The 57,671-nt window shown below is 41.4% G+C and carries 34 protein-coding genes and 1 pseudogene (1 of these 35 running past the window's edge); 20 read left to right on the top strand and 15 right to left on the bottom strand.

Annotated features, from left to right (window positions below):
- The 8 genes in view from LPH68_RS12545 to LPH68_RS12510 are tightly spaced (at most 28 nt apart) and all read right to left on the bottom strand, a layout consistent with a single transcriptional unit that may run on beyond the window.
- A protein-coding gene (locus tag LPH68_RS12545; RefSeq protein WP_151923582.1) for an alpha-N-acetylglucosaminidase crosses the window boundary here: on the bottom strand, positions 1–2,012 show its 5' portion. It extends 172 nt beyond the left edge of the window; only the first 2,012 of its 2,184 coding nucleotides appear in the window; the start codon lies at positions 2,010–2,012; its stop codon lies beyond the left edge, outside the window.
- 6 nt (positions 2,013–2,018) lie between these two features.
- Positions 2,019–3,104 (bottom strand): acyltransferase family protein, encoded by a 1,086-nt coding sequence (locus tag LPH68_RS12540; protein ID WP_004310720.1) that lies wholly within the window; start codon positions 3,102–3,104, stop codon positions 2,019–2,021.
- 14 nt (positions 3,105–3,118) lie between these two features.
- Entirely contained in the window at positions 3,119–4,375 is a 1,257-nt protein-coding gene (locus LPH68_RS12535) for a GntP family permease (protein WP_004296444.1), read from the bottom strand.
- 6 nt (positions 4,376–4,381) lie between these two features.
- The gene (locus LPH68_RS12530) at positions 4,382–5,524 is read right to left on the bottom strand and encodes a glycerate kinase (RefSeq protein ID WP_004310721.1); all 1,143 of its coding nucleotides are present in this window, start codon (positions 5,522–5,524) and stop codon (positions 4,382–4,384) included.
- Between the two features lie 8 nt (positions 5,525–5,532).
- Positions 5,533–7,689, bottom strand: coding sequence for an alpha-N-acetylglucosaminidase (locus LPH68_RS12525; protein WP_230296948.1), 2,157 nt, complete (start codon positions 7,687–7,689; stop codon positions 5,533–5,535).
- A 28-nt stretch (positions 7,690–7,717) separates the two neighbouring features.
- Positions 7,718–8,509 (bottom strand): endonuclease/exonuclease/phosphatase family protein, encoded by a 792-nt coding sequence (locus LPH68_RS12520; protein ID WP_151923583.1) that lies wholly within the window; start codon positions 8,507–8,509, stop codon positions 7,718–7,720.
- 19 nt (positions 8,510–8,528) lie between these two features.
- Positions 8,529–10,262 carry a RagB/SusD family nutrient uptake outer membrane protein gene (locus LPH68_RS12515; protein ID WP_151923584.1) on the bottom strand — a complete coding sequence of 578 codons (1,734 nt, stop codon included), beginning with the start codon at positions 10,260–10,262 and terminating at the stop codon, positions 8,529–8,531.
- Positions 10,263–10,282: 20 nt separating this feature from the next.
- Positions 10,283–13,702, bottom strand: coding sequence for a TonB-dependent receptor (locus LPH68_RS12510; protein ID WP_008642598.1), 3,420 nt, complete (start codon positions 13,700–13,702; stop codon positions 10,283–10,285).
- 418 nt (positions 13,703–14,120) lie between these two features.
- On the opposite strand from LPH68_RS12510, the gene LPH68_RS12505 reads away from it, so the two are divergent.
- The 13 genes from LPH68_RS12505 to LPH68_RS12445 all read left to right on the top strand — a co-directional run bounded on the left by LPH68_RS12505 (position 14,121) and on the right by LPH68_RS12445 (position 33,884).
- Positions 14,121–14,720: a DsbA family protein gene (locus LPH68_RS12505; protein WP_008776891.1), complete on the top strand. Its 600-nt coding sequence runs from the start codon at positions 14,121–14,123 to the stop codon at positions 14,718–14,720.
- Between the two features lie 371 nt (positions 14,721–15,091).
- Positions 15,092–15,571, top strand: coding sequence for a DsbA family protein (locus tag LPH68_RS12500; protein WP_008776890.1), 480 nt, complete (start codon positions 15,092–15,094; stop codon positions 15,569–15,571).
- Between the two features lie 139 nt (positions 15,572–15,710).
- Entirely contained in the window at positions 15,711–17,252 is a 1,542-nt protein-coding gene (locus tag LPH68_RS12495) for a hypothetical protein (protein WP_118196265.1), read from the top strand.
- 229 nt (positions 17,253–17,481) lie between these two features.
- Positions 17,482–18,405 (top strand): ribokinase, encoded by a 924-nt coding sequence (gene rbsK / locus LPH68_RS12490; protein WP_008776887.1) that lies wholly within the window; start codon positions 17,482–17,484, stop codon positions 18,403–18,405.
- A gap of 41 nt (positions 18,406–18,446) precedes the next feature.
- Entirely contained in the window at positions 18,447–19,382 is a 936-nt protein-coding gene (rbsK, locus tag LPH68_RS12485; protein ID WP_134985516.1) for a ribokinase, read from the top strand.
- Positions 19,383–19,394: 12 nt separating this feature from the next.
- Positions 19,395–20,570 (top strand): DUF1566 domain-containing protein, encoded by a 1,176-nt coding sequence (locus LPH68_RS12480; RefSeq protein ID WP_230296947.1) that lies wholly within the window; start codon positions 19,395–19,397, stop codon positions 20,568–20,570.
- Between the two features lie 25 nt (positions 20,571–20,595).
- Positions 20,596–23,541 (top strand): TonB-dependent receptor, encoded by a 2,946-nt coding sequence (locus LPH68_RS12475; RefSeq protein ID WP_118196270.1) that lies wholly within the window; start codon positions 20,596–20,598, stop codon positions 23,539–23,541.
- 13 nt (positions 23,542–23,554) lie between these two features.
- Entirely contained in the window at positions 23,555–24,970 is a 1,416-nt protein-coding gene (locus LPH68_RS12470) for a RagB/SusD family nutrient uptake outer membrane protein (protein WP_032849682.1), read from the top strand.
- 17 nt (positions 24,971–24,987) lie between these two features.
- Entirely contained in the window at positions 24,988–26,610 is a 1,623-nt protein-coding gene (locus LPH68_RS12465) for a DUF4832 domain-containing protein (RefSeq protein WP_008776882.1), read from the top strand.
- 12 nt (positions 26,611–26,622) lie between these two features.
- Positions 26,623–29,178 (top strand): nucleoside hydrolase, encoded by a 2,556-nt coding sequence (locus tag LPH68_RS12460; RefSeq protein ID WP_083793673.1) that lies wholly within the window; start codon positions 26,623–26,625, stop codon positions 29,176–29,178.
- Positions 29,179–29,188: 10 nt separating this feature from the next.
- Positions 29,189–30,193 (top strand): GRP family sugar transporter, encoded by a 1,005-nt coding sequence (locus LPH68_RS12455; RefSeq protein WP_151923585.1) that lies wholly within the window; start codon positions 29,189–29,191, stop codon positions 30,191–30,193.
- 2 nt (positions 30,194–30,195) lie between these two features.
- Complete coding sequence (locus tag LPH68_RS12450; protein ID WP_008776879.1) at positions 30,196–32,145, top strand: glycoside hydrolase family 97 protein; 1,950 nt, start codon at positions 30,196–30,198, stop codon at positions 32,143–32,145.
- 389 nt (positions 32,146–32,534) lie between these two features.
- Positions 32,535–33,884: an ammonium transporter gene (locus LPH68_RS12445; protein WP_008776878.1), complete on the top strand. Its 1,350-nt coding sequence runs from the start codon at positions 32,535–32,537 to the stop codon at positions 33,882–33,884.
- Positions 33,885–34,164: 280 nt separating this feature from the next.
- Here LPH68_RS12445 and LPH68_RS12440 read toward each other — a convergent pair whose 3' ends face one another.
- From LPH68_RS12440 to LPH68_RS12425, 4 genes are read right to left on the bottom strand one after another with little or no spacing between them, the layout of a single operon-like run.
- Positions 34,165–35,184, bottom strand: coding sequence for a glycosyl hydrolase family 18 protein (locus LPH68_RS12440; protein WP_192923107.1), 1,020 nt, complete (start codon positions 35,182–35,184; stop codon positions 34,165–34,167).
- Positions 35,185–35,196: 12 nt separating this feature from the next.
- Positions 35,197–36,864: a BACON domain-containing protein gene (locus LPH68_RS12435; protein ID WP_008776876.1), complete on the bottom strand. Its 1,668-nt coding sequence runs from the start codon at positions 36,862–36,864 to the stop codon at positions 35,197–35,199.
- Between the two features lie 27 nt (positions 36,865–36,891).
- Positions 36,892–38,526 carry a RagB/SusD family nutrient uptake outer membrane protein gene (locus LPH68_RS12430; RefSeq protein WP_134985513.1) on the bottom strand — a complete coding sequence of 545 codons (1,635 nt, stop codon included), beginning with the start codon at positions 38,524–38,526 and terminating at the stop codon, positions 36,892–36,894.
- 20 nt (positions 38,527–38,546) lie between these two features.
- Positions 38,547–41,507 carry a TonB-dependent receptor gene (locus LPH68_RS12425; RefSeq protein ID WP_151923587.1) on the bottom strand — a complete coding sequence of 987 codons (2,961 nt, stop codon included), beginning with the start codon at positions 41,505–41,507 and terminating at the stop codon, positions 38,547–38,549.
- A 371-nt stretch (positions 41,508–41,878) separates the two neighbouring features.
- On the opposite strand from LPH68_RS12425, the gene LPH68_RS12420 reads away from it, so the two are divergent.
- Both LPH68_RS12420 and LPH68_RS12415 read left to right on the top strand, forming a co-directional pair.
- Positions 41,879–45,826: a two-component regulator propeller domain-containing protein gene (locus LPH68_RS12420; protein ID WP_230296946.1), complete on the top strand. Its 3,948-nt coding sequence runs from the start codon at positions 41,879–41,881 to the stop codon at positions 45,824–45,826.
- A gap of 187 nt (positions 45,827–46,013) precedes the next feature.
- Entirely contained in the window at positions 46,014–46,721 is a 708-nt protein-coding gene (locus LPH68_RS12415) for a hypothetical protein (RefSeq protein ID WP_151923589.1), read from the top strand.
- Between the two features lie 250 nt (positions 46,722–46,971).
- Here the strand turns inward: LPH68_RS12415 and ahpF are convergent, their stop codons facing one another.
- Entirely contained in the window at positions 46,972–48,522 is a 1,551-nt protein-coding gene (gene ahpF, locus LPH68_RS12410) for an alkyl hydroperoxide reductase subunit F (protein WP_141408564.1), read from the bottom strand.
- Between the two features lie 85 nt (positions 48,523–48,607).
- A complete protein-coding gene (ahpC, locus tag LPH68_RS12405; RefSeq protein WP_004307892.1) occupies positions 48,608–49,174 on the bottom strand; it encodes an alkyl hydroperoxide reductase subunit C in 567 nt (188 codons plus the stop codon).
- A 212-nt stretch (positions 49,175–49,386) separates the two neighbouring features.
- Here ahpC and LPH68_RS12400 point away from each other — a divergent pair, with 212 nt between their 5' ends.
- Both LPH68_RS12400 and LPH68_RS26845 read left to right on the top strand, forming a co-directional pair.
- Entirely contained in the window at positions 49,387–49,911 is a 525-nt protein-coding gene (locus LPH68_RS12400) for an NUDIX domain-containing protein (protein WP_008642562.1), read from the top strand.
- 755 nt (positions 49,912–50,666) lie between these two features.
- Positions 50,667–50,816 (top strand): annotated as a pseudogene (locus LPH68_RS26845) (ATPase); the annotation flags it as partial.
- A gap of 86 nt (positions 50,817–50,902) precedes the next feature.
- On the opposite strand, the gene LPH68_RS12395 reads toward LPH68_RS26845, so the two are convergent.
- Entirely contained in the window at positions 50,903–51,742 is an 840-nt protein-coding gene (locus LPH68_RS12395) for a hypothetical protein (RefSeq protein WP_008642560.1), read from the bottom strand.
- Between the two features lie 52 nt (positions 51,743–51,794).
- Here LPH68_RS12395 and LPH68_RS12390 point away from each other — a divergent pair, with 52 nt between their 5' ends.
- From LPH68_RS12390 to LPH68_RS12380, 3 genes are all read left to right on the top strand, one after another.
- Positions 51,795–52,532 carry a hypothetical protein gene (locus tag LPH68_RS12390; RefSeq protein WP_008642559.1) on the top strand — a complete coding sequence of 246 codons (738 nt, stop codon included), beginning with the start codon at positions 51,795–51,797 and terminating at the stop codon, positions 52,530–52,532.
- Between the two features lie 251 nt (positions 52,533–52,783).
- Positions 52,784–55,801: a tetratricopeptide repeat protein gene (locus tag LPH68_RS12385; RefSeq protein ID WP_230296945.1), complete on the top strand. Its 3,018-nt coding sequence runs from the start codon at positions 52,784–52,786 to the stop codon at positions 55,799–55,801.
- Between the two features lie 20 nt (positions 55,802–55,821).
- The gene (locus LPH68_RS12380) at positions 55,822–57,543 is read left to right on the top strand and encodes a TonB-dependent receptor (RefSeq protein WP_151923591.1); all 1,722 of its coding nucleotides are present in this window, start codon (positions 55,822–55,824) and stop codon (positions 57,541–57,543) included.
- The last annotated feature ends 128 nt before the right edge of the window (positions 57,544–57,671 follow it).

Here is a 57,671-nt window from a genome sequence, read left to right as displayed (position 1 = left end):
TTCTCGGCCGCTTTGATGAATGTATCGATATACACCTCCCAGCGCTTTGCATAATAATCACTTATCAGCCCGGCCCACGAACGGCTGGCATAATCGTTCAGGCTTCCTCCCCAAGTCGTAATCAAGTTGCGAGCGTTCTTTTCATAATAGTCTTTCAATTGGGGAGAATCTCCCATCTTCCGCGCATCATCAATCCATTTATCCAGCGAACAGTAAGGATGAAAGGCATTCAGTTTATCCAAATCATTCAATATCTCCTTCATTTTCTCGCCGCAAGCTTTCAAAGCCTGATAGTCTTTAGCTTCAACCATCCTATCAAACTCCATTTTCACGTCAAGAAAGTAGTTTCCAAGCACCTGTCTGCCTACAGTAATCAAATCCAGACGAAAAGCATCTCTCCGGTCAGAAGGTGCTTCGTTCAGTTTTCTCCAAACCTCTAGTAGTTCAACATTGCTGTACACATTACTTGTGCGTTTTTCACTGTTCTTATTCAATGCAGGGCGATACCCGGGTAAAGTACCCAATGTGCGCGGCACTTGTGCATAAATGTCATTGAATAATCGTTTCCAAGCATCGCGCACAGGCTGCGACACGCATCCCACATGCCTGTCAGCCAGACATTCAATCCATTTATTATCATCTACATTCAGATTCCATGCTTTCTCAAGAATGTATTCGTAGGGAAACTGCATCACATCCAATCCTTCCAGCGTAGAGCCGATTCCTTTAAGGTTGCCTCCACCGTTAATAAGAGCATTCTCAAGTCGTGCGCCACTTTCTTTGACGTTCCCTGTCAAAGTCGTGTTTCCCCCGAAATTGCCCAGATAACACCAAATATAGGGCTGATCATGAAAATGCTCTGTTCTTTTCCATAATTCAACATTTTCACAATGATAATCAAGTAATATCATTTTATTCTGTGGCACTCCTGTCAGCAAAGCCTTCATTCGCTCGGAAGTCCATTTATCTTTATCAAAATAAAACATCCATGTCATTTGCATCCATTGGGCTTTGGGATCGGCAGCCGTCAATGTAGCGTACATATCCGAAGCTATCTTCCGCAAATATTCGGGTTCGAAACTGGGCGGGTCAACCTCATTGAAAGGATCTAAACCATAAATATGATCGGTTCCGAAAAGTTTTTTTTGTTCATCAAGAAATAGCTTCTGAATTTTCGCAAACAAAGCATCGTTAGGGTTCAGAAAATTACAACGGTATGCATCAGCAAAGCCGGCCCATTTGCCCAAATGTTGAATATCGACCTCGGGATAGAGCCGTTTTAAATCGGCAGGTACATGTCCGGCAAAGGCTGGCAATACAGGCTTCATATTCAATTCACGCTCACGCGCGAGTATTTTTTTCTGCAAGCTTACCTGGTGTTCCAGCCATTCCATCGGCAACGGACCGTTCCAACGATCTATGTTAGCCATCCGATGCCAGGGCAGATACGGCGGTCCCGTGAAGTAAGAGCGTATTTCGATGTCCGACATTCCCATTTTCGACCAGACTTTATACCACACGGCTTCTTGTCCGGTAATTGCCAAAGGCATATTTATACCATTAAGGGCCATCCAGTCAATAAAACGTTCCCATTCTTTCCATTGCCACCAAGGCATCGTGTAACCATACGTGCAGTAATTCAGGAAAAAACGAGTATCCACTCTCGCTTCCGAAACCACCTTCTCACCAACCATCGGCAATTCTTCAGGAATTTCAACGGCTATATCCGCATACCAAGACACTGTAGTGAGACAGTAATATTTCAAGTAATGGTTCAGTCCCATCGCCATTGAATTAGCGTTGTTTCCACCGATTACAATTTTATCTTTTACAGACTCTATCGTAAAGCAGTCTTTCTCTCCTTTTAACTTTTGAAACTGAAAACTCTCGATGTATGACGGCAGCAAACGTTTCAATAATGCTTCCGCAACAGCTACGTCTTTGTCTTTAGCCTGAAGAGCCAACGACATAAGCAGCATAACCAGACACGTGTATACACTTTTTCTTTTCATTCTGATTTATAATTTTATATAGATTTTTCTTTTTAACAAAACATATCCCAACAGCCCATTGAACAACAGGAAAAATACACCGTACATAAATGAACCGAAGTAATTTCCGAATAACGGGTTAAGCAAATTATTGAACACTGTTGTATGAATATGCCAATGCACAAGCAATCCTCCGGCTATACAACTAAACACATAAATTACAAGCGGATTCGCTCCAAATGCTTCGAAAAACGAAAACCACTTTTTATTCTGCTTCACATCAATGATATAGAGCAGCAATGCCAATGACAATGCCGCAATCCCACAAGTGAGCAAAACGAACGAAGGAGACCACAAACGTTTATTCAAAGGACAGGCATAGCTTAACAAATAGCCGGCAAACAACAGCGTGGTACCTATAAGAAATAGATTCAGCATCCGGCGGTCATTGTCTTTAATATCGATGATTATCTTTCCACAAACAAAACCGATCATTACTTGAGACACAGCGGGAATCGTACTAAGTATCCCCTCGGGATCGACAAACTGGCGGCCCTGAAGATACATGTGGTTAGACCCTAAAATAGCCGAATCAACAATCCCGACGATATTATCCGCACTCTTTTCAAATCCGTTTCCAAATAACTGAAAAATAAAGTAGACAATCAGCAAGATAATAGCTAATGGCATAAAACGCTTATGCGGTATTGTCACGGCCAATAAGGCTGTAATACCATAACAAATCCCAAGCCGTTGCATAACTCCCATCAACCGGAGCTGACTCAAATCAAAATAGTTACCACTATCTATTGCTGTTATGAACCACTCCATAACCAGACCAATAAATATTAATAAGAGACTTCTTTTTATGATTTTCGCAATGGCCGGTCGACACTGGAAGTTATACTTACACAAGGAGATGTAGGTCGAAATACCCATCAGGAACATAAACATCGGAAATACCAGATCGGCCGGCGAAAAGCCATCCCACTTGGCATGTGCAAAAGCGGCAAAGTTATACCCGCACTTTCCTGTATTGTTGACCAAGATCATCCCGGCAACAGTAATACCCCGAAGTACATCAAGCGAAAGTAACCGTTTGTTCGGATTCATAATATTTGATTCTTTTAATTACTTATTATATATAAAATAGTCGTTCCGGCAGCTAACACTATCCCTATAAGCGATTCATAAGGTATCAGCTTCAGACGTTCTTTAAAGTTGAGTTCGCATACGCCTCCTGTCGCATGAAAGAACGAACCATGTGGCAAATGGTCAAGAACTGTAGCTCCGGAATTAATCATAGCTGCCCCCCAAACTGCAGAAATGCCTATAGCCAATATCGTTTCAGCGAACGAAGAAGAAGCCAGTGTCGCTCCGGCTGTTGTCGATGCGGTAGCCGCCGACATCAACGCGCCTGATATAGGAGCAATCAATGCATCACTAATATGAGCATGATCTAATCCTGTAAGAATCCAATCTTTCAAAGAAGAGTTCTTTATGATGCCGGCAATAGTTCCGGTTCCTATCAGCAGAATAGCTACCACAGACATCTTTTGCAGTCCATACGCTATACTCGGAAGAATGTTTTTCCATTGTTTCATGCAGATAGCACCACATAAGCCACCTACCGGCAAAGCTATCAAAGGATCGATATTGATTCCTGCCGCAGGACGTAATGCCAATAAAACAATCGTAACAACAGGAGCAATCAGACTGGTTCTTAACGAAGGCAGATTTCTCTCTTCCTCTTTATCCTCTGTTTGCATCATTGTTTTTTTGTTTTTCACTGTTTGAGGCATCAGACGGACAATAACAAAAACAGTGAAAAACAAACCGATCACTGCCGGTAAAATATTGGCAAACATTACAGCCGATAGATCTGCATTAAAATTTCCGGCTGCTATAATGGTGTTCGGGTTAGGTGATATGATATTTCCACATTTACCTCCCCCGATCATAGCAATAAGCAATACAGATGGAGACAGGTTTAGACGCTTGCCTATCGAAAGAGCCACCGGCGCAACGGTTATCACAGCCACATCAATAAAGACGCCTACCGTACAAAGCAACATCGTTGCGAGTGCCAATGCCATAAATACCCGTTTCTCACCCATTTTGTTTATAATCGCATTGGAGATGACCGTGGTAGCCCCGGTTTGTATTAATATGCCTGACAAGACTCCGGCTGTCAGAATCCGCAATACCGCCGGGGTGACCTCTTTCACCCCTTCGGTCATCACCGTTACGGTCTCATTTAAAGATAGTCCTCCCAACAACCCTCCAACTATCGCTCCGATAATCAGACTGTATGTCGGAGAAAGCTTTCTTATGATTAACAGTATGGATAATGAAAGCCCGATTAATGCGCCTATCGCTGTCATTGAGTATTATTTAGTAAATTGTTTTATGATTCTCACCACCTGTCGCACCGTTCTCTCTATGTTTTCTTTCGTAAACTCCGGTCGCATCGCCTCTTCAAGTGTTACCGGAAAAGGTTGAATAGGCAGTACGGCAGTAAACCCCATCCTATTAAGCGCTTCGGTGGCTTCGACCGCTCCCCCCAGCGCTATCACCGGAACCTGACATTTCTCACCGACACGTAAAATTCCGTCCAGCGCCTTTCCCATACCAGTCTGGCGATCCAGTTTACCCTCTCCGGTCAGTATCAGATCTGCCTGTCGGACGACCTCTTCGAAACGAAGCGTTTTCAATATAACTTCTATTCCGGATTGCAATTCTGCATTCAAAAACGGAAGCAGGCCGCCTCCCATTCCTCCGGCTGCTCCGGCACCGGGAAGCTGCGATATATCCATATTTGTATATTCCTTTATCACCTGTGCATAATGCCGCAACCCATTGTCCAACTCTATCACTTGCAAACTATTTGCCCCTTTTTGGGGAGCGTATACATAGGCTGCACCCTCTTTTCCAAAAAATGGATTACTAACATCACAGGCGATCGTAAAGTGACTCTCCTTCAATGCCGGATTCAATTGGGAAATATCTATTTGATGGACTTTTATCAGATTTTCGCCGACAGGCTCCAACTCACCGTTTCCGCTATCTAAAAAACGTGCACCTAAAGCCTTTAGCATACCAATTCCCGCATCATTCGTAGCACTTCCGCCGATACCGATAATGAATTCCCGACACCCGCGTTTTAATGCGTCAGCAACCATTTCTCCAACTCCATAAGTCGTAGTCTTCATGGGGTTTCTCCGACTTGAATCGATTAATGGCAGACCGCAGGCCGAGGCCATTTCGATAATAGCCATCGCACCATTGTTTACGATGCCATACGATACTTCAATTGGCTTCATGAATGGATCATGCACCCGACATGACACCGTTTGAGCATGAAGGGCAGAGCATAGAGCTTCTGTAGTCCCTTCGCCGCCATCAGCTATGGGGAAACGTATAATCTGACAGTCGGGTAATTCCTCCTGAATCGCTTTTTCGGCAGCTTTCGCTATCTCGAAAGAACCGACCGAACCTTTAAACGAGTCGAATGCCAATACAATCTTTTTCATAAAAGCTATCACTTATTTGTTTTCTCTATTAAACTCAATGCAGCCTCGACCGGATCATCAAACGGAGTCGTACTGTTACTCCAGGGAGATGTAATCCATTGCTCCTCCCATTCTCGGATTTTATTCCGGTCTTTTGTGAAATAGAGCTGTATACGAGGGATATAGTAGTCTTTAATCAGCCCGCTCCAGAAACGGGCAGCATAATCTTCCTGAATACCACCCCAACTTGTAATCAAGCGTTTGGCATTTGCCTCATAAGCATCTTTTTCCTGAAGAGTTGTTCCGCTATTGCGCGCAAGTTCCACCCATTCTTCTAATCGATATAAAGGATGAGAGGCCAACAGCCTGTCAACGTCCATCAACAAATCAACAGTTTGTTGCAGATTACGTTGCGCTGCGAGAACACGATTCTCCGAATCATCTTTTAGGGCCTGCTTATAAAAATTTTCAGCTTTAGCCGCTACATAATACGAAACAAACTCTATGAGGTCGTTTCTGTATAATTCAGAGCTTTTCAGTTCGTCAGCGCAACTAGCATACAAACGTATAGCCTGCAAGTAATCATCACTAAGGTCGATTTTACTGATCCGCCGTTGATCGGATATTACGGTTTGCCAGGTAAAACGGGGGTATGAATATAAAGAACTATATGCTGTTTTCCGAAAAAGTTTCCAAGCTTCCTCCATGGCATCGGGATATCCTCCATAACGGGCCTCGCAGTATATCTTCATCCAATCGTCCAGGTCGATACTATCTGATGACCATCCCATATCGGCTAACAGTTCGTAAACAACCTCATTGTTTTCGAGTCCTTCAGGGGCAGAACCGAACCCAATCAAGTTACCTTTATTTGCGGCACGTAATGCTTTGACCGAGGAACTAGCATACATGTCCAAGTCTCCTGTCATGGTGTTTTTCCCACCAAAGTTGGGTACATAGCTGAATATCCATTTCTTTCCGTAAAACCCATCATGTACTTTCCATGTTTGCTCGGTGTTCCACACCCATTTCGGATAATCATTGCCCAAATCAATGATAATCATTTTATCATCAGGTACATTGCTTAACAAGGCTTTAAGCGATTCTTTATCCCAGAATGAATGTTGATATCCGAATGTCCATCCCTGTGTAACCCAAACGGCATCCGGGTTTCCGGCTGCAATTGATTTATAGATCGTTTCTCCATACTCGGCCAATAACTTATATTTCGCTTCTTTATCTTCCTTATCGATAGGCAGCTCCATCTCATTAAAACTATCCGAGAGATAATACGTATTTTCTCCAAACTCTTTTTCCCACTCTTCGACAAACAGTTTGCCTATCTCTTCGAAAAAAGGTGAATCCGGTGGCAATACATAGGCGTTGTACTCTTCATCAAAACCACCCCACCGCATGTGCCGGAATTGTGTGTCGGGATGTTTCTGCACAAATCCTTCCGGCACGAAACCTGCAAACGCAGGCGCTATGGGCTGCATACCCAACTCGCGCATACGGGTCAGGATTTGATGCTGCAAAGCGATTTGGTTCTGTTGCCATGCATCAGATAAGGGACCGTCCCACTTGTTCAAATTGCCCATGCGATGCCAGGGAAGGTGTGCAGGGGCAGTGAAAAACTCACGGATTTCTTCTTTGTTCAATCCCATACGCAGCCATACCCGTTCCGCAATGGCTTCGCTGGCCACGGTAGCCAAGGGCATATTTACACCATAAAGAGCCATCCTGTCAATTTCCTTTTCCCAACGCTCCCAGTCCCAGTAAGGAGTAGTGTAGCCGAATGTACAAACATTAAGGAAATAGCGCAACTCATAAGGGGACACTTGTTCATACAATTCATAATCGGGCCACGGCATCACCGACGTTATATGTTCACCGCTCCATGTTTTCATACTCTTGCAGGCCTCTTTCATGTGCGTATGAAAAGCGTAACAGATAGCAACGGAGCTACTTCCCCTTAGGGTAAGCCGGCCGTCGCTTGCTATCACTTCGAATATATCTTTACCGTCGGATGGTTCGATATATTCAAAGTGGATAGACTGTGCTCTTTCCCCAATCTGACGTTCTATTAACTGTTTGGCGGGGGTGATAATATCCGTCTTAGGCTTGTGGCATGAGCAGAAAAAAAGCGTTGTTGAAATCAATAAATACTTGATTATTGTATGTATCATAGAAAATCATAAATGTTATAAGTGAGTATCAATATTTTTTCTTCGATGCTTCTTTCACATATTCCAGTTCCGTAATAATCGGTAAATGGTCTGACAAAAGCGACTGAACAGTTTGTGTACTAATCACACGCCATCCTTTTTGCGGGTAAACAAACAAGTAATCGATCTTAATCACAGGTTTCCATGCCGGCATTCCAAAATCATCGTTGCTTGCAGCAAACCAGCTATCCATACCACGTATTGCCTCCGAGTAATGACGCGCGTTGAAATCACCTCCCAAAATTACAGGATATTTATAATTTTTGAAATGCCCGGTAATAAATTTTATTTGCTCCGCCCGTGTTTCTTGAGAGTTGACGTCCAGATGCGTAGAGGTAAAAACAATGGTATCATTACCCATTTCGAATAATCCCTCCAGCATGGCCCGCCTCTCATGCTCTTTGACCGGATGGGGCAGCATTATCTTTTGGACAGAAATATATGGATATTTACTTAACATCCCAATACCGTAATAACCGGTAGAATAGTCAATCGTTTTTCCGTAAAGCCCAAACATCCCTGTATGATAGGCAAGTTCGGATATAAAATCCTTCCCCTTCTGATGCGGGGTACGCTTACGGTCTGTTTTGCTATCCACTTCCTGAAGCGCCACAAAATCAGGTTTGAAGGATTTGATGTGATGAGCAAGTTCCTCTAAAGATGCCAGTTCGCCAAATCTTAAATTATAGGTCATTACCCGCACCCGTAGAGTATCTTGCGCATAGGCAACGCCCAAAGTCAGGCATAAAAACAATAATAAATATTTCTTCATTGAATACATGGTTTCTATTTTTTTATGATTACTTTTCCCAACCCGGATTTTGTCCTAACAGAGGATTCTTCTGACGCTCGGGATTAGGCACGGGCCACAAATAATGTTTCGTTGCGTCGAAGTAGCGTGCTCCGCCTTCCGCGGTAGACTTTTCGTAGATAACATCACCAAACTCATCTACTCCGGTATCGGGATACGGGTTGGCGCCCAAATCATTCATACAAACTTTCAGGCTGGGACCGGTGATGGCACGTCCAAAGCGAAGTTCGCCTTCACGCCAGCGCATCACATCGGCGTATCTTGTTCCTTCACCTGCCAACTCAATGCGACGTTCTCTTCTCAATTCGGTTTCGAGATCCATCCCCCATGCGCCAAGTTCGTCAAGGTTCATACGATGCATATTCACACGATCTCTAAGCCTGTTGATGGAGTAATCAATCTGTGTTTGTGTCAGTTTCTTGCCTTGTAGTTCGAAAGTGGCTTCGGCATAAATCAGCAAGATTTCGGCAAAGCGGATGACATTGAGATTCCCATGCCCACCCACACTCGAACCGGCCAAATCAATATCGTTATACTTTTTCAGATAGAAACCTGTACGGCTATTTGCCCCCACACGGTTATTATCTTGCAATGAAGCAAAACGAGGCAGATTAAATATCTCGTTGGCCTTATCCGTATCAGGATCACCGTCATCTCCTCCCGGCCATTTGTCACCCGGAGCATATAAAGTCATCTTCATTCTAGGATCTCTGTTCTGGAAATAATCCACATAATGCTCTTCAGGCGACTTGTATAACGATGAGGTCTGCACACCGGTCTTTTTATAATATTCCAATCCGGTTTTTGCCGGTTTACCGTCTGTACACAGATAAGCATCCACTAATGACTTCGTTGGATTGAGGCGTATATAGTCCGTCGGACTGCAAGTTTCATTGGGCAGACTTTGTGTACGGATTTCGGGTACAAAAAGGCTATATACGATGGCTTCGATATTTTTCGGATCATTCTCGACATCCCCTTCGTGATGAAATAGTTTTTCGTATTCATACAGGCCATAGGGACTGTTTTCGATGATATATTCACTCGTTTTTGCAGCCAGTTCCCATCTTTCGTTTTGCAAGGCAATACGTGCCAATATGGCTAAAGCGCCCCAGCGGTCGAGTCTTCCCAGTTTGTCGCCTGTATACCTTTCTTCAGGCATGCGCTCTGCCGCCCATTTCAAATCCTCGACGAGCTGGTCAATGACTTTCTCTCTGGGAGTACGTTCGATATATGCATCTTCGGGCTGGATGACTTCTCCTACCCAAGGTACATCACCCCAAAACACCGTAAGGTAAAAGTACATAAGCGCCCGGATGGTTTTTACTTCTGCGGCATAAACGTCCTTCTTATTTTGAGCTACCTGCGCTTTATTATAGTTGTCCAGAAAATTATTGCAGCGATAAATATAGCTATACGCTCCTGTCCAATAGGTAGTGAAGGGGAAGCCGTCAGTATAAGAGTGCTTGCCTCCCGAAACCTTACTTAGTCCACTAGTAATATTCCCCCACATAACAGTTTCGGCCGTCGATTCACTCCAATTCACGAGATAGTCCTTTTGTAAAGCTTCGTAACAGGGAGGCAAGGCATTTTTAAGCTGATCTTCATTTACCCAGAATGTTACATTGTCCGGCTCGTTAGGGTTCGTTCTATCCAGAAAATCGCTACATGAGGTAACTATACCAAAGAAAGCAATGATTAAAAAGTATTTTGAGTATTTCATCTTTATAGTCGTTTAATAGGTTAGAATGTTATTGATAATCCAAAAACATAGGTTTTTACTTGCGGATAGACATCTCCGCTGGTGGTCCTCACTTCAGGGTCATAAGCTCCGAAGTAATCGGTTTTAGTAAACAAGTTATCTGCCGAAGCATATACTCTAAGACTATTAATGCCAAGAGGTGCCACCATCCGGGCAGGAAAACGATAACCTATCTGAATATTCTTCAGGCGCAAGTACGATGCATCCTCTTTCCAGTAGTCACTGAAGAGCCTGTTGTGCTCCTGCGACTGATAAAGTCTGGGATAAGAAGCATTTGGATTCATAGGCGTCCATCTGTCAAGATGCTCTTTTTTAGGGATTGAGTAGTCATTGATAAATGCATGCCGAGCCTCATCCTCAAGGTAACCGGCAACTTTGCCTACGCCTTGCAAATAGAAACTGAAATCAATGCCTTTCCATTCCAAACCACCCTTGATTGCATAGGTGTAATGAGGCTCTTTCTCGCCAAACACCACTTTGTCGTAGTCATCAATTACCCCGTCGGGAGCGCCGTCAGGACCACTGATGTCCCGATACTTAATATCTCCGGGCTGTACAATGCCGTTTTGTGATGCAACAAGAGGAAATTTTGGTTTCTGGTACTTACCTGTAGTTGTATTCACTGATTCAAAGTCATACACTTGCGCCAGCCCATCAGTCAGATAACCATAGAAAGCACCTATCGGATCACCTACCCGACGATACGAACCGGAAGCCGTACTGGTCAGCGACTCCGGAGTTCCACCCAAATCGGTAATCTTATTACGAGCGTCCGACAGATTGAACCCGAGATTGTAATTTACACTTCCGATCTTATCACGCCATGACAAATTAAGCTCCCATCCTTTGACATCAATCTTACCAAGATTGACATAACCTACGTTACTACTGGAAACCCCGACAATAGCCGGAACATCGGGACGAACCAATGCATCAATATTTTCTTTCTTATACCAATCAAAGTCCACATTCAGTCTATTGTTCAAAAAACTAAGGTCTACCCCGAAATTAAGCATGCGGATGGTTTCCCACTTGATGTCGGGATTACCGATTTTGTTTTGCCAAAGTCCCATAACAGGTGTATTAGAAGCTCCGATAGGATAAGACTCTTCGGTTATGATAGGTGACAAGTAGGGGTAGTAATTACCGGGAATGTTTTGATTTCCCAACTCACCCCAGGAAGCACGCAGCTTGCCCGAGCTCAATACCGAAGTAGCGAACTCCATAAATTTTTCACGTGAAAAGTTCCATCCTGCCGAAAACGATGGAAAATATCCCCAACGATTGCCCTTGGCAAATCTTGAAGTTCCATCGGCACGCAGGTTAGCTTCAAACAGGTATTTACCGTCAAAAGCATAGTTGACACGACCAAAGTAAGAACGCAAAGCCCACTCGTCTTTTGTTCCGCTATTCATAAAATTAATCATTCCGGCACTAATAACGTGAATATCCTCAACCATCACATTATCACGCGTAGCACCCAGTGTGCTTCTGTTTTCCCACTCTTGCGAAAATCCCATCAATGCTCCCAACTCGTGGCGTCCTATGGTCCTATTAAAGTTCATTGTGAATTGCAACGTTTGGGTCATAACGTCGAGATGGCTTTGTGAGATATAGTCCTTGGCATCTTCATTTGCTTTCAACGGGCTACCGTCCGAGTAATAAGACAACATCTTCGGGTTAAACTCATCCACCTGGCGGGTATATATATTTGCAGAGTACTGCATACCTACGTTCAGTCCGTCTATAATTTTGAGATCTGCATTGAAAATACCATTGAGCACACGTGTTTTCCGTTCTTCCATTCCCGACTCATAGGCTACTTGCAAGGGGTTACGCACCGAACCGTACGACCAGTTCTCACTATCCACCATTCGGCCATTCTCGTCAGGAATTTGCCACATGACGGGAAGTAACGGAGACATACGCTGTGACAGGCGGAATACTCCTGATGTGCCGCTATAACCTAAGTCCTTTTTATAGAAATCGACATAGCTCATCTGTCCGGTCAGTTTCAGACGATCATACACCTCCGTGTTTACACTGATACGCGCATTATGTCTTTTGGAACTATATCCGTCACCTACAACCAGTCCATCCTGATCCAGAAAACCATACGACATAAAAAATCCGGTTTTCTCGCTTCCACCCCGTGCACTCACATTATGCCCCGTTTGAAAAGCCCGGCTTTTGTATATTTCGTCAATCCAGTCAGTATTGGAATATTCGTTGGGATACAGTCCCGAATCATATTTATCGAAAGCCTCTTGCGTATAGGGCTTGGAAAATCCGGCAGCACTCATGGCTTCATTGGAGAGTTCCATGTATTCCCTTCCGTTAACAAGTTCGGGCAATGCTGTGGGAGTCTGGAATCCGGCATATCCGTTATATTGGAATACTACCCGTTCTTTCTTTTCTCCCTTTTTAGTCGTTACAAGAATAACACCGTTAGCGGCACGTGCTCCATAAATAGCTGATGAGGCGGCATCTTTCAGTACGGATACGCTTTCGATGTCCGAAGGATTCAATAAGTTGATGTCTCCCCCGGCTACTCCATCAATCAAGATCAAAGGTGCTGTACTACTGTTAATAGTTCCCGTACCACGAATGTTGATGCTGGGCACAGCACCCGGCTGCCCCGAAGAAGAAACGATACTAACTCCAGGCAACAATCCTTGCAGCCCCGTAGTTACGTTAGTTATAGGCCTGTTCTCAATAGCCTCCGCTTTAACCATAGATACGGCACCTGTTACATTCACTTTCTTTTGCACGCCATAACCTACAACTACTACATCTTCTAGGCTGACAGCATTCTCTTTCATCACTACGTTTACTGCCGTTGCTTTCGCTATGACGCTTTCTTCACGGTAGCCGACGTATGAGTACCGAAGTGTACTTCCATAGGGTACCTTGATGGAATACTGACCATTGATATCGGTGATTGTACCTGTAGTCGAGCCTTTTACCGATACGGTGGCTCCGATGATCGGTTCCGCATTCTCGTCAGTAACTTTACCTTTCACATACAGTTCCTTTTTCTCTCCTTGCGAATCAACAGGTTCAGTTTTATTTTGATATTCTTTATTATAAAATAAAATACTGTCATCCAGGAAACGGAACCCAATGTTAGTCCCTTTTAGCAAAAGAGTTAGTGCTTTGCTTACATCTGTGTCTTTTACCTCCAATGACACTTTCCTACTCGTATCCACAAATTCTTTGCTATAGGCTACATTCATCAATGCCTTCTCTGCTATCTGACTGATAGCCTCTTTAAGAGGAAGCTCTTTGATACTAACCGATATTTTTTGCTGTTGTGCATAAACAAAAGCAGTGACAAATATGCACATTAGGGTTACAATACACCTTCTGCCGGTGGATGAAAAAGGAGAATCTTTTTCCATAATATTAGTCTTTAAAGTTAATAGTTCAATATCTATTAGCTAATACACAAGAGATATTAAAAAGTATTACGGCAAATAAGTTAATGAATATTAATTCGGGAAATATAGGAGAACTTGCCGGAAATCAATCCATACTTGATAAAAAAGAAAGAAAACACTTTAAAGGTATCGTTTTTAAAAGAAAATATAAAGGGGTAGATAGTATTTTCTCATTTAATGCATAAATTAGTGTCTTTACCTGAAATAATTAATATCTTTGAGTGCACAAATTAATTCATTTGACTATAGTGTTTCTTTCGATAGACTATAGTCAAATAAAAGAAGCACTATAGTCAACGTTTTAAATGACTATAGTCAAACGAATAAAATCATGTAGCCGGAGACAATATTTACTGAATAACTAAAAACAAAATAAGACATGAGTGTTTATTACGATCTTTATGCCAGTGGCAACCCACAAAAAAAGGATGAGCAGCAACCACTTCACGCACGAGTGATTCCATCAGGAACTCTTGATGCTAAGAAGTTTATAGAATTAGTATCTAAAAGTAACGGCTTCAGTCAGGCCACCATTGAAGGATGCTTGCAAGCAGTCACCGATGAGTTACAACATTGGTTGAAACAAGGCTGGATTGTGGAAGTCGGAGAATTAGGTTATTTCTCCTTATCGCTGAAATGCGACCATCCGGTAATGGAGAAGAAAGAAATCCGCTCTCCTTCCATCCACCTAAATAAAGTAAACCTCCGCATCAACAAGAAATTCCGTGAGAGTTTGGAACCATTGCCGCTGGAACGCATGGAATCACCTTACCGAAGCAATGGCAATCCCGATGAAGACAAATGCCGTAGCCTCCTTATGCAACATCTGGACGAGCAAGGTTGTATCACCTGTGTCGATTTTACGAGGCTGGCCGGCATAAGTAGGTACAAAGCAACCGAGCTGTTAAATAGCTATTTAAAAGAGGGAATCATACGAAAATACGGAGGAGGCAAGACGGTGGTATATTTAAAAAGATAATTGGCATTTCCTCCAAAGATATTTTTATCCTTGCTTCTTTCTGCACATCGGCAAACTTAAAAATTACTGCTAGTTAAAATTTTAATCTATAGAAATGTATAAGTAGGCTATTTTTATGTGCATTGCCAGTATTTGGATGAATAATCTTCCGAGAAAAACAGGCTAAAGCATCTATTTATATAACCAATCGCATTAATGTAAAGATTAATAAACACACAAACAACTATAAAACAATCGATTGGATCAATATTAATTATTTTATTAACGCACTTCTTCAAAATTGCTTGCACAGCAAATTCCGATACCATATCTTTGCATCGTGATCACAAAATAATAACTAGATTTACTAACGATTAAAACTATTAAAAATTATGGCACTGAAATATGTAGTCAAGAAAACAACCTTTGGCTTTGATAAGGAAAAAGCTGAAAAATATGTAGCTAGACCATTCAACGTGGTTACTGTTGATTTTAAAATGCTATGCGACCAGGTAACAAAAGTTGGATTCGTTCCACGCGGTACTGTAAAATCCGTACTCGACGGATTGATTGATTCACTGATAACGTATATGGAGATCGGAGCTTCGGTGAGCCTTGGAGAATTCGGAACTTTCCGTCCTTCTTTCGGATGTAAAAGTCAGGATGATGAAAAAGGAGTAACTACGGAATCCCTGAGAAACCGTAAAATTATTTTCACTCCAGGAAATTTGTTTAAAGGTATGATAAAATCGATCAGTATCCAGAAGTTGGATAGTTCGAAAACCAATAGCTCCACTACCCCTGATGATGGTAATGGAGACGATAAAGGAGAAGGAGGTGGTAGCGGAGAAGCACCGGATCCGGCAGCATAAGCAACGTATCATTCATTAATATTTAGAGACAAATCCGGCTTGAGTTTGCTTAAGTCGGATTTGTTATTTCTTGAAATCACTTGTTTTTCTCACAGAAAATCCCGATTATTGCAGCCTAATACCAATTGAAAGAACCTCCATGAAAAGAGTTGATTCTGTTATATCTCTCATATACTCTCTCTCAAAATCAGAAAAAAAACACTTCTCTTTGCAAGTGGTCAAAGACAAGGAGGAGAAAGACTATCTGGTCATTTATGATATTATCACAAAGAGTAAACAGCCAAATGGAAATCTGGTAAAAGATGAGTTCTATAAACGTCGGCCAAATGGTTCTTTTGAAGTGTCTATCCAATATTTATATGAAAAACTGGTAGAAACTCTGCTCACTTTACGCAAAAAGAAAGATGTCTATTATGATCTATTGAACAATTTATGTAAGGCTCGTATGTTGTATGAGCGTTCACTGTTTGAGGAATGTTTCGAAATCTTATCTGATACCATCAAACAGGCACAATTTTACGAAAACAATGAAATACTGACCCTTGCACTAAAGTTAGAATTAGAATACCTGCTTCGACTAAACTTCCCCAATATGACGGAACAAGAGCTTTTCCATAAGCATTTTATTCAGAACGAAGCACTAAAGAAAATCCGGAAAATCACGGAACAATCGTCTTTACACAACTTATTAAAATATCGTCTTTCTCACATTGGCTCCATCCGGACATCCAAACAAAAACAGGATATGAATGACCTTATGGTCAATGAACTCTATATAGCCGCTTCCTCTGATTCAGAAGGTAATTTTGAGTTGACACGAAATCATAAACTCTTCCAGGCAAATTATTTAATGGGGGCAGGAGATTACAGGGCCGCTTTAAATTCATATAGAGAGCTCAACCTATTATTCGAACAGAATCATCAATTTTGGTCAAATCCCCCCATCTATTACTTGTCCGTGCTCGAAGGAGTGCTCGGAAGTTTACGGACAGTAGGCGGTTATGAGGAAATGCCTTACTTTCTGGAGAAATTAAGGAAACTAATTGTAGAAGATTCTTCACTTGAATTCAAAATAAACGCAACCTGCTTACTCTTTCAATATGAGCTATTTCCTTATCTAGACAGAGGAGACTTTCCAAAATGCACAGAACTAATGAACCGTTATAAGGAAACTCTCTACGATAAAGAAGCATGGTTAAGCCCGATTCGTAAAAGCGAGCTATTTCTCTATACGACCCTCATACACATCGGTAACCAGAACTACAAAGCCGCAAAAAAATATATCAGTAACGCCATTGTAGACCATAACATCAAGTACCTGCCATTGATGAGAACCATTCGTCTGGTACGTCTTATAGCTTACTATGAAACACAAGAATTTGAACTAATACGATACGAATCCCGTTCCATTACCCGTAATTTATCTTCTCCCAAAGAGCAGACCTTTAAAACCGAACACATTGTTTTATGGTTCTTAAATAAAAGTAACCTGCCCATTCTGCGAAAAGACAGAGAAGCTTTTTGGGAAAAACTCTATCCGGAAATCCGGGAATTGTACAATGATAAATATGAAAATCAGTTATTACGTATTTTTGATTTTACCGCATGGATAGAATCAAAAATACGAAAAGAGAACCTTTCCGAAGTCCTCAAACAGCGTACAAATGCAAAAGAATTTTAAAAAGATAAAGTCTATTATCTATATTTCTAATGCAAGAAACAGTTCTTTCACTCCTAGATTTATCCATTTTAAATTATATAAATCCACTAAATATCATAAATATCAACTTACCTATAAAAGGTATAACAGATAGTTATATACCTAATTTGAAATTATATAAATGAAGTATTAATGTAAAACTCAAAGCATTATTATTTCTTTTATTTGCATCATCTTAATTATTAATATTATGGAAACTATATCTAGCAATCGACCCAAAATCGTAGTTATCGGAAGCTGTAATACCGATATGGTTGTGAAAGCCAACAGACTACCTGTCCCCGGAGAAACCATTCTAGGTGGAACTTTCTATATGAACCCCGGAGGAAAAGGAGCCAATCAGGCAATCGCAGCAGCCCGGTTGGGAGCGGAAGTCACCTTTATCTCCAAGATTGGTTACGATCTATTCGGGCTGCAAGCTTTGGAAATATACAGATCTGAGAAAATCAATACTGAATTTATATTCACCGATCAGAAAAGCCCGTCAGGAGTAGCTCTTATTTCTGTCGATTCGTTTGGTGAAAACAGTATTATTGTAGCACCTGGTGCCAGCCGTTCGCTTTCAACAGAAGATATCAACAAGGCTGAAGAAAAAATCAAGGAAGCTGATATTATACTTATGCAGCTTGAAGTTCCAATCGATACAGTAGAGTACGCTGCTACTATTGCCAACCGATACGGCAAGAAAATAATACTCAACCCGGCACCTGCCTCTACTTTGAGCAACTCCTTTTTAAATAATGTACATACTATATTACCTAACCGCATTGAAGCAGAAATGCTATCGGGAATTAAAGTAATGGATATCGAAAGTGCGCATCGGGCAGCTAAAGCTATCGGAGAGAAAGGAATAGAAAATGTAGTCATCACTTTGGGAAAAGACGGAGCCTATGTGAAAGAAAAGGACGAATATACCATGATTCCTGCTAAAGAAGTAGAAACAATCGATACTACCGGAGCAGGAGATGTCTTCTGTGGAGCATTCAGTGTTTATCTATCTCAAGGACATTCGTTGGCCGAATCCGTAAAATTCGCAAATGCAGCGGCTGCCATTGCCGTCACACGTATCGGTGCCCAGAGTGCTATTCCATACAAAAGGGAAGTCAACTTATAGAATAAAGAAAAGCCTAGGTCTATCACATAAATCTGATTCAAATGAAAGTAGTAGTTATTGGAAGTTCAAACATCGACATGGTTGCACAAGTCAGCCATCTCCCGGCACCCGGCGAAACAGTCGGAGATGCAAATTTCATGCAGTCCCTCGGAGGCAAAGGAGCCAACCAGGCTGTGGCGGCAGCCAGGCTTGGCGGCTCTGTGACGTTTGTCACCTCTTTGGGGAATGATATGTACGCGGATATTTTAAAAAATCACTTTAAAAAAGAAGGTATCACCACCGATTACATTATTGATGATGTCAATCATCCCACAGGAACCGCACTTATTTTTGTGGCCCACAGTGGTGAGAACTGCATTGCAGTAGCTCCCGGAGCTAACTATTCTTTACTACCCGGTTCAATTACCCATTTCTCAGAAGTAATCGATGAAGCTGATATCATCGTCATGCAGGCTGAGATTCCTTACGAAACAATTAAAAAAATAGCTCTATCGGCAAAGCAAAAAGGTAAAAAGGTATTGTTCAACCCCGCACCCGCCTGTCTGATTGATGAGGAGCTGATGAAAGCCATTGATATACTAGTCGTCAATGAGCTGGAAGCTTCATTCATCTCAGGAATTGAGTATACAGATAACAATCTCGAGAAAATTGCTGAAACATTGCTGAAAGCGGGTACAAGCAATGTCGTAATCACACTGGGAAGCCAAGGTGTGTACATGAAAAATGTTAAAGAAACAATCCAGCTTTCCGGTTGCAAAGTAAATGCGATCGACACGATCGCCGCAGGCGACACTTTTTGCGGCGCATTGGCAGTCGTTTGTGCCAAGAAAGAAATAGATCAGGAAGCACTCAACTTTGCTAACACTGCGGCCGCCATTGCAGTCACACGTTCGGGTGCACAACCGTCTATTCCCACTCTCGATGAAGTGAAGCACTTCATGCTTGAAAAAGAATTAGCCTTATCGTTCAACTTTTAAATTTAATGAACCATGAAAACCTATTTGAAACGACTACTCATCCCTATTTTATCGGAATTGATAGTATGCAACTTTTATAGTTGTGATAGCGACGACGAACACACCGCTACCCCTATAGCTCCCATTCTAAAGGAAATAAAATTTCCTTCGGAAAATGACATCATCCCCGGTCAGGTGGCGCAAATCAACGGACTCGGATTTGCAAAAGAAGATATAGTCTATTTAAGTAACGCTACCAACCAGAAAGAAAAGGTAGAAGTCACCGAGGTTACAGATAGTTACCTGAAGTTTATCGTCCCAATGGAAGCAGGCGGTGAGTATACCATAATAATTGAAAGAGCAGGGAAACAGACCGTTTTAAACGGAACTTTCAAAGTGCCTTTCGTTGTTCCTATCACTGATATTGTTCTCCCTTCGGGCAATGTGCAGCCCAAGAGCAAAGTCGAGATTCAGGGAAAAGGATTTGAAGCAGGGGATGTTGCCGTATTATATGCTTCTTTCTATCCGGCAGGTGTCGAATACAATCTGCCATTAACTCTTAATGAAGAAGGAGTAGAATTTATACTTCCGGAAGGATTATACGGAGTAAACTCTATCATGATTGTCAGAGGAGAACGGAAAAGTAATCTTGGAACAATCACTATCGAGACGAATGTAGGAGACAAGCTTGGAGGAGGTGTTGTATTCTGGGTAGATGCCACAAAGGCACACGGATATATCGTAAACATGAGTAATATCGGTACGGGCACAGAACAATTCGGACCGGAAGTAAATCCGTCGGATGCGGCCGGAACGAGCCAAAGTATGGGAAGCGGCTATACAAACACTCAAAATATAGTCAAGAAGTTCAATGCATTACAGGGTGCGAACAACTGGCCCGAGTGGCAAGGAGTCAAAATTGCCGCCCAACTTTGTCTGGACAATAGTGTCACTGAAGGAAATGCCGTATATGCCGACTGGTTCCTCCCTTCCAGAGAAGAGCTGATCGAAGTATTCAAGGTGAAAAGTTTATTAGCAGAAAAAGGAGTCAATATTCCGGCAAACAACTACTGGACCTCAAGCGAAGGTGACGGAGAAGCCGGTTGGTCTGCCTATTATGTGAATTTCTACGAAGAGACTAATATCGTTTCGGAAATCTGCTCAAAAAGCGGTTGGAAAATTGGTGTTCTTCCTATCCGGGCCTATTAACTAACAATCCTTTAAAATAAGCGTCATGAAAAAACACATTATATTATTTATAGCCATCTTTTTTGTCAGTGTATTACATGCACAGACAATCAACATCAGAGGAACCGTTACCGACACGAGTAATGAAACATTGCCAGGTGTATCTATAACCATAAAAGGTACTCAAACAGGAACCGTAAGTGATGCAAACGGAAACTACAGCATCAAAGCCAAAAGAGGAAATGTCCTGGAGTTTACTTTCGTGGGCATGGTAAAACAATCAGTTACCGTAGGAAAGCAAAATATCATTAATATACAAATGGCGGCAGACGCCATTAACTTGGACGAAGTAGTGGCAATCGGGTATGGTATTGCCAAGAAGAGCGATTTGACGGGTGCTGTTGCCTCTATCAAATCGGAACATCTTACCAACTCCAAAGTAGGAACAGTGACAACTGCCCTGCAAGGACTTGCCGCCGGTGTGCAAGTAACTACCGGCTCCGTAAAACCGGGTGGGGATGCTTCTGTCGTTATTCGCGGAGTAGGTTCGCTCCGGGCCGGCAGTGAGCCGTTATATATCGTCGACGGTATTCCTGTACAAGGTGGTTTGCAGGATTTATCATCCGGTGATATTGAATCTATCGAGATTTTAAAAGACGCTTCTTCCGCATCTATCTATGGTTCAAGAGGTTCTAATGGTGTAGTACTCGTGACTACCAAGAAAGGTACAAGCGGAAAAGCCAAAATCTCCCTGAATGCCTCTTTCGGTACGCAACGAATGTTGAACAAGCAAGATTTGATGAACGCACAGCAATATTATGAATTAGTATCCATTGCCCAGCCTAACTACAAATGGACATCAGAAGAACTACGCTTGCTAAGTCGTGGCGAATCGACCGACTGGCAGGATGCTGTTACCCAAAACGGGCAATACCAGAACTATAACTTCTCAATTTCCGGAGGAAAGAACGATATACAACACTTTCTGGGAGTAGACTGGTATGACCAGAAAGGTACGGTCAAAAACTCGTCTTTCAATAAACTGACCGTTCGATATAATATGGATGCCAAACTAAACAAGTGGTTAAGATACGGTGTACGTTTCAATGTCATCGAGTCTAAACTCATGAATATCAACGAAGAAGCAGATTCGGGATACGGAACTATGTTCAGCGCCATTAGTTCACAGCCGACAGCTCCTATTTATACAGAAGACGGAGAATATTTCGATGGTTTCCTCAACACGAAAGCAAATCCGGTAGCCATTGTCGACTTGCTTGACAAAGCCACACTCAAATCCAGATTCGTAGGTTCCGCCTACATTGAGATAGAACCGATAAAGAACTTGAAATTGCGTTCCGACAACGGTGGAGAGCTTGTCTTTTACAAAGTAAATACTTACGAGGACGGACGTATGGGACAACATTATACGGCTGGCGGCCATGCCAATGTAATGTCGAATAAAAAAAGATACTGGCAAACAGAGAACACTGCCACTTATTCATTTGATATCAACAAAGAACATCAATTTTCTGCAATGGCTGGTTTCTCAGCTTCCCGGACTGATTATGAAGAAGTTACCGCCGACTCTAAAAAGTTGTCATCCATTCTCAAGTATTACAATTTGCAAGGAGCGGAAGAACATGGGCCGAACTCTTCGTATGCAGTTCCCTCTTCCCTGGTGTCTTTCTACGGACGATTCAATTATAATTTCAGCAACCGCTATCTGGCAACATTGACCATGCGCGGCGACGGTTCTTCCCGTTTTGCCCCGGGACACAGGTGGGGATTCTTCCCGTCACTGGCTCTTGCATGGCGTACCTCTGAAGAAAGTTTCATCAAAGAAAACGCTCCGGTCATCAGCAACCTGAAGTTAAGAATCAGCGCCGGAAAATTGGGCAACCAGAATATCGGAGATTTCGCTTATGCTCCGACAATTGCCCTCGGAAGTGCTTCAGCCAATTACGTCTTAGGAAATAATCTGGTAACCGGTTCTGTACAAACTTCCATCTCGAACCCGGAACTGACTTGGGAAAAAGCCAACCAACTAGACTTAGGTATTGACTTCGGGTTATTCAACAACCGGATAGCCGGTACGATTGAAGCTTATTATAAACGTACGACCGACCTGCTATGGGAAGTCCCCCTTCCACTGGAATCCGGTTTCGGCACTTCACTCACCAATATCGGTAAAATCGATAACAAAGGTATCGAATTTACGTTGAACACAGTCAACATCAGCACCAAAGACTTCTTATGGACGACAGCCTTCATGATTTCTTATAATAACAACAAGATCAAAGAACTTTACGACGGCAAACAAGACGTCAATAAAACATTGTTTGTGGGACGTCCTATCGGGCAATTCTACTTATTAAAATCCGAAGGTATCTGGCAAACGAACGAAGCTGCCGAAGCTGCCAAATACAATGCCCGACCCGGTGACCGCAAGATTCTGGATTCTAAGAAAGACTATGTTATCAACGGAGAAGACCGTGATTTCTGCGGAGTTTCCACCCCCAAATATTACGGTAGCTTTACCAATACATTCTCATATAAAGGTATTGACCTTACCGCATTCTTTACTTTTGCAGGAGGACATAAAATCAATAATTCACTGAACCGTTACCTCAACTCTTTCAATGTATGGGGAAACATGAGTGAAAACTATTACAAATATTATTGGAGACAGGACCGGCCGAATAACAAATATCCGGCCCCGCGAGTTGGTAGCGCTTATGCTAACGGAGACGGTACTGACGCCAATCTCCAAAAAGGTGATTACCTGCGCCTTCGTAATCTGGAAATTGGTTATAGCTTGCCGAAAAGTGTCATCAGAAATATCAAAGCCTCAAATATCAGGGTTTATTTCTCTGTACAGAACCTATTCACAGCTACTGAATTTACAGGATTTGACGTAGAGTCCAGCGACAATACCAATCCTTATCCGAACGCCCGTAGCTTTATCGGTGGTATTTCTCTTAACTTCTAAAAACAGAAACATTATGAAAAAATATTTATTAATATTAGCTTTCAGCTGCCTGACATTATGCAGTTGCGACAACTTTCTTGACTTGACACCTCAAAGTGTACTGACACCGGAAAATGCTTATGAAAAACCGGAAGACTGGCAACAAACTCTTTATGCCGCTTATGGCACGCTCCAAGAAGTCTTTGTCGGAAAATATACCATTACCCTTACTGAATTCGGTACAGATGAAGTAATTCCGTTTGATATGGGTTGGGCGGCTTATTCCCAATTACATTATTATACTTTTTCCGCTTCACACGAATTTCTGGACAATCACTACCGGCTCTGTTACGAAGGTATCAAACGTTGTAATGCAGTTATTGATATGCCTTCGGATGCAGTCAGTGCAGATCTCCATAGTTCCATGATTATGCAAGCCCGTTTTTTAAGAGCGATCTACTATTTTGACCTGGTGAGAATGTATGGCGGGGTTCCTTTATGGACAAAATCATCCATTGATAGAAGTGAGATAATGAAACCGCGTGCCACGGTTGACGAAGTTTATACACTGATTACCCAGGACATGGAAGCTGCTCTCGGGCTCCCTACCTCCTGGCCGAATGCCCAAGATAAAGGAAGAGCTACGTCCTATGCAGCCCAAGCTCTGCTGGCACGCATTTATCTTCAGTGGGGAAAACCGGGAGAAGCATTAAAATACTGCCGGATGCTCGAAGGCAAATTCAAGCTGTATGATAATCTAAAGGATATATTTGATCCAAAAAACAAGAATCAGGAATATGAGAATATATTTGAAATTCAATTCAAGCATTCCGGTTCGTGGGGATTGGAAGGAAGCATCCAGCATTCATATTGGGGACCTCGTAATGTAGGAGGCCCGACCAACTTTGGCGGTTGGGGCGGATTCGGTCCGACACAATATCTATATGATTCTTATGATAACGCCGATAAACGTAAAAAGGCATTCTTCATCACAGAATATGCAGGTGTCACCCAGACACCTCCTTCTTCCGGTAAATTCTGGGACGCAGAAACAGGTAATGTGATTGAAGATGATAATCTGAATTTTACAATGATTCGTTATGCAGACGTACTTTTGATGAAAGCGGAAGCGCTGAACAGCATTGATGACACAAGTAATGATAAGTATGATGCCTTGAATGAAGTACGAGGCAGAGCGGGACTGACTTCCATAACAGCAGCCGACAATCTGAATAAAGAACAGTTTGCCGAAATCGTACTGGAAGAAAGATTGCATGAATTATGTTGTGAACACCTGCGCCGCTGGGATTTAATCCGCTTCGGCAAACTGGGCGAATATATGAAAGACCATGCCGGAGTCACCATACAGCCTTATCATGTTCTATACCCAATCCCACAGGCAGCCGTCGATGCCAATGACGCTATCACAGAAAACAACGAAGGATATTAACATAAATCATTTAGCACATGAAAAAATTTATTTTTATCACAGGACTATTGATGAGTATCTTCTTTTATTCATGCAAAGAAGAGGACCATGGCATACTTCCTCCTATCGATGGAGGAGGAACTGTAGAAGTAAAGGATGGAAGAGTTACAATCAATCCGGCAGAGTATCTTTATGCGATACGAAATCCGATGAAAGGTTTACGCGAATTCTTCGGCCCGGGCTATGACAAGGTAAGAGACGAATATCCGTATCCTTACGGCTCTATCATTAAAGAATATATGCAATGGAATATGCTGGAGGACAATGAAAGCGACGGTGTCGACAAGATTATAGCTTACAGTAACCACAGGTGGCAGGGAGTAGAAGATATCAATGTCAAGGTTATCCCACGTATCTATATCGTATGGATGGAACCTTGGCACGGAGGATATGCCAAGAACACTCATACAGACAACCCGGACGACCTGAACGGTTGGCATTGGCCAAGCGACATTCCGGGAGAGACGTACGATGAAGACGATCTTAACGCCCCTATTATTGGGGGCTATTGCCACCCTACTTTTCAGGAAAGAGTGAAAAAACTGGTAGAGAAAGCCGGACAAGCATGGGACAATGACCCTAGAGTAGCATATGTAGAAATGGGAATTATCGGCGAATTCGGGGAACATCACGACCCGGATATCACCACAGTATGGGCTCCTCACGACCAACCCAATCATGTAGAGAACCGTACCTGGCTGCCGGGCATTGAAAAGGTGTTGGGAGATGCCTTTACTGCTGCCTTCAAAAACAAGAAAGTAATGGTTCGCTATGCGTATGAGTTTAAAGATTATGAATTCGGGATCTATTGGGATTCATGGGCTATTGATGAAGAAAAGGTGCGTGGCTACGAAGAAATGAAAAAGCTCGGCGACCGCTGGAAAACTCAGCCCATAGGCGGAGAAATAACCTGGAACTGGGGAAGCCTCTATAAATTCAAATCTTTTGAAGAAGTAGTAGCAGATGCCCAAACGCAAGACCTCGTCATCCAGCAAATACGCGATCTGCATTGTAACCACTTGGGAGGTATCACTTGGGCTAATTTCAATGACCCGACTTTCGAACCCAATGCAGAATTACTACAAAAGACAATGGGTTACCGCTTTCTTTTGTCCAATTTCAGTTACCCGACAAGTATCAAGCCGGATGAGCCGTTCAAAATATCATTTGACGTAACCAACACAGGATCGTCACCCTTCTATTATGACTGGCCAGTAGAAATTGCCTTACTAAACTCCCAGACTCAAGAAGTTGTATGGAGCAAAACATTGGAAACTCCTAAAATATCACAATGGATGCCGGGAGACAACTGGAATAATTCAGCAAAAGTCTATACTCAACCGGCTGCAACGAATCATATTGAGGAAGAACTGACTTTAGACAAAAAACTGGACACAGGAGATTATATCATCGCAATTTCCGTATTAGATCCGTCCGGCATGCTTCCTTCATTAAGATTTGCCATTCAAAATTACTTTGAAGGCGGACGTCACCCCATGGGACATATCGGTGTCAATACAGAACCTGTATATTTTGAAATCCCAACTGACGATTTCGATGACATGAGACAGGATAAAACTCTGAAATATAAAATCCAATAATAAGCAAGCTTAATGAAATCAAACATCAGAAACATATTACTCCTAATGTTATTCGGAACGATATCTGCATGCAGTGAAAAAACCGTGACGGTTTCTTATCAGGAATATCCGAATGCATTCAGGAATCCGATGAAAGGATTCAGGGAATTCTTCGCTCCCGGCATCGACCGGATTAGGGAAGAATATCCCTACCCTTACGGTTCACTGACAAAAGAATATATGCAGTGGAATATGCTCGAAGACGACGCCAATGACGAAGTAGAAAAGATTATCGCTTACAGCAATCATCGCTGGAAAGGAGTGGAAGATATAAACGTCAAAGTAATTCCCCGGGTTTTTCTTGTATGGCTGGAACCCTGGCATGGCGGAAAACCTAAAGACCCCACTAATCCGGATGACTTGACCGGTTGGCACTGGCCCAAAGGAATAACTCCGGAAAAAGGTCCTTATAAACAAAGACCGAACTCCGTGGCCGCCTATGTAGAAGAAAAAGACAAAAATACCCCCATTACCGGGGGATACTTTGACCCTTCTTTTCCTGAACGCGTAAAAAAACTTGTAGAGAAACTCGGACAGGCGTGGGATAACGATCCACGAGTAGCGTATGTAGAAATGGGGATTATCGGAGAATGGGGAGAACACCATGACCCGGATCTCTCAACTTACTGGGCTCCGCACGACGAACCGGAACACGTAGCTAACCGGACATGGATTCCGGGCATGGAAAAGATTCTGGGAGATGCCTTTGCCAAAGCATTCAAGAACAAGAAAGTAATGGTCCGTTATGCCTATGAGTTTAAAGATTACGAATTCGGGATTTATTGGGATTCATGGTCTCAACCCCAAGAGATTGTAAGAGGTTATGAGGAAATGAAGAAGCTGGGTGATCGTTGGAAAACCCAGCCGATAGGAGGAGAAATCACTTGGAACTGGGGAGATTTGGCCCGGTTCAAATCTTTTGAAGAAGTGGTGGCAGATAAAGATACCCGGGAATATGTCATGGAACAGATTCGGAACCTGCACTGCAATCATTTAGGCGGAATCACTTGGGCAGACTTCAACGAGCCGGAGTTCCGGAAAAATGCAGAGATACTGCAAAAAGCCATGGGATACCGGTTCATTATCAATGAGTTCTCTTACCCGAAAGAAATTAAAGCGGGAGCACAATTCCCTATTTCTTTCAAAGTTGTCAACACCGGATCGTCTCCATTCTATTATAACTGGCCGGTAGAAGTAGCTTTACTAGACCCTGAAAGTCATCAAAAAGTGTGGGGAAAAATATTGGAGGGAGTAAACATCTCCGAATGGATGCCGGGAGATAATTGGTCGGTAGATGAGCATAAATACCAGACAGTTCCGGCAACTTATCACATCCGGAAGAATATTTCTATTGATGCCCCCATTGCCAAGGGAAAATATATCCTGGCTTTAACGGTGCTCGATCCGGCCGGTATGCAACCTTCGCTCCGATTTGCCAATGAGAATTATTTCGAAGGCGGTTATCATCCAATGGGCTATATCGGTATTGACGAATCAGTTGCCGATACCCGTCTGAATCCGGATTTATTCTTTGACATTCAAAGTGACAAGTCTTTAAAATATCAATTGAAACAACCCGTTCCCGTGATATTCGACACGGATGTTGGCAATGACATTGACGACGTGCTGGCGATGCAAATGCTATTCAACTATGAGAAAGCCGGAAAAATAGATCTGCTAGGTATCACAATCAGCAAGTCCAATCCTTATTCAATTGAATATATTGACGGATATTGCCGCCTCAACGAGAGGGGAGACATTCCATTGGGATATGCATACAACGGAGCTACTCCCGAAGACGGAGGTTATCTCCGCCAGACTTTGGATACCATTATTGAAGGCAATAAGATATTGCATCCTCAAAGAAGCATAAAAGATAATCTGCCGGAAGGATATAAGTTGTTACGGAAATTACTGGCTTCGCAACCAGATAATTCCGTGGTATTTATTGCCGTAGGACCGGAAACGAACCTTTCACGCCTGCTACACTCGGAAGCCGATGAATACAGTCCTTTGGACGGCAAATCACTCGTTGCCCAAAAAGTGAAACTGTTGTCCGTAATGGGAGGACTCTATGGGAACGAGTTCGATTTCCCCGAATGGAATCTAGTGCAGGATATAAGTGCAGCCCAAACCGTATTCAGCGAATGGCCCACTCCGGTCATTGCAAGCGGCTGGGAACTAGGCAACAAATTGTTGTATCCGCATCAGAGTATCTTGAATGATTTCCCGGACGCTTACAAACATCCTCTTTGTGTATCTTACCAGATATATGACAAAATGCCTTATGACAGGCAAACTTGGGATTTGACCTCTGTCATACAGGCCATAGAGCCGGAGAAGGATTATTTTGAACTGTCAACAAAGGGAACGATTACAATAGACAGTGCAGGACACAGTCTATTTAATGCGTCAGACAAAGGACAACATCAATATCTTATGATTCAAGGAAAAGAGAATATTCAGAGAACATTAGATGCCATTGTCCGCCAAGTGACAGGAAAAGAAGAAAAGAATATAAACCAATAAAGAAAGAGTCATGTTTATAGTCAATAGTTATACATTAGCCATTATCTTTTGCTTCATAACCATGATATGTTGGGGTTCCTGGGGTAACACCCAGAAACTGGCCAGCAAGAACTGGCGTTATGAGCTTTATTACTGGGATTATACGATCGGTATCTTATTATTTGCCTTACTTCTGGTTTTCACACTCGGAAGTTTCGGAGATTCGGGTAGAGGTTTTCTGGAAGATATCCGGCAAGTAGATGCCAGATACATAGTCAGTGCCTTGATCGGAGGAGTTATTTTCAATGCTTCCAACATCTTACTTTCAGCTTCAGTCTCCATTGCCGGAATGGCGGTTGCTTTTCCGCTGGGTGTAGGACTTGCCTTGGTCCTAGGTGTGTTCATCAACTATTTCAGCACTCCCAAAGGAGATCCGTTCTGGTTGTTTACAGGAGTAATCTTGATTGTTATCGCTATCATCTGCAATGGAATAGCGGCAGGCAGACAACAAAAAGAGGGGAATAATAATAGCAAGAAAGGGATTATTCTTGCGGCTATTGCCGGCATACTTATGTCTTTCTTCTACCGTTTTGTGGCTGCTGCCATGGACCTTAACAATTTTGACTCTCCTACTCCGGGCATGGCTACTCCATACACCGCTTTCTTTATATTCTCAATAGGTATCTTCCTGAGTAACTTCCTGTTCAATACAGTTGTTATGAAACGTCCGTTTGTAGGAACTCCGGTAAGCTATAAAGAATATTTTACGGGAAAAGCGGGCACACATCTGGTAGGTATTCTCGGAGGATGTATATGGGGATTGGGAACTGCTTTGAGTTATATAGCCGCAGGAAAAGCGGGAGCTGCCATCTCCTACGCTCTCGGTCAGGGAGCACCTATGATTGCCGCCTTATGGGGTGTATTTATCTGGAAAGAGTTCACCGGTAGTTCCAAATCAACCGACAGGCTTTTAGGAGTCATGTTTATCCTGTTCATCACAGGATTATCATTCATCGTTTTATCCGGAGGAAACTAATTATGAAGATAAACTATATTCTTTTTCTACTGACGGCAGCCTTTTGTTATCCTTCGATAACCGTTGCCAAAATAATTGAGGCCGGTTCGCCGGACAAGAAAAATGTGATAACTATCGAGACTGACAACCAAGTCAGTTACAGCTTATCCCGGAATGGAACAAAGATTCTTGATACTTGCCCGCTCTCACTTACAGTCGGAAACGACACTTGGGGAACAGACAAATGTAGAAAGGTAACTCGCAAGAGCGTTTCGGAGAAAGTGGAATTTATTGTACCGCGTAAATATAAAGAGACAGTGGATAATTATAACCAGGTTGAGCTTATTTACAAAGACTATAAGATCGAATTCAGAGTCTATAATGACGGAGTGGCCTATCGTTTCGTAAGTACTGCGAACAATAAACAACCCGTAAAGAAAGAGTCTGTATCTTTCTGCTTCGGACAGGATCATACCTCGTACACTCTTTTAACCGACCAACTACAAAACTGGTTTGAACAGGATTATACGGTAAAGCCGATCAATGCATTACCCAAAGACAGTTTCTCCGTAGCTCCTGTAATGGTTGAAGTAGACAAATACAAAGTATTATTAGCAGAGGCCAATCTCTATAATTATCCGGGAATGTACTTACAACCCAGCCAAGAATCCTTCCATGGCATTTTTGCCAATTATCCGGATAAGGAAGTGCCATACGAAGGAGATAATAAAATTTACGTCTCCACACGCAAAGACTATCTTATTCCCAACTGCGGGAAACGGGTCTTTCCGTGGCGGGTGACCGGTATCTTCGACAATGCCTCTTCCATATTACAAAGCGAGCTTATATATTTACTCTCCGAAGAGAAGGAGCAAACCGACGACTATACTTGGGTTAAGCCCGGTAAAGTATTATGGGACTGGTGGAATGACCGTAATATCTATCATATAAATTTCAAAAGCGGCATTAACACCGATACATATCTATATCTGGTAGACTATGCAGCCAAACATCACATCGAATATGTCCTGATTGACGAAGGCTGGTCAGCACGTAACGATCTGTTAACCCTCAATCCCGATGTTGACATTCCGCGCATCTGTGAATATGCAACAGAAAAAGGAGTAGGTATCCAATTATGGTCGAAATGGGTGAACATCATGCGACAAATGGATGAGGCTTTTGCACAATTCTACAAATGGGGAGTGAAAGGAGTTAAAATAGATTTTATGGATCGCAATGATGCCAAGATGGTTAACTTCTACGAACAAGTAGCAGCTAAAGCCACTCAATACAAATTATTAGTAGACTTTCACGGTTCTTACCCCAACGAAGGCATGAGGCGCAAATACCCGAACCTGATGACACGCGAAGGCGTGATAGGACTGGAGTATAATAAATGGAGCAAAAGAGCCACGGTTACACATGATGTCATCATACCTTATCTGCGTATGTGGGCAGGTCCAATGGATTATACTCCTGGAGCTATGCTTAATGCACATCCGGAAACCTTCTATGAAAATCAGCATGAACCTATGAGTCAAGGAACGCGTAGTCATCAATTAGCAATGTACGTAGTCTACGAAAGCCCGTTACAAATGATTTCAGATAGCCCAACTAAATATGATGAAAATATTCAAAGCTTCGAATTTATCAAAAATACACCTACCACTTGGGATGAGACAGTCCCTTTGGGAGGAGAAGTAGGTGAATATATAGCTATTGCACGCCGACATAACAATACATGGTATATCGGTGTCATTAACGGAGCTACTCCAAGGCATATTGAGATTGACTTATCCTTCATAGGAAATAGACCGAAAAAAATAAAAGCACACATGGACGGCATAAACGCAGTTCATCAGGCTAAAGACTCACAAGTAAAGGACCAAATCATTGAAAACGATAAAAAGCTTCTCATAGATATGAGCAGAGGAGGAGGATATATAGGTATTATTCATATAGAAAAGTAGCATTTTGGAGTTACTCAAAAGATGATACGAAGTTCTATCAATATCGACCGATGGCTTTTGACCATCGGTCAATTTATATTGTAGATATAACAACAAAGCCATTAATTTTCTGCAATTTCATCTAATGCATCTTCTACCTACTTTACTTCAAAGGTAATTAAATAGTTTATAGCCCACTCAAGTATCCTCTTCTTCTTTCTATATATTCGCACTTTTTACGATCATTATAACACATCATCCACCAATCTACAAACAAAATGTTTTAAAACAAAGATATATTATTTCAATATGTTTCATATCTTTGCACTCAAAATTCAAAAAGATACGTTTACTACCAAAAATAAATCTTTTTGAAACCAATAGTCATTACTAAGCTATAAAAGAATCGTATGAAGAAAAGATGGATTATCATGATGACATTAATGGTCATCATTAGTTTAATCGGCGTTTTTACCCCCGAAACTGCCGGAGTATGGGAACCTGATGAAAAGATGAATACAGCCAACGTGGCCTGGATGATTACCGCAACCATTTTCGTGTTAATGATGACTCCGGGACTTTCCTTTTTTTATGGAGGTATGGTTGGAAAGAAAAACGTAATTTCTACTATTCTTCAGAGTTTTATTGCAATGGGTATTATCAGCGTTATTTGGGTGGTATTCGGATTCAGCCTTGCTTTTGGTGATGATATAGGCGGATTTGTAGGAAACCCTGCTACCTTTTTCATGTTCAATAATGTAGGAGCTAAAGTAAATGAATTCCTGGCACCAACCATTCCTTTGGCGCTCTATGCACTATTTCAAATGAAATTTGCCATTATCACCCCTTCCCTTATCACAGGATCTTTTGCAGAACGCGTCCGTTTTTCCGGATATATGGTGTTCATGATTTTGTTCTGTATCTTTGTATATTGCCCGCTTGCACACTGGACCTGGCATCCTGACGGATTCCTTCGCCAGATGGGAGTTATCGATTTTGCCGGTGGTATCGTTGTGCATGCTTCCTCCGGGGTAGCAGCTTTAGCAGGTGCCATCTTCCTCGGCAACAGAAGGGAACAGACACATACACCTGCAAATATTCCATACGTGATATTAGGAGCATCCATGCTTTGGCTAGGCTGGTTCGGATTCAATGCAGGCTCTTCATTGGCAGCAGACGGAGTTGCTATCAAAGCTTTCCTGAATACAAATACGGCTTCAGCTACCGCCATGCTGGTATGGATATTCTTCGATTGTCTCCGCGGACGTAAACCGTCGGCAATGGGAGCCGCTATCGGTGCTGTGGTGGGTCTTGTAGCCATTACTCCTTCTGCGGGATATGTCACTGTCGGAGAGAGTATTTTTATCGCATTGACGACAACAATGGTCTGCAACATCGCCGTCCACTGGAAAAACCATACGAATGTGGATGATGCATTGGATGTATTCCCTACTCACGGAGTAGGCGGTATCTTCGGAACGATACTTACGGGCGTCTTTGTGCATGGACTGCTAGCCGGAGACGTTAAAGTATTCCTGATTCATATATTGGCAGTAGTTATCGTATGTGCATACAGCTTTATTGTCAGCTACATACTTTACTGGATAACTAACAAAATGATTCCAATGCGCGTATCAGCTAAAAGCGAGGCTATCGGTCTCGACCTTAGTCAGCATGACGAGTCTTACAACTTTGCAGATTTCGGAGAACGGGAATTGGCCGAATATCAGACTGTAAGTGATAAAGAAAAGAAATATTAATCCGGTTTTGCAGGTTCTGATTTTGTAGGAAAAAACAGGAAAAGGAGCTGTCTGACAAGTCCCTTATTAACAATTTCACCCACGCTACAGATAGTTATAGCGTGGGTGATTTTCAATAATCAGGACTTGTCAGACAGCTCCTTTATTACTGGGATAGCCTCTTTTAAAAGCGGGGGATAGAAAAGGCTATATCATCATTTCTAAGGTCGATATTTTTCGCTAAATCAATATTATAATCGATTATCAGACATTTGTATCATCTGTTGAACTTATTCATTTCTCATTTATTTTTCCATTTGTCAGTAACACTCCACATTGGCGGATCGACACTACTGAAATGCCAGAAACCGATTTGAGATATTCCAAGCTCATCAGCGAGTTCGAGTAAAGCTTCCGTACTCCTGGCATCGCTTGCATAAAACAGATGTCGGTTCCCATCAGTTGCATCATACAGGTATATATTTACCTTTTCATAACACAACCAGGTAGGAGAAGGTAAAACCCCACTCACACTATCGGGCACAGATTGGTAAATTTGTCTACCCTTCGTATGTCCAGTCACTGCGTAATCATTCGCATAAGCCGGTAAAGCCATCACCAGTTTATCTTTGGGAATGTGTTTGATCCAGAAAGACATAGCCTCTTTTGTCCACGAATAATCAGAAGTAGGTCCCATACCCATACAATCATCCCGATGTTTGAGTTCGGCTTTGCCTATTCCCGGTGCGAAATACATATCATAACACATCACCCTGACTAAATCACAAGTTCTCGCCAACACCTCCGGGTCATGAAACATTTTTGTCGTTTCATCCTGATACAAAGCCGGATAAAACCCGACACAATGACTTAGCTTCTTCCCGGCAGCGTGGAGTTTCTGTGAAGCGAGTTCCAAAAATCCGGTATACGTATCTTGAACATCGGGACTCAAATGCTCGAAATCCCAATCTATGCCGTCATATCCGTTGGCGTTACACGCATCCACATACCCATCAACAAGTGTTTTTATTTTCTCGGGCGTGCTTATATTCTCTTCACTTCCACCTACAGCCTGATAGACTTCGATATGATTCCGGTGACACTCGTCAATAAAAGATTTCGGGGGATTTCCGAAAACACTGATGGAATTAATGATTTCTTTTACAGGCTCTATATCCTTAAAAGAGTTCCAGTCTTTATAGACAAACCAAGGAAACACTTTTTTCCCGGTGGCAGTAGGTGTTTCCTGCTTGCAGGAAACACTTACCACTACCCATATTGCACAATATGCAACAGTTCTGATAATTTCTGAATACCTCATTATTTACCGGAATTACTCATATACATACTTCTTATACTCAAAATAGTCATATTTGGCAGTATATATACCCTGGGTCTCTTTATCTCCCTGCCATCCACCACCATTGGCAAAGGTTATAAATGAATAACCAAATTGGAACGCCTCGGGTGTATACCAGGTAGTAAATGTCTTCACAACCTCTCCATCTATGATCCATGCCGCCCAATATGCGCCATCTGTATTAAGTCGGAGATCGATAGTCAAAGTGTGCTTACCCGGATCAATAGGAACACCGTAAACTCCCATTGATTCTGTATAGCAACGTACCAGCATCTGACCCGGAACAGGAGGAATTGTACAAGCAGCACGATCGTTTTCCGTGCCAGGGAAAACAAACATAGAGAATGACCTTTCTTCAGCGTTCGTTGCGGCTATATTACCTCCCGCCAACCATTTCTCACCTACACCTATACCAGGTACATCTATCTCCCAAGTATATTTTCCGGCTCCAACAGCTTCTCCGTAAGTCAAATTAGTACCGTTCGGCAAATTCAAGAAACCACCCGATACGCTTCCTCCGGCATTTGTCCATCCGGCAGGTATAACTCCTTCTTCGTCAAAATCCCATCGTGTCGTCGTTCCTTCCGGTTCAGGAGGTAACTGGCCTTCGATAATAGGCTTCATTGAATATTCGTAAGGAACGTATTCAAAATAATCAAATAAAGCATAATTCTCTTGAGTAGCCGCATGGTCGCCCATACCGATAAGATTCTCAACACTGGATATGGCACGGAAATAAGCCTCTTCACCAAAATTCAGTTGAGCTCTTTTCAGCGTCTTGCCATCGACCAGCCATTCGGCCAGGTATTTCTTATTTTCCAACTTCAAATCTAAAACAAATGTATGCCAGGCATCGCCTTTGATAGGTGTATATTCGGAGAAGAAAGGATTTGCCTGACTGGAAACCAGACATAACATATCGTCAGGTCCCGCATTATGTTGACTACGGGCCGCAGACGTACCGGAACAAATTTCAAAATCCAGTTCATGAGTGTCGTCGAAATAGACAAATGCTCCGATACTAGCCCGGTCATTCATCCCAAATTTGGGCACATACACTCTCCATTCATAACGACCGGAACCAAACTGTGTTGTGGTTTGTACTTTAAAACGGTCACCGTTCGTACCTGAATATTCCTCACCCGGCCGTGTATATATTCTTAGTGCTTTCCCGTCTTCGCATTCATCATTGTCTACGATAGTAATCGGATTTATCCCTGCCACAAGTCCCGTCTTTTGCAACCCGGTAAAGTCGCCATAATTATAAATAGTGCCCTTATAACCATCCTGAATAATTGTAATGGTCCGCAGTTCAGCACCTTTCGCCGCAATGGTCAGGGTTGCACCACGTTTGGGACCGTTATTCTTATCTGCAGAAAGAGTAATCGTTCCGTTACCAGTTCCTTCCAAAGGAGATACAGTAAGCCAATTACCACCGCCCTGATCTACTGCCACTTTCCAGTTAGCCTCCGACGTAATGTTTACAGTCTGCATTTCAGTCGGAGCGACCTCGAATGTCAAAGCATCAGCGGAGACTCCGCATGGGACTACCTCTACCTTCTCTTTGAAGCTATCGCCACATGATACCAGAGAGGTGTTACATAATACACCTATTGCTAAATACAAATATCTTAGTTTCATAATGATTGTTGTTTACATTGGTTTCATTCAGTTCTTCAAATTCGGATTAATGGACGAGTCCACAAAAGGACGGGGAAGATACATCTTACTGTCATTCCACGTACCGGATACAGGTACCGCTTCTTTTCTGAATACTCCCGGAGCAACTTCAATCTCTGGATTCAGTTTTCTGTATTCGAAATGATCTTTAATGCGGTTCATGCGGAACATGTCTCTCGCCCTGGTAGCAATGTTACCCCAATAATATCCGGCTATTTCCCAGCCATGTTCGTTATAGGCAGCTTCCGCCAACTCATCATACGACATGGTTGTCTTATAGATATCCCGGTCTGCAACAACAGATCCATTGGCACGATTGCGTACCTCATTCAATAAGTTGACAGCTTCCGTGATACTGCCTGTTTTTGAACGACCTACGGCTTCGGCATACCAGCAATATACTTCTGCCAAGCGAATAATCTGATGCGTCTTTTCTCCATTCTGATTCATCGAAATCTTCGGATTCGTATAATCGAATTCTTCTCCAGTGGTCGTTTCTACTTTCTTCATGAAACAGGGAGCAACAACCACACGCGGCGCTTCCGGATTGGGGTCTTCCCACCAATCACGCAACTTAGTTTCATTCTTCAATATGATTTTCGGGAAATAAGACGCATCTTTGCGTGAGCCTTTCGGGAAATCATACCAGAATTTAATTTCTCCGTTCGTATCTCCCCATCCACCGCCACCATAAGCATAGTCTGCCAGGAAATCGGCTAAAGGAGCATTGGTAAGTGCATCTATTCCCAAATTATAGTAAACACCAAGCAACACTTCAGGATTATTCTTATTATACTCCATCGAATATACTTGCTTGTAATCAGGTAATAGCTTGTAGTAGTAAGTACCTTTCTTCGCAGCATCGATTACTTCTTTTGCCTTTGCAGCGGCCAGTTGATAATATTCTGTTCCTTTGTTCAACGGCCATCCCGCCATTGCCATATACACATAAGCCAATGTTGCTTTTACAGCTCCTTGACTAACAGCAATGTTTACCCCATTCCTTGCATAGGGATCTTTAGTATAATTGGCAGGGACCATTGTTTCTGCCTTTTTCAGGTCAGACACAATCAGTTCATAAATTTCAGGAACGGTTGCCAATGGCATGTTGTAATTGATTTCATCTTTCACAACCATAGGTACCTCTCCCCAAGCCATTACAAAGTAAAAATAAGAATAGGCGCGCCAATAATAAGCTTGTCCAATGGCCGCATCTTTCTCTTCCTGGCTCACCTCCGGAGTTCGTCCGGCATTATCTATAATGAAATTAGCAGCTTTCACCAATCTCCAACGAGCTCCCCACAATTCAGTCACCCAAGTGTTATTGTCCGAAACATTATAAGTATCTACCTCACGCAACCCCTGTTTATTAGCTGCAGGGTGTGTAGAAATATCATCACCCATCACTGATTCGAAACCTGCCCAGATATTTGCATACATATCACTTGCAACTTTGGAATACATTCCATTCAGAGCCAAGTCCAGATCAGCTTTTGAATTGAAGAAATTAGTTACCGCCAACTGCCCTTTAGGATCTTCTGTCAGTAAATCCTGGCAAGACACCATCCAAAGTGCTATCAATGCTAGTCCGACAGATTTGAATATTCTATATATTGTTTTCATATCCATGTATAGTTAAAAGATTAAAAGTTAAGTTTCATACCAAAAGTGAAAGTTCTTGGAACAGGATAAGAGCCCATATCTACGCCATTAAAGCCGTAATCGGATTCACTGTACACTTCTGGGTCCATACCTGTGTATTTCGTTAATGTAAACAGGTTTTGAGCACTGACCGACAATTGAATATCGGCTACTTTCGTTATCTTCTTAGGAATATTATACGTAAGGCTTATATTTTTCAGTTTCACAAATGATGCATCTTCAAGCCAGAAATCGGAATCAGGATAGTTTCTATTATCTGAATTTTTATGACTTGCATACACAGCATCTGCTTTATTGGCTACTTTATCCCAACTTTTGTAATAAGCATCAGATAAAGAGATGAAACGATATACACCTGTCATAGATCCCATCGCATAGCGGCTTACATTCAGTCTATCTTGTCCTAATGCAGCATTGATAAAGAGATTGAGCGTCCAATTTTTCCAAGTAAATGTATTATTCCATCCGAAAGTCCAATTAGGCTCGGCCTGCCCTTTAGTAACCAGATCGTCAGCACCCGGATTGGTTGTCAAACTTCCATTAGATTGATGTTTATACAAGTTGGCGCCCTGGTCATTAAAGTTTGCCCATTCATAAAGATAGAAAGAACCAATCGGATACCCTACTTTTTTAATTTGAATAGGACCACCGCCAATACTTGTATAATTCTCCCCAACGATAAAATCACTACCTGCCAGATCGATTATCTTATTCTTTAAATAAGATGCATTCAGCGATGTTTCCCAACCAAATATATCTTTGTCTGTCAAAGGAGTAGCTGTAATGGTGAATTCAACACCAGAGTTTCTAACTTCACCTTGGTTGACCCAGAAAGAGCCACCTCCGTTATATTGAGGAGCAGGTTTGCGAAGCAACAGGTCCTTAGTATCCTTTCGGAACCATTCGGCTGTAAAACTCAAGCGACCGTCTAAAACACTGGCGTCCAAACCTATGTTATACTGATAGGTGCTTTCCCATGTTACATCCGGTGTAGCGAGATTTCCAGTCCAATAACCGGTATGGATTGCATCGCTACCATAACCGTCATAATTTGTAGGAGCCAACATACCTAATGTTGTGTAAGCACCGATACTTTGATTACCAACAACACCAAAACTGGCTCTTAGTTTCAATTGCTGGACAATGTTTTGTTTACTCATAAAGTTTTCTTTAGCAACATCCCAAGCAACAGCTGCTGACGGAAAATATCCCCATTTATTCTTCTTCTGAAACTTAGATGAACCATCGGCACGGAAAGTACCTGTCAGCATATACTTTCCTTTGTAATTGTACATAATTCGACCAAGCCCGGACACAATAGCTTCTGCGGAATAGCCATTCTCTCCATCGCGTGTCTTTGCATTTTTTGCATTCCAATAACCAACAAACTCATTGGCTAAATCACTTCCGGTCAGTTTTAAATTTCTACCTTCGGCGCCACTTGCTTCAAACACAGCGGTTGCAGTCAAATGATGATCGCCGAAACTTGTGTTATAAGTCACATTATTGGTATTCTGCCAGAAAAGATTCATCCTGCTCGCATTTTCCATACCACTAAGTTGACCGGGTTTTGCTAATGACGAGGTGAAAGAGTAACTCGGAACATGAGAGTAATTAGCAGCACCCTGTACAGACAATGTCAACCCTTTCATTATTTTGAAAGTCAAATCCATATTAGTATTCAAAGCATACACATATGAGTCACCATAATTTGCGACACGTGCACCATAAGGGTTTCCATTTACTGAATTATAAGGGTCCATATTATAAACGCCCGTTACCGGATCTTTCATTTCCATCGTAGGAGAATAGTTCAGAAAGTTCATAATGTCAATGCCCCCATTGTGACTGTGAGTACGTGAAGCATTAATTTTGGTAGAAAGTGTCAACCACTTAGTGAGTTCATTATCCAAATTTATCCGCAACTGTGCACGTTGATACTTGGTCGTGATGGTCATGGCTGTCATATTCAATACATTGGCGGAAATAAGATACTTATTTTTAGCCGTTCCACCCGAAATACCTAATTTATAGTCCTGACTAATACCGGTCTGCAACATCAAATTCTGCCAGTCAATGCCTTTGGAGCCATTCTTATAGGCTTCCATCTCATCATCTGCAAATGAGATACCATTATACTCCTTTAATGCAGTCGCATATTCATAAGCATTCAGTAAGTCATATTTTTTAAGAATGTTCGATACGCCTATAGCCACATCTGCATAAATCTGCACTTTACCTTCCACCCCTTTTTTAGTAGTTACCAATACCACACCATTAGCACCGCGTGAGCCATAAATAGCCGTTGCCGAAGCATCCTTCAGAACTTCAATAGATTGAATGTCAGCTGGATTTACATCCAGTCCACCAGACATAATGCCATCGATGACATACAAGGGGTCATTGCTGGTATTAAGAGAAGTAGTACCACGAACACGAACTTTAACTGTACCACCAGGTAAACCATTTACGCTCGTCACTGCCACACCTGCAGTACGTCCTTGCAGAATATCTTCCACCCGCTTTACCGGCTGATCCTTAAATTGTTTGGAAGAAACAGAAGCCACAGCACCGGTTATATCTGATTTTTTCACTACACCATATCCGATGACCACTACTTCACTCAATTGGTTCTGATCCTCCTGCATTGTAATCTTCAAACTGGTATTCGTTCCCAGTTTAACCTCTTTAGTCACGTATCCGATATAAGAGAATGATAGTGTAGAGCCAACAGGAGCACTAATCGAGAACTTTCCGGAAATATCCGTTACGGTACCAGTTTGTGCATCTTTAAGAGTTACGTTGACACCGATGATAGGTTCATTGCTGTCGGCATCCATAACAGTACCCGAATACTGCTTTGCAACCTGTGCATAAGTAGATGTAACTGCTGCAAAAAGAAATAGTAGCAAGCAGCCAAGCGTTTTTCTTAGATTATCCATATACTTTTCATTTAGTTAGAATATAATAATATTAGATTTTTAGGAATTTTAGATACAAGTCAAGGCATTCAAAATGTTCCCAACATTACTCCGCCACCTCTTCATTCTACAGTTTTAGGATGTATTCATAGTAAATAGTCTTTTTTTTAAGGTTTAATACTATTCCGTATTTAGTGTCAACTATGCAAATATAGGTGCAAAGCGTGGAAATAGAGATCAAATAACATCCATAATTAGTCCGCTACTGTTCAAAAGGAGTATTCTGAATATCCTTTCGAGCTATCTAATGAGCTTTGTGGACAAAAGAAGATGAAATCTATTGTACAGTTTCATAACTTCTTTTATATTTGCTCTATCAAAAGAACATAACTATGTCAAAAGCACACGTACTAAAGAGGTATTCTTTTCTAATCTGGATATTATTCTTTGTTCTTTCTACAAAGGCTGAACAACAAGACTACTACTTCAGACAAATTTCTTTGGAACAGGGATTGTCACAATCAAGAGTGCAGTGCATTTACAGAGATCATTTAGGAGTCATATGGATAGGTACCAAATGGGGGTTAAATAGTTATGACCAATCTGAACTGAAAAGTTATTTTCATGACCGGGAGCAGCCAAACTCATTGCCCGACAATTTCATTCGTTTTATTACAGAGGATCGTTTAGGCGATTTATACGTTTCTACCAATAAAGGAATTGCCATCTACAATAAAGCAGAAAATCAATTTCAGCCATTGAAATATAACGGGAAGCCATTTAACGCTTGGTCTTATCTTCAAATAGGTGACAATTTCCTGTTTGGAGGAGAAGAAACTTTATACCAATACAATCTAATGGATAAAAGTATTACGACGATCTTCCCCGACATTGATGGAGACAAGTTAAAATGTATCAATCGCATCTTTCAGTGGAGTCCCGATGTGCTGATAACCAGCAGTAAAAAAGACGGGCTTTGGATGTACGACTTGACAAAAAAGAAAATGTATCGATGTCCATTTGTAAAAGAGCGCGAGATAAACACCATATTTGTTGACTCTCAAAACCGGCTTTGGGTATCATTCTATGGCAAAGGAATAGCCTGCTACTCGAAAGAGGGGAAAAGGCTTTTCAGTTTATCCACCAAAAATTCCGGGCTCAACAACGATATCATTTTTGATTTTCTTGAAAAAGACAACCAACTTTGGATAGCTACTGACGGAGGAGGTATCAACATACTTGACTTCCAGACTATGAAATTCTCTCATCTTAAACATATTTCCGATGATGAACAATCCTTGCCGAATAACTCTATCTACCGGCTTTATAAAGATCAGATGGACAATATATGGATAGGCAGTATACACGGAGGATTATTCGCCATTAAGAAAGTGTTCATCAAAACCTATAAAGATGTTCCACTGAACAATCCCAATGGAATTAGCGAACGTACCGTGGTTAGCATCTTTGAAGATAAGGATACATTGCTCTGGATTGGAACAGACGGAGGAGGTATCAACTCATTTGACCAAAAAACGAATACATTTCATCATTACCCTACTACATACGGGGAGAAAGTTACCTCTATCACAAATTTTTCTGAAAATGAGCTCTTATTATCATGTTTTAATAAAGGGGTATTTACCTTTAATAAGAGAACCGCACAGATGCAACCTTTTCCCATTATCAATGACTCTATTTCGAAAAGAGAATTTTCATCCGGTGATTTGGTAAATCTATATGTTACAAAAGATAATATTTACATATTAGGAGCAAAAGTCTATATCTACAACAAGCATACCCGGCAAACATCTATTCTCTACGCACCCCAAATAGACATTCAACGCCAAATAGCTATGCAGGCAATTTATTCCGACGATACGCATCTGTATCTAATGGGAACCAATAACCTGTTTAAACTAAACTTCAAAACCAACGAACTGTCTTCATTAGTCAATATGAAAGAGGGAGATGATTTCACATCGGCCTGCCGGGATGATAAAGGTAACTTTTGGATAGGAAGTAATTTCGGACTGCTCTTCTATAATAAACAGACTGGAAAAACAGAAAAAATACATACCAACTTGTTCAACAGTGTATCCAGCCTTGCCTATGATAAAAAAGGAAAAGTCTGGATAGGAGCACAGAACATGTTCTTTGCGTATATTATCAACGAAAAACGTTTTGTTATCCTGGACGAATCCGATGGAGTTCCTTCCAACGAATTGATATTTACCCCTATTCCTGCTCTTCGTACTCCCAATCTGTATATGGGAGGTACTATGGGACTGGTACGCATTAATACGGATATTATTTTCGAAAGCAATTCGTCTCCTATTCTCAAGCTACTTGAAGTAAAACTGAATGGTAAATCAACTCTGAAACAGGTTAATAATAACTGTATTTCGATTCCCTGGAATCATTCATCGTTCAACATTAAAGTGATTGCTGACGAAAAGAACTCCTTCCGAAAACACCTTTTCCGATATGTCATCACAGGAAAAGACAAAATGGTGATCGAGAGTTATCTCCAGACACTCGAATTGGGTACATTAGCATCAGGAGAATATACCATCAGCGTATCCTGCGACACCTCCAACGGTGAATGGAGCCAGCCGACAGAGATCTTAACTATTATAGTCTCACCTCCTTGGTGGAAATCTACCTGGTTTATTATACTATGCATTTTCTTTGCATTTCTAGTGGCAGGAATGGTCTTCTTTAGTTTGATAAGAAAAAAAGAAAATCGGCTGAAACGTGAGATGCGGGAACATGAGAAGAAGATATATGAAGAGAAAATACGCTTCTTAATCAATATCAGCCATGAGCTACGCACCCCTTTGACACTCATCTATGCTTCCCTGAAACGAATTCTCAATAAAGAGGTGAAGCAAGACGAGCTACCGGAATATCTACAGGGGGCATTCAAACAGGCGAATCAGATGAAAGATATTATCAACATTGTGCTTGATACACGCAAAATGGAGGTAGGACAGGAAGTGCTACACATCTCTTCGCATCCTTTGCACAAGTGGATACAGGAAGTGGCAGAAACATTTCAAACTGCATCTAAAGCCAAAGAAATTGAAATTACATACGACTTTGACGACAGTATACAATCTATCGCGTATGATGACACTAAATGCAAAGTTGTTCTTTCCAATCTGATTATGAATGCTTTGAAATATAGTCCTAATCAGACTCGTATTGTTATAAAAACCATCCGTACAAATGAAAGTATACAAATACACGTACAAGACCAGGGAATCGGATTGGATAATGTAGATATAAAGAAGCTCTTTACCCGTTTCTACCAAGGCAAACATAATGAGGGAGGAAGTGGTATCGGTTTATCTTATGCTAAAATGTTGATTGACTTACATGGAGGCAGGATGGGCGCTTTCAATAATAAAGACAGAGGGGCCACATTCTTTTATGAAATACCGGCTAATCTACAAGAACAAGAAGTATCATGTCCTCAACATTCCTACCTCAACGAACTTTTAAGTTCTCCGGAGGAAGAAGAGAAAATAGAATCCGGGGCTTTCTCTCTACAAGGATACTCACTGTTGATTGTAGAAGATAAACAGGACTTAAGAGAATTCTTAAAAAATGCTCTTAAGGATAAATTCAAGAAGATCTATCAGGCAGAAAATGGATTGGTAGCGCTGGAAGTTATTAAGCAACAGCAACCGGACATTATAGTAAGTGATGTAATGATGCCACAAATGAATGGCTATCAGCTATGCAAGGAAATTAAAGAGAATCTGAATATTAGCCATATCCCTGTTATTCTACTTACCGCCAGAGCCGATTCTGAAAGCCAGATGTTAGGATACAAATTAGGAGCCGATGCCTATTTGCCCAAACCATTTGAAATGGAAATGCTCCTTAGCGTGATCCAGAACCAGATGAGAAATCGTGAATATATTAAATCCAGATACAGGGGCAATCAATTCATTCTGTCTCCGCAAGAGGCTACTTTCAGCAATGCGGATGAACAATTTATGATTAAATTGAATGAAATGATCGATCAGAATCTGTCTCAACCAGATCTGGACGTAAAATTCCTGACTGCTCAAATGGCTATGAGCCGGACATCCTTATATAATAAGATCAAGGAACTGACCGGCATGGGAGCAAACGATTATATCAATCGTAGAAGAATCGACAAAGCAATCATTCTTTTAACTCAGTCTGACATGAGCATTACTGAAATATCAGAGCAGGTAGGTTTCACTTATCAACGATATTTCAGTACGTTATTTAAAGAAATGAAAGGAATGACTCCTTCTCAATTCAGAGCACAACACGGTTGCACCCAACAACAATCAGAATAGATTCAGCACTTTAGTTTATCATTTATATAGAAATTATACTTCCCGGAACAGAGCGATTAAGATTTCCAGTGCAGATTTGGACGTTTCATGATTTGAAATGACTAAAATCTGATGAGTAGAATAAGGTATTCGACTACTTTTGCAGCAAGCAATTGATAGAAAACGAATACACTTAAATTCAATTATTATGAGAAACTACTATTTAACTCTGTTACTAATATGCATTTGCGGCCTTTGCTTTGCACAGCAACAGACCAATGACATCAGTACTAAAAATCCGCCAAACAAAGAATGGAACTTCAACAATCTGGATGGATGGAAATACGGACATCAGGATAACAACCCGGATAATCAATGCATATTAGAGAATGGTTACTTACGGATCTTTACCCGGGCTAACTCGGTGGATCGGAAAAAGGTTCACACTGTAGAACGGATTTATACAACAGGAAGATATACCTGGCGTACTCATATCCCGCAAATGGGAATAGGAGATCAATGTAGCGTGGGTTCGTGGATATACCATGACGACCAACATGAATTGGATTTCGAAGTCGGATATGGTAAAGATACAGTTCGCAAGGAGTTAAATGCAGCTCCCGACGAAATGATTGCTTATATGACATCGCAGGCATATCCTTTTTCTTCCGTTCCTGTAGTAATCAAGACCGGATGGCATCTGTTCGAAATTGATCTGACATTAAAAAATGGGAACTATTACATCACCTGGTTAATAGACAACGAGCTCAAACATGAACTTCAACTGGAATTTGGGAAAGACATTGCATTCCATATTTTTTGCAGTGTAGAGAATCTTAAATTTATTGGAGACCAACCGGCACAGCAGGAAAATTCCGGATTGTTTGATTTCGTCAGATATACATATCATGACTAAATAAATGAACTTAGCACACATTTCTTAAAATCCCCCCAATTACATACCATGAGAACAACGTTCATTTCACTTTCTCGGATATTCATGAACATTTGTCTCAATGCGCAGGATAGAGCAGTTGATGAAAGTCATGCTCTCTAAATATAAAATAGCCCTCGCTACAAATCTGTAACGGGGGTATTTTTTAGAGGAGTCATTTCTCCTCTTGCTAATGTTTTGTTTATGTGCTTTTTATATCTGAATACATCAATCAGATAATCCCTCTCACTCTATCGTCAAATGCAGAAAGCGCAGCTTTCGCTCCTTCGCCCATAGAGATAATAATTTGCTTATAAGGAACCGTAGAAACATCTCCGGCTGCATAGATACCCGTCACATTCGTACGGCAATGTGCATCAATCATGATTTCGCCCGGACGGTTGGTTTCCACTATGTCGCGGAATACACTGCTATTCGCAGAAAGCCCAATTTGTACAAATACACCATCCAACTCAACCAAACGTTCCTCTTCCGTTTTGCGATCTTTGATGCGCAGGGCAGTCAGTTTATCACCATTTCCTATCACTTCCGTAGTCTGTGAACTTACAAACACTTCCACGTTCGGCAATGATTTAAGTCGATCTTGAAGTACACTGTCTGCTTTCAACTCATCCATAAATTCAAAAACAGTGACTTTGGAGCAGATACCAGCTAAGTCAATGGCTGCCTCAATGCCGGAATTTCCTCCACCTACTACTGCTACATGCTTTCCCTTATAAAACGGTCCATCACAATGAGGGCAGAAAGCAACACCACGACCGATATACTCCGCTTCTCCCGGAACATTCAGTTTACGCCAGCTTGCACCGGTTGCAATAATCAGTGCCGGAGCCAGGAATTTCTCCCCAACAGAGGTAATGATCTGCTTTTGTTTTCCAATCACTTCTACTTTTTCTACTTTACGATGCTCCAGCAAATCCACCGGATAACGCAACAAGTGTGTTTTCAGATTACCAGCAAGTTCATTTCCTGTCGTTTCCGGAACAGAAATTAGATTTTCAATACCCACCGTTTCTTTTACCTGTCCGCCAACACGCTCGGCCACGATAGCTACACGGAGTCCTTTACGGGCAGAATAAATAGCTGCCGATACTCCTGCAGGTCCTCCACCGGCTACAATCACATCATATTCTTTCACCTCTGCATTCGCTTTGATTTCGTCAATACCATATTGTTCTTCCAACTTGGCAAGCAATTCGCCAAATTCACCACGGCCTACATGAAGTAATTTTCCATCTGCAAAGACAGAGGGTACTCCTTGTATCTTCAGCGCATCTACTTCATCCTGATAAAGCGCACCGTCTACCATTTCATGCGCAATAGCCGGATTCAAAGTAGTCATTGCATTCAGAGCCTGCACTACGTCAGGGCAGTTCGTACAAGTCAACGAAACATAAGTGGTTAGATGTATCGGGCCTTTCAGTGCTTTCACACGGTTGCAAACGGCCTCATCGGGAAAGTTCTTTCCTTTGCCGTCCAGATTCAGGATAGCAAGCAGCAAAGAAGTAAATTCGTGTCCGTTCGGAATACCGCAGAAAGTAATTCCTGTGGCGTTACCATTCTTTAATAAAGTAAATTTCAGCCCATTTCCTTCACTCACCGAATAAGTGATATGATCGGAACAATCCGCTACATCTCCCAGCAGCTCCAATAATTCTGTTTTGTTTTCGTGGCTGGATGATACGGATATATCAAAAGTAAAATTTGCCTCCAGCCCAGCAAAAATACCCTTTAGTTGTTCTTTTAATGCAGATTCTAACATACCTTCTTTCCTTTCATTTTTTGAGAAAAAAGGCCAGTAGCGTCTCCCGTTACCGGCCTCCCATAATCACCATTATCAAGATCTATCAAATCTTACCTACCAGGTCGATGCTTGGCTTCAGGGTAGACTCACCCTTTTTCCATTTAGCCGGGCAAACTTCTCCGTCATGGCTGGCTACAAACTGTGCAGCTTCCACTTTACGAAGCAATTCACTTGCATCACGGCCAATATTGTTATCATTCAGTTCCACCACTTTAATCTTTCCTTCCGGATTGACAACGAATGTACCGCGATAAGCCATACCTTCTTCTTCGATATATACACCCAGTGCACGGCTCAAAGCGCCAGTCGGGTCTGCCAACATTGGGTATTGAATCTTGCGAATACTTTCAGAAGCATCATGCCAAGCTTTGTGCACGAAATGAGAGTCAGTACTTACCGAATAGATTTCTACACCCATCGCCTTGAACTGATCGTACTTTTCAGCCATATCCACCAATTCAGTAGGACATACAAAAGTAAAATCAGCAGGATAGAAGAAAAGAATTGCCCATTTACCTTTCAGGTCATTGTTGGTTACAGTCTTGAAAGCTCCGTTGTGAAAAGCCTGAACACTGAATTCAGGAAGTTGAGAATTTAAAATTGGTTCCATAATCTTTATTGCTTTTATTGTTATTAATTGGTTTGACTTATAACATCAGAAACAATCTTTTGTTTTTTGTTTCTGATGCAAAGATAAAGGCAGAAACCCCGCCTTTTCAAAAAAAGTCCAATCGAATATTTCTATGCGGCGATAGATGAAATTAATAAAAGCATTTTATAACTTTGCAAGCATAAACAAAAACCTGGAAAAGATATACGATCATGGAACATCCTCTTGCCCAATTCTTATATTGCCCTGAATGTGGTTCCTCTCATTTTGAGATCAACAACGAGAAATCTAAAAAATGTGCAGATTGCGGCTTTGTCTATTATTTCAATCCTTCTGCCGCCACAGTAGCACTCATCTTGAATGAGAAAAATGAACTGCTTGTCTGCCGACGTGCCAAAGAGCCAGCCAAAGGAACTCTCGACCTACCCGGCGGATTCATCGATATGAATGAAACAGGCGAAGAAGGCGTTGCACGCGAAGTGCTGGAAGAAACAGGGCTGAAAGTTAAAAAAGCCGTTTACCAGTTCACACTTCCCAATATTTATGTTTATTCAGGTTTTCCTGTACACACACTCGATATGTTTTTCCTCTGCACTGTAGAAAACATGAGCCATTTCTCTGCCATGGATGATGTAGCAGATGCTTTCTTCCTACCTCTCTCCGAAATTCATCCGGAAAAATTCGGGTTGGATTCTATCCGGCACGGACTTAGCTTGTTTCTAGCTCAATACCGCTAAAATAATTTCATCAGCCTGATATAATGAGAGTATTTTATCTATAGTTATGTCCCATTTTTAAGATATTCCTCCAAAGCATCAGATAAAAAAATAATGATCTGGAGAATAAAATGCATAAAAACATGCAACAGTATGCAAAATCACAGGCTAATACCGTATAAATTCAAGTCGAATATGCATCTTTTTCTATCAATAAAAGATTCGTTGGTTTAAAACCAAGGAGTTCTTCCTCACCGAGGAACGCTTCCTTTCTCACCGACGAAGCTGCTTTTGCTCGGTGAGGAAAACAAATAAGGGAAAATTAAGACAGTTTTTCTTCTATTTTATCACAAATATCGTAAAGGTTACAAACAACAAAATGCTAGTTTCTAGCCACATTTCAGTTTACATAACAAGTGAAAAAGAAGAAAAGCATTACAATTTAATCGACAAACATCTCCTATAACAAAAAGAAAGAATTTCGCATCTACAAATCTCTACGCTTTTTAATATTTTCCAATCCCTCCCCAGTAATTACGCCTTTTATTCCCGTTCAAATATTCTTTTTTTAAGATGAGCCATTTTTCAGTAGTCAATTGATGTATTTGTAAAATAGAAGTTCATCTCAACCAAATAGATCAAAGTAATTTATCACACAATCTTAAACAATCATATTATATTACTATAAATGAACAAAATACAACATATTGTATTATCTTTGTAACCACTATTAATTTAACGGCTATTAAATTAACCGCCATTAAGATAGCAATAATATGAAGTTCTACGACCGAAAGAAAGAAATGGCGATACTGTATGCAGCTAAAGAGCAATCACAAACGAGCGCTTGCTTTACTGTAATGACCGGACGCCGACGAATCGGAAAAACAGCTCTACTCTTAGAGTCTGTCAAAGAGTCATCTTTCGGCAATATATCTATCCCACATATAAATAGCTAAAAATATAACTATTTGTATGTGGGCCTCAGTCAAACTATAGATTCTTTCACAAATCAAATCTTAGGTTGCCAAAGATTGATACTGCATAATGCAGTAGAAACCATACATTTCAATGTACTTTTCTGAACACCAGACATCGAATCTATTTTTACAATTATTTGTTCGGTGAAAGAAATAGCGGAATCTTTATCTTCTAACAAAACGACAGCATCCATATACTCTTCTAAAAATTGATAATCCAATCTTGAATTTGAAAATCTATTCATAAAAATAGTTGTAACATCTGACATAGTTGAAGTACTGCTCAGACTATTCAACATTTGCATAATTTCCGCTCGCTGCAATAAAGACAAATTATCTTTATAACCCATAGCTTTAGTTTTCGCCTCTACTAAAGATAATAATGACGTATTAGAAATACTACTACCTGATTTTAGTGTAGGATTATCGCGGCACAATTCATATATAGCCTTGTTATGTGCATTTCCTAATTCTTGATAATCTCTTATTGAAGATGAATAAACTTGCCATTCTCCATTTATTTTCCATTGAATTCGTCCATCACCTCCACTAATTCCTGTTACTAATGAAGCTGATACAGAAACAAGTAAACTCTGACTAAAACTGAGTCCATTATCTCTTCCCCATCTATAGCCACCTCCATCAGCACTTCCAATCCGCTTAAACCAACCACCTAGGGTAGCCCAGAAGCCGCGTGTTTGCGGATTTAAAGGAATAGAAATATCAGGTTTAATATCACGAACGTATTGAATAAGTTCTTTCATTTGAACTTCTTCAACGCTTTCTGATTCCAGTCTATCAATCTCACTATTTGCACAAGAATACATAAAAAATATTGCGACTATGGCAAAAAAGAAGATAAAGTTTTTCATAATATTGCGTTTTTTATTAAATTTGCTATAAATATATAAAAAAAATAACATTATGGGAAAATATTTAGTCCTTTTTTATTTCATTTTATGCGTTTTTTCCGCTCATGCACAATATTGCCGTATTCAGAAAGGAATGACTGCTTATTATATAACTCAAGATTTAAAGAAAAACAAGACGTTAAAAGACACATCTTATATTGCGGATGTAGTCGATAAAGGGGATAGATTAATCATAAAAGAAGTATTTCATGGTGACCTGTATGATTCTCAAGCTGTAAAAGATGGTACTAACATTCAATTTCGTATTTACTATAAGAATCAAGGAATTACTGAATATATTATTTTGGATAGTAAATCTGAAAATGAATCAATGAAAAAATATATATATTCAAAGTATTCCCAGAATCAACTAAAAGAAGCGGAACATGAATATCAACAATATTCAAAATTCAGCCATTGTGAAGGACGAATTAGCATCCCTTTGAAAGAAAATGCCAATATAGGAGAAAAGATACCTCCATGCAGTTATTCTCAAAAAACAGGCATCATAAACATGAAAGCTTCTCTAAAAGGGAAGTATTTGGGAAGGGATAACATACATACCCCTTCAGGAAATTATGATTGCATTAAAATATACACAGAAAGCAAAGGAAAAATAATGTTTGTTTCCGAATCAGAGTATTCGATAGATTGGTATGCTAAAAATGTCGGATTAGTAAAATCAGAAACCGTTACAAAAAAAGGAAAAGTTTTATTATCGACTCTTTTATATGCCATTAAACAACAATAGGCTTATCACGCAACAAACAAATACCACAATATATCACTCCAAAAATAAGAAGCCTTATCAAATCATCGTCGTATATTTGTGGTGATTATTATTTAATGACCATTAAGTTAGCATTGATATGAAATCCGAGCCAGTATCTTTTTGCTCGAAAAGAAGAGCGAAACTTTACATAAAGAATTAAATGATTATAAAATAACTTTCAAAGGATTGTCTTTGAAAGATATATAGTACTTTTGCATAAACACCCGATTATGAAAAAAGAAATTACTAGACTCATTTATGCCGCCATCTGCTGCACGCCCATTATAGGATTTGCCCAGACAGGTGATAAGTTCACTTCGACTGACAACCTTTATAAAGAAGGGAAAGAACTTTTCCAGGAAAGAAATTATGCAGCTGCTCTGCCGGCATTGAAAGCATTTGTAAAACAAAAACCTGCAGCCAGCCTTCTTCAGGACGCAGAGTATATGCTGGTCAGTTCGGCTTACGAACTGAAAGACAAAAACCGCATCGAACTCCTCCGCAAATATCTCGACCGTTATCCTGATACTCCATACGCTAACCGCATTTATGCGCTGTTAGCCTCCTGCTATTTCTACGAAGGAAAATATGATGAAGCACTGGCACTCTTCAACTCTGCCGACCTTGATTTGCTAGGTAATGAAGAGCGGGACGACTGCACCTACCAACTGGCTACCTGTTATCTGAAAACCGATAATCTACGAGAAGCAGCCATCTGGTTTGAAACTTTGCGTGCCAACAGCCCCAAATACGCCAAAGATTGTGATTACTATCTTTCCTACATCCGCTATACACAAAAACGTTATAGTGAAGCATTGAAAGGTTTCCTTCCCTTACAGGACGACTCGAAGTACAAAGCACTCGTCCCTTATTACATAGCCGAAATTTATACGCAGCTCAAAAACTATGATAAGGCACAAATTGTAGCACAAAACTACCTGTCAGCCTACCCGAACAACGAGCACGCTGCAGAAATGTACCGTATTCTGGGAGATGCCTATTACCATTTCGGACAATATCATCAAGCCGTAGAAGCATTTAACAATTACCTGAATAAGGATCGCTCGGCTCCCCGCCGGGATGCCCTTTATATGCTGGGGCTCTCCTACTACCAAACAAAAGTCTACTCCAAAGCAGCCGAAACATTAGGTAAGGTGACAACTGACAACGATGCCCTTACCCAAAATGCATATCTCCACATGGGACTTTCTTATCTGCAACTGGCAGAAAAAAACAAAGCACGCATGGCTTTTGAACAAGCAGCCGCCTCCAATGCTAATATGCAAATCAAGGAACAGGCAGCTTACAATTACGCTCTTTGCCTGCACGAGACTTCTTTCTCCGCTTTCGGTGAATCAGTTACTGCCTTCGAGAAATTCCTGAATGAATTTCCGACTTCTCCATACGCTGAAAAAGTCAGCAGCTACCTGGTAGAAGTTTACATGAATACACGTAGCTACGATGCAGCTTTGAAATCAATCGACCGGATTGCCAAACCAAGCGCGCAAATATTGGAAGCCAAACAGAAGATACTGTTCCAATTAGGAACTCAATCTTTCGCTAACGCCGACTTCGAACAAGCTCTGAAATATCTGAACCAATCCATTGCCATCGGACAATACAATCGTCAGACCAAGGCAGACGCTTACTATTGGTGCGGAGAATCCTATTACCGTCTAAACCGAATGGTAGAAGCCGCACGTGATTTTAATGCTTATCTGCAACTCACCACCCAACCCAATAACGAAATGTATGCGCTTGCCAATTATAACTTAGGGTATATCGCTTTCCACCGGAAAGACTATACGCAAGCAAGCAATTACTTCCAAAAATACATTCAACTGGAGAAAGGTGAAAATGCAACCGCACTTGCCGATGCATACAATCGTATTGGTGACTGCCACCTGCATGTACGTAACTTTGAAGAAGCCAAACAGTATTATTCGCAAGCCGAACAGATGAATACTTCTTCCGGAGACTATTCTTTCTATCAGCTGGCTCTTGTATCCGGTCTGCAGAAAGACTATACCGGTAAGATAACCTTGCTGAACCGTCTGGTAGGAAAGTACCCTGCTTCTCCTTATGCCGTAAACGCTATTTACGAGAAAGGGCGTTCTTATGTTCTCATGGATAACAACAACCAAGCCATTACTTCTTTCAAAGAATTGCTTACTAAATATCCTGAAAGTCCGGTCAGCAGGAAAGCTGCCGCCGAAATCGGATTATTATATTACCAAAAAGGAGATTACAACCAAGCAATCGAAGCCTACAAACAGGTTATCGAAAAATATCCGGGCAGTGAAGAAGCACGCCTTGCCATGCGTGATTTGAAATCTATTTATGTGGATCTCAACCGCATCGACGAATTTGCTGCTTTAGCAAATGCCATGCCAGGACACATCCGTTTCGATGCTAACGAACAAGACTCGCTTACGTATGCCGCCGCAGAAAAGATTTATGCACGAGGCAGAATGGAAGAAGCCAAAACAAGCCTCAACAAATACCTGCAAACTTTCCCGGAAGGAGCCTTCAGCCTGAACGCACATTATTATCTCTGCCTGATCGGAAACGAGCAGAAGAATTATGATATGATTCTTCTCCATTCCGGTAAGTTGTTGGAATATCCAAACAATCCGTTTGCAGAAGAAGCACTGATCTTGCGTGCTGAAGTGCAATTCAACCAGCAAAATATGGCTGAAGCATTAGCTAGCTACAAAATGCTGAAAGAAAAAGCAACCAACGTAGAGCGCCGCCAACTTGCTGAAACGGGTATTCTGCGTTGCGCCTTCCTATTGCGAGATGACATAGAAACCATCCATGCAGCTACCGACCTGCTTGCAGAAGCCAAACTTAGTCCGGAGCTAAGAAATGAAGCTCTTTATTACCGTGCTAAAGCCTACACCAAGCAAAAGGCTGGCAAGAAAGCAATGGAAGACTATCGTGAACTGGCCAAAGACACACGTAACCCTTACGGTGCCGAAGCTAAATATCAGGTTGCACAATCCCTCTACGACGCAAAAGAATATGCCGCTGCAGAGAAAGAGTTGCTCAACTATATAGAACAGAGTACGCCACATGCTTATTGGCTAGCACGTAGTTTTGTCCTTCTATCCGACGTCTATCATGCTACGGGTAAAGATCTGGACGCACGCCAATATCTGCTAAGTCTGCAACAGAATTATCAAGGGAATGATGATATTGAAAGCATGATTGAAAGCAGACTTAGTAAATTGAAAGTTGAGAATTGAGAATAAAAAAATAGAAAAGTATGAAACGATCTCATTATATAATAGGAGGACTCGCATTGGCAATCTCAATGCCATCCTGCCTTCAAGCCCAAACCACCCAACCGAAGGATACAACAATGACCCGCACGGTCGTTGTGGAACAAGAATATAACCCGGACATTATGGACGCTTCGAAAGTAAACGTCCTGCCTAAAGTAGAAGAACCGACAGTGAACAAGAAAGAAGTAGAGTATGCTACAACATTCTTTCCGGCCACTTCCGTTCCGGCAGGCCTGATGCGCCCCTATACCGGAAAAGAAGTTCAACCCGGTACTACCCCGGGATATGTACGTGCCGGATATGGTAATTATGGCAATTTGGATATTCTTGCCAATTATCTATTCCGTCTGTCGCAGAAAGACAAATTGAATGTACGTTTCCAAATGGATGGAATGGATGGTAAGTTAACTCTTCCCTTCACAGATGGAGAAAAATGGAATGCATTTTATTATCGCACACGCGCAAATGTAGATTACACACACCAATTTAATAAACTGGACTTAAATATTGCCGGAAATTTCGGATTGAGCAACTTCAACTTCCAACCGGAAAGCGTAAACAGCAAGCAGAAATTCACATCCGGTGACTTCCATGCGGGCATTCATTTCACTGATGAGACTGCACCACTGCGTTTCAACGCAGAAACAAATCTGTTGATGTATGAACGTCAGCACAACATGTTCAATGAATCTGAAGCCAATACAGGTATCAAGGAAACAATCATACGCACTAAAGGCGATGTCACGGGAGCTATCGGCGACCAACAATTAATAACTATCGCTTTGGAAATGAACAATCTTCTCTACAACGGATATACAAAGAATGTTTCCACCGGAGATGAATACTTCAAAAACTACACAACGCTTCTTTTAAATCCATATTACGAACTGGATAATGATGACTGGAAATTGCATATCGGAGCCAATGTAGATTTATCTTTCGGATTTGATAAGTCTTTCCGTATTTCACCCGATATCACTGCACAGTATATTTTTTCTGATAGCTACATTGTTTATGCAAAAGCAACCGGCGGTAAGCAATTGAATGATTTCCGCAGATTAGAAAGTATCTGTCCTTACGGTGAACTGCCGGAGGCAAATACCACTGCCACTTTGGGATACGTACAACGTCCTTATGATACTTACGAGCAAATCAACGGTAGTATCGGATTCAAAGCAAGCCCTTATCCGGGACTTTGGTTCAACGTGTTCGGTGGTTATCAGAATCTAAAGAACGACTTATCTTATTTAGGTTTTGACCCAAGTAATATTCATTCAGGTTCTTATCTTTCTTTTGCTCAAGATAATACAGAAAATCTCTACCTTGGCGGTGAAATCAGTTACGATTACAAAGATATCCTCGGAATATCAGCTAAATATACTTACCGTAATTGGGACAGCAAAACAGAGGAATATCTGTTGGCTGTGAAACCAGTCAGTGAAATGTCTTTCAATGTACGTATTCATCCGATCTCTGCTCTTAACATAAATCTAGGTTATGATTACATCAGCCGGAAAGAAGTGAAAGAATATGCAAAAATGACCGCAATTAATGATTTGCATATCGGAGCCAGCTATAATGTATTCAAAGGAGTATCCGTTTATGCTCAAGTACATAACCTGCTGAACAAGAAATATCAATATTATTTAGGTTATCCTACGGAAGGATTCAATTTCTTAGGAGGATTGAGTTTCCGGTTCTAAATTAATGAAAGGGGCGTTTCCATTTCTGGATAACGCCCCTTCTCAAAAACTTAGGGATATTCCTAAAATAATAAAATTTAAGGCAACTAATTCATTGCGAGTTAGTTGCCTTTTTTGTATCTTTAAGC

The organism is Bacteroides sp. 1_1_30 (assembly GCF_020982715.1).
GTDB classification, from domain to species: domain Bacteria; phylum Bacteroidota; class Bacteroidia; order Bacteroidales; family Bacteroidaceae; genus Bacteroides; species Bacteroides xylanisolvens.
Note: the sequence above shows the minus strand (reverse complement) of the source record. Positions and strands in the feature narration are given on the sequence as shown.

Excerpts from the sequence above, each read along its gene's own strand:
- LPH68_RS12540 (WP_004310720.1), bottom strand. The coding sequence starts at position 3,104 with ATGAATCCGAACAAACGGTTACTTTCGCTTGATGTACTTCGGGGTATT.
- LPH68_RS12535 (WP_004296444.1), bottom strand. The coding sequence starts at position 4,375 with ATGACAGCGATAGGCGCATTAATCGGGCTTTCATTATCCATACTGTTA.
- LPH68_RS12530 (WP_004310721.1), bottom strand. The coding sequence starts at position 5,524 with ATGAAAAAGATTGTATTGGCATTCGACTCGTTTAAAGGTTCGGTCGGT.
- LPH68_RS12525 (WP_230296948.1), bottom strand. The coding sequence starts at position 7,689 with ATGATACATACAATAATCAAGTATTTATTGATTTCAACAACGCTTTTT.
- LPH68_RS12520 (WP_151923583.1), bottom strand. The coding sequence starts at position 8,509 with ATGTATTCAATGAAGAAATATTTATTATTGTTTTTATGCCTGACTTTG.
- LPH68_RS12515 (WP_151923584.1), bottom strand. The coding sequence starts at position 10,262 with ATGAAATACTCAAAATACTTTTTAATCATTGCTTTCTTTGGTATAGTT.
- LPH68_RS12510 (WP_008642598.1), bottom strand. The coding sequence starts at position 13,702 with ATGGAAAAAGATTCTCCTTTTTCATCCACCGGCAGAAGGTGTATTGTA.
- LPH68_RS12505 (WP_008776891.1), top strand. The coding sequence starts at position 14,121 with ATGAGTGTTTATTACGATCTTTATGCCAGTGGCAACCCACAAAAAAAG.
- LPH68_RS12500 (WP_008776890.1), top strand. The coding sequence starts at position 15,092 with ATGGCACTGAAATATGTAGTCAAGAAAACAACCTTTGGCTTTGATAAG.
- LPH68_RS12495 (WP_118196265.1), top strand. The coding sequence starts at position 15,711 with ATGAAAAGAGTTGATTCTGTTATATCTCTCATATACTCTCTCTCAAAA.
- rbsK (WP_008776887.1), top strand. The coding sequence starts at position 17,482 with ATGGAAACTATATCTAGCAATCGACCCAAAATCGTAGTTATCGGAAGC.
- rbsK (WP_134985516.1), top strand. The coding sequence starts at position 18,447 with ATGAAAGTAGTAGTTATTGGAAGTTCAAACATCGACATGGTTGCACAA.
- LPH68_RS12480 (WP_230296947.1), top strand. The coding sequence starts at position 19,395 with ATGAAAACCTATTTGAAACGACTACTCATCCCTATTTTATCGGAATTG.
- LPH68_RS12475 (WP_118196270.1), top strand. The coding sequence starts at position 20,596 with ATGAAAAAACACATTATATTATTTATAGCCATCTTTTTTGTCAGTGTA.
- LPH68_RS12470 (WP_032849682.1), top strand. The coding sequence starts at position 23,555 with ATGAAAAAATATTTATTAATATTAGCTTTCAGCTGCCTGACATTATGC.
- LPH68_RS12465 (WP_008776882.1), top strand. The coding sequence starts at position 24,988 with ATGAAAAAATTTATTTTTATCACAGGACTATTGATGAGTATCTTCTTT.
- LPH68_RS12460 (WP_083793673.1), top strand. The coding sequence starts at position 26,623 with ATGAAATCAAACATCAGAAACATATTACTCCTAATGTTATTCGGAACG.
- LPH68_RS12455 (WP_151923585.1), top strand. The coding sequence starts at position 29,189 with ATGTTTATAGTCAATAGTTATACATTAGCCATTATCTTTTGCTTCATA.
- LPH68_RS12450 (WP_008776879.1), top strand. The coding sequence starts at position 30,196 with ATGAAGATAAACTATATTCTTTTTCTACTGACGGCAGCCTTTTGTTAT.
- LPH68_RS12445 (WP_008776878.1), top strand. The coding sequence starts at position 32,535 with ATGAAGAAAAGATGGATTATCATGATGACATTAATGGTCATCATTAGT.
- LPH68_RS12440 (WP_192923107.1), bottom strand. The coding sequence starts at position 35,184 with ATGAGGTATTCAGAAATTATCAGAACTGTTGCATATTGTGCAATATGG.
- LPH68_RS12435 (WP_008776876.1), bottom strand. The coding sequence starts at position 36,864 with ATGAAACTAAGATATTTGTATTTAGCAATAGGTGTATTATGTAACACC.
- LPH68_RS12430 (WP_134985513.1), bottom strand. The coding sequence starts at position 38,526 with ATGAAAACAATATATAGAATATTCAAATCTGTCGGACTAGCATTGATA.
- LPH68_RS12425 (WP_151923587.1), bottom strand. The coding sequence starts at position 41,507 with ATGGATAATCTAAGAAAAACGCTTGGCTGCTTGCTACTATTTCTTTTT.
- LPH68_RS12420 (WP_230296946.1), top strand. The coding sequence starts at position 41,879 with ATGTCAAAAGCACACGTACTAAAGAGGTATTCTTTTCTAATCTGGATA.
- LPH68_RS12415 (WP_151923589.1), top strand. The coding sequence starts at position 46,014 with ATGAGAAACTACTATTTAACTCTGTTACTAATATGCATTTGCGGCCTT.
- ahpF (WP_141408564.1), bottom strand. The coding sequence starts at position 48,522 with ATGTTAGAATCTGCATTAAAAGAACAACTAAAGGGTATTTTTGCTGGG.
- ahpC (WP_004307892.1), bottom strand. The coding sequence starts at position 49,174 with ATGGAACCAATTTTAAATTCTCAACTTCCTGAATTCAGTGTTCAGGCT.
- LPH68_RS12400 (WP_008642562.1), top strand. The coding sequence starts at position 49,387 with ATGGAACATCCTCTTGCCCAATTCTTATATTGCCCTGAATGTGGTTCC.
- LPH68_RS12395 (WP_008642560.1), bottom strand. The coding sequence starts at position 51,742 with ATGAAAAACTTTATCTTCTTTTTTGCCATAGTCGCAATATTTTTTATG.
- LPH68_RS12390 (WP_008642559.1), top strand. The coding sequence starts at position 51,795 with ATGGGAAAATATTTAGTCCTTTTTTATTTCATTTTATGCGTTTTTTCC.
- LPH68_RS12385 (WP_230296945.1), top strand. The coding sequence starts at position 52,784 with ATGAAAAAAGAAATTACTAGACTCATTTATGCCGCCATCTGCTGCACG.
- LPH68_RS12380 (WP_151923591.1), top strand. The coding sequence starts at position 55,822 with ATGAAACGATCTCATTATATAATAGGAGGACTCGCATTGGCAATCTCA.